Source organism: Sphingomonas endophytica (assembly GCF_001476895.1).
GTDB lineage: Bacteria > Pseudomonadota > Alphaproteobacteria > Sphingomonadales > Sphingomonadaceae > Sphingomonas > Sphingomonas endophytica_A.
Genome location: NZ_LDTB01000064.1, coordinates 1 through 56,018, shown reverse-complemented (window position 1 = coordinate 56,018; position 56,018 = coordinate 1). Strand labels below are relative to the sequence as shown.

Annotated in this window: 58 protein-coding genes, 1 tRNA gene and 1 pseudogene (1 of these 60 running past the window's edge); 44 read left to right on the top strand and 16 right to left on the bottom strand. The window is 69.2% G+C overall.

Annotation, left to right across the window (positions count from 1 at the left end; genetic code table 11):
• Positions 1-569, top strand: the 3' portion of a protein-coding gene (locus tag NS334_RS14295; protein ID WP_058756623.1) for an AraC family transcriptional regulator. It extends 385 nt beyond the left edge of the window; only the last 569 of its 954 coding nucleotides appear in the window; its start codon lies beyond the left edge, outside the window; it ends in the stop codon at positions 567-569.
• Positions 570-578: 9 nt separating this feature from the next.
• Here NS334_RS14295 and nusG read toward each other — a convergent pair whose 3' ends face one another.
• The 6 genes from nusG to NS334_RS14265 form a co-directional block, all read right to left on the bottom strand.
• Positions 579-1,115 (bottom strand): transcription termination/antitermination protein NusG, encoded by a 537-nt coding sequence (nusG, locus tag NS334_RS14290; RefSeq protein ID WP_058756622.1) that lies wholly within the window; start codon positions 1,113-1,115, stop codon positions 579-581.
• Between the two features lie 16 nt (positions 1,116-1,131).
• Entirely contained in the window at positions 1,132-1,329 is a 198-nt protein-coding gene (gene secE, locus NS334_RS14285) for a preprotein translocase subunit SecE (RefSeq protein ID WP_058756621.1), read from the bottom strand.
• 272 nt (positions 1,330-1,601) lie between these two features.
• Positions 1,602-1,838, bottom strand: coding sequence for a hypothetical protein (locus tag NS334_RS14280; protein WP_058756620.1), 237 nt, complete (start codon positions 1,836-1,838; stop codon positions 1,602-1,604).
• Between the two features lie 113 nt (positions 1,839-1,951).
• Positions 1,952-2,027, bottom strand: a tRNA-Trp gene (locus NS334_RS14275).
• A 70-nt stretch (positions 2,028-2,097) separates the two neighbouring features.
• Positions 2,098-4,422 (bottom strand): putative bifunctional diguanylate cyclase/phosphodiesterase, encoded by a 2,325-nt coding sequence (locus NS334_RS14270; protein WP_241491964.1) that lies wholly within the window; start codon positions 4,420-4,422, stop codon positions 2,098-2,100.
• 281 nt (positions 4,423-4,703) lie between these two features.
• Positions 4,704-6,467 (bottom strand): fatty acyl-AMP ligase, encoded by a 1,764-nt coding sequence (locus NS334_RS14265; RefSeq protein WP_058756618.1) that lies wholly within the window; start codon positions 6,465-6,467, stop codon positions 4,704-4,706.
• 118 nt (positions 6,468-6,585) lie between these two features.
• Between NS334_RS14265 and NS334_RS14260 the strand changes: the two genes are divergently transcribed.
• The 4 genes and pseudogenes from NS334_RS14260 to NS334_RS19370 all read left to right on the top strand — a co-directional run.
• Complete coding sequence (locus NS334_RS14260; RefSeq protein ID WP_058756638.1) at positions 6,586-7,116, top strand: regulatory protein RecX; 531 nt, start codon at positions 6,586-6,588, stop codon at positions 7,114-7,116.
• A gap of 102 nt (positions 7,117-7,218) precedes the next feature.
• Entirely contained in the window at positions 7,219-7,785 is a 567-nt protein-coding gene (locus NS334_RS14255; protein ID WP_058756617.1) for a cold shock domain-containing protein, read from the top strand.
• 70 nt (positions 7,786-7,855) lie between these two features.
• Positions 7,856-8,251 carry an NADH:ubiquinone oxidoreductase subunit NDUFA12 gene (locus NS334_RS14250; RefSeq protein ID WP_058756637.1) on the top strand — a complete coding sequence of 132 codons (396 nt, stop codon included), beginning with the start codon at positions 7,856-7,858 and terminating at the stop codon, positions 8,249-8,251.
• A 224-nt stretch (positions 8,252-8,475) separates the two neighbouring features.
• Positions 8,476-8,709 (top strand): annotated as a pseudogene (locus NS334_RS19370) (DUF2155 domain-containing protein); the annotation flags it as partial.
• Between the two features lie 35 nt (positions 8,710-8,744).
• Here NS334_RS19370 and aat read toward each other — a convergent pair.
• The 3 genes from aat to NS334_RS14230 all read right to left on the bottom strand — a co-directional run bounded on the left by aat (position 8,745) and on the right by NS334_RS14230 (position 10,717).
• Positions 8,745-9,413 carry a leucyl/phenylalanyl-tRNA--protein transferase gene (gene aat, locus NS334_RS14240; protein ID WP_058756636.1) on the bottom strand — a complete coding sequence of 223 codons (669 nt, stop codon included), beginning with the start codon at positions 9,411-9,413 and terminating at the stop codon, positions 8,745-8,747.
• A 74-nt stretch (positions 9,414-9,487) separates the two neighbouring features.
• A complete protein-coding gene (locus NS334_RS14235; protein WP_058756615.1) occupies positions 9,488-10,195 on the bottom strand; it encodes a ParA family protein in 708 nt (235 codons plus the stop codon).
• A 135-nt stretch (positions 10,196-10,330) separates the two neighbouring features.
• Positions 10,331-10,717, bottom strand: coding sequence for a hypothetical protein (locus NS334_RS14230; RefSeq protein WP_058756614.1), 387 nt, complete (start codon positions 10,715-10,717; stop codon positions 10,331-10,333).
• Positions 10,718-10,871: 154 nt separating this feature from the next.
• Between NS334_RS14230 and NS334_RS14225 the strand changes: the two genes are divergently transcribed.
• From NS334_RS14225 to NS334_RS14125, 21 genes are all read left to right on the top strand, one after another.
• Positions 10,872-11,852, top strand: a complete 981-nt coding sequence (locus NS334_RS14225; RefSeq protein WP_058756613.1) for a cysteine synthase A — start codon at positions 10,872-10,874, stop codon at positions 11,850-11,852.
• 47 nt (positions 11,853-11,899) lie between these two features.
• On the top strand, positions 11,900-12,217 hold the full coding sequence (locus NS334_RS14220; RefSeq protein ID WP_058756612.1) for a hypothetical protein: 318 nt from the start codon (positions 11,900-11,902) through the stop codon (positions 12,215-12,217).
• 361 nt (positions 12,218-12,578) lie between these two features.
• Positions 12,579-13,082 (top strand): division/cell wall cluster transcriptional repressor MraZ, encoded by a 504-nt coding sequence (locus NS334_RS14215; protein WP_058756635.1) that lies wholly within the window; start codon positions 12,579-12,581, stop codon positions 13,080-13,082.
• Positions 13,079-14,020, top strand: coding sequence for a 16S rRNA (cytosine(1402)-N(4))-methyltransferase RsmH (rsmH, locus tag NS334_RS14210; protein ID WP_058756611.1), 942 nt, complete (start codon positions 13,079-13,081; stop codon positions 14,018-14,020). The genes NS334_RS14215 and rsmH overlap by 4 nt, the downstream gene beginning before the upstream one ends.
• A gap of 2 nt (positions 14,021-14,022) precedes the next feature.
• Positions 14,023-14,634: a hypothetical protein gene (locus NS334_RS14205; RefSeq protein WP_058756610.1), complete on the top strand. Its 612-nt coding sequence runs from the start codon at positions 14,023-14,025 to the stop codon at positions 14,632-14,634.
• Positions 14,631-16,346 carry a peptidoglycan D,D-transpeptidase FtsI family protein gene (locus NS334_RS14200; protein ID WP_058756609.1) on the top strand — a complete coding sequence of 572 codons (1,716 nt, stop codon included), beginning with the start codon at positions 14,631-14,633 and terminating at the stop codon, positions 16,344-16,346. Before NS334_RS14205 ends, NS334_RS14200 begins: the two co-directional genes overlap by 4 nt.
• Before the next feature lie 7 nt (positions 16,347-16,353).
• A complete protein-coding gene (locus NS334_RS14195; protein WP_058756608.1) occupies positions 16,354-17,769 on the top strand; it encodes a UDP-N-acetylmuramoyl-L-alanyl-D-glutamate--2,6-diaminopimelate ligase in 1,416 nt (471 codons plus the stop codon).
• A 124-nt stretch (positions 17,770-17,893) separates the two neighbouring features.
• Entirely contained in the window at positions 17,894-19,264 is a 1,371-nt protein-coding gene (locus tag NS334_RS14190; protein ID WP_058756607.1) for a UDP-N-acetylmuramoyl-tripeptide--D-alanyl-D-alanine ligase, read from the top strand.
• A 1-nt stretch (position 19,265) separates the two neighbouring features.
• The gene (mraY, locus tag NS334_RS14185) at positions 19,266-20,336 is read left to right on the top strand and encodes a phospho-N-acetylmuramoyl-pentapeptide-transferase (RefSeq protein ID WP_058756606.1); all 1,071 of its coding nucleotides are present in this window, start codon (positions 19,266-19,268) and stop codon (positions 20,334-20,336) included.
• Positions 20,333-21,616, top strand: coding sequence for a UDP-N-acetylmuramoyl-L-alanine--D-glutamate ligase (gene murD / locus NS334_RS14180; RefSeq protein ID WP_058756605.1), 1,284 nt, complete (start codon positions 20,333-20,335; stop codon positions 21,614-21,616). The genes mraY and murD overlap by 4 nt, the downstream gene beginning before the upstream one ends.
• A complete protein-coding gene (locus NS334_RS14175) occupies positions 21,613-22,842 on the top strand; it encodes an FtsW/RodA/SpoVE family cell cycle protein (protein WP_058756604.1) in 1,230 nt (409 codons plus the stop codon). The genes murD and NS334_RS14175 overlap by 4 nt, the downstream gene beginning before the upstream one ends.
• Entirely contained in the window at positions 22,839-23,999 is a 1,161-nt protein-coding gene (gene murG / locus NS334_RS14170; RefSeq protein WP_058756603.1) for an undecaprenyldiphospho-muramoylpentapeptide beta-N-acetylglucosaminyltransferase, read from the top strand. The genes NS334_RS14175 and murG overlap by 4 nt, the downstream gene beginning before the upstream one ends.
• Entirely contained in the window at positions 23,996-25,399 is a 1,404-nt protein-coding gene (gene murC, locus NS334_RS14165) for a UDP-N-acetylmuramate--L-alanine ligase (RefSeq protein ID WP_058756602.1), read from the top strand. Before murG ends, murC begins: the two co-directional genes overlap by 4 nt.
• On the top strand, positions 25,396-25,593 hold the full coding sequence (locus tag NS334_RS14160) for a hypothetical protein (RefSeq protein ID WP_058756601.1): 198 nt from the start codon (positions 25,396-25,398) through the stop codon (positions 25,591-25,593). The genes murC and NS334_RS14160 overlap by 4 nt, the downstream gene beginning before the upstream one ends.
• Positions 25,590-26,498, top strand: a complete 909-nt coding sequence (gene murB, locus NS334_RS14155; protein WP_193753110.1) for a UDP-N-acetylmuramate dehydrogenase — start codon at positions 25,590-25,592, stop codon at positions 26,496-26,498. Before NS334_RS14160 ends, murB begins: the two co-directional genes overlap by 4 nt.
• Positions 26,495-27,430 (top strand): D-alanine--D-alanine ligase, encoded by a 936-nt coding sequence (locus NS334_RS14150; RefSeq protein ID WP_058756600.1) that lies wholly within the window; start codon positions 26,495-26,497, stop codon positions 27,428-27,430. The genes murB and NS334_RS14150 overlap by 4 nt, the downstream gene beginning before the upstream one ends.
• The gene (locus NS334_RS14145) at positions 27,427-28,419 is read left to right on the top strand and encodes a cell division protein FtsQ/DivIB (protein ID WP_083500495.1); all 993 of its coding nucleotides are present in this window, start codon (positions 27,427-27,429) and stop codon (positions 28,417-28,419) included. The genes NS334_RS14150 and NS334_RS14145 overlap by 4 nt, the downstream gene beginning before the upstream one ends.
• Before the next feature lie 11 nt (positions 28,420-28,430).
• Positions 28,431-29,690 carry a cell division protein FtsA gene (gene ftsA, locus NS334_RS14140; RefSeq protein WP_058756599.1) on the top strand — a complete coding sequence of 420 codons (1,260 nt, stop codon included), beginning with the start codon at positions 28,431-28,433 and terminating at the stop codon, positions 29,688-29,690.
• A 117-nt stretch (positions 29,691-29,807) separates the two neighbouring features.
• Positions 29,808-31,316, top strand: coding sequence for a cell division protein FtsZ (gene ftsZ, locus NS334_RS14135; RefSeq protein WP_058756598.1), 1,509 nt, complete (start codon positions 29,808-29,810; stop codon positions 31,314-31,316).
• 315 nt (positions 31,317-31,631) lie between these two features.
• Positions 31,632-33,545 carry an SPOR domain-containing protein gene (locus tag NS334_RS14130; RefSeq protein ID WP_058756597.1) on the top strand — a complete coding sequence of 638 codons (1,914 nt, stop codon included), beginning with the start codon at positions 31,632-31,634 and terminating at the stop codon, positions 33,543-33,545.
• Position 33,546: 1 nt separating this feature from the next.
• A complete protein-coding gene (locus NS334_RS14125) occupies positions 33,547-34,710 on the top strand; it encodes a deoxyguanosinetriphosphate triphosphohydrolase (protein WP_058756596.1) in 1,164 nt (387 codons plus the stop codon).
• On the opposite strand, the gene NS334_RS14120 is transcribed toward NS334_RS14125, so the two are convergent.
• On the bottom strand, positions 34,711-34,995 hold the full coding sequence (locus NS334_RS14120; RefSeq protein ID WP_058756595.1) for a hypothetical protein: 285 nt from the start codon (positions 34,993-34,995) through the stop codon (positions 34,711-34,713).
• A 146-nt stretch (positions 34,996-35,141) separates the two neighbouring features.
• Between NS334_RS14120 and argS the strand changes: the two genes are divergently transcribed.
• Positions 35,142-36,869 carry an arginine--tRNA ligase gene (gene argS, locus NS334_RS14115; protein WP_058756594.1) on the top strand — a complete coding sequence of 576 codons (1,728 nt, stop codon included), beginning with the start codon at positions 35,142-35,144 and terminating at the stop codon, positions 36,867-36,869.
• Positions 36,869-37,600 carry an SPOR domain-containing protein gene (locus NS334_RS14110; protein ID WP_058756593.1) on the top strand — a complete coding sequence of 244 codons (732 nt, stop codon included), beginning with the start codon at positions 36,869-36,871 and terminating at the stop codon, positions 37,598-37,600. The genes argS and NS334_RS14110 overlap by 1 nt, the downstream gene beginning before the upstream one ends.
• Here NS334_RS14110 and NS334_RS14105 read toward each other — a convergent pair.
• Positions 37,590-38,471, bottom strand: coding sequence for a MipA/OmpV family protein (locus NS334_RS14105; RefSeq protein WP_058756592.1), 882 nt, complete (start codon positions 38,469-38,471; stop codon positions 37,590-37,592). The genes NS334_RS14110 and NS334_RS14105 overlap by 11 nt on opposite strands.
• Positions 38,472-38,552: 81 nt before the next feature.
• Here NS334_RS14105 and NS334_RS14100 point away from each other — a divergent pair, with 81 nt between their 5' ends.
• A complete protein-coding gene (locus tag NS334_RS14100; protein WP_058756591.1) occupies positions 38,553-39,554 on the top strand; it encodes a glycoside hydrolase family 3 N-terminal domain-containing protein in 1,002 nt (333 codons plus the stop codon).
• Positions 39,555-39,600: 46 nt separating this feature from the next.
• Here NS334_RS14100 and accC read toward each other — a convergent pair whose 3' ends face one another.
• From accC to aroQ, 3 genes are read right to left on the bottom strand one after another with little or no spacing between them, the layout of a single operon-like run.
• Positions 39,601-40,950, bottom strand: coding sequence for an acetyl-CoA carboxylase biotin carboxylase subunit (gene accC / locus NS334_RS14095; protein WP_058756590.1), 1,350 nt, complete (start codon positions 40,948-40,950; stop codon positions 39,601-39,603).
• A 4-nt stretch (positions 40,951-40,954) separates the two neighbouring features.
• A complete protein-coding gene (gene accB, locus NS334_RS14090; protein ID WP_058756589.1) occupies positions 40,955-41,446 on the bottom strand; it encodes an acetyl-CoA carboxylase biotin carboxyl carrier protein in 492 nt (163 codons plus the stop codon).
• A gap of 38 nt (positions 41,447-41,484) precedes the next feature.
• Positions 41,485-41,919 carry a type II 3-dehydroquinate dehydratase gene (gene aroQ / locus NS334_RS14085; protein ID WP_058756588.1) on the bottom strand — a complete coding sequence of 145 codons (435 nt, stop codon included), beginning with the start codon at positions 41,917-41,919 and terminating at the stop codon, positions 41,485-41,487.
• Positions 41,920-41,991: 72 nt separating this feature from the next.
• Between aroQ and thiS the strand changes: the two genes are divergently transcribed.
• Together thiS and NS334_RS14075 are read left to right on the top strand one after the other, a co-directional pair.
• Complete coding sequence (gene thiS, locus NS334_RS14080; protein ID WP_083500500.1) at positions 41,992-42,984, top strand: sulfur carrier protein ThiS; 993 nt, start codon at positions 41,992-41,994, stop codon at positions 42,982-42,984.
• Between the two features lie 83 nt (positions 42,985-43,067).
• Positions 43,068-43,250 carry a CsbD family protein gene (locus NS334_RS14075; RefSeq protein WP_058756632.1) on the top strand — a complete coding sequence of 61 codons (183 nt, stop codon included), beginning with the start codon at positions 43,068-43,070 and terminating at the stop codon, positions 43,248-43,250.
• A 372-nt stretch (positions 43,251-43,622) separates the two neighbouring features.
• Here NS334_RS14075 and NS334_RS14070 read toward each other — a convergent pair whose 3' ends face one another.
• Positions 43,623-44,213 carry an exopolysaccharide biosynthesis protein gene (locus NS334_RS14070; RefSeq protein ID WP_058756587.1) on the bottom strand — a complete coding sequence of 197 codons (591 nt, stop codon included), beginning with the start codon at positions 44,211-44,213 and terminating at the stop codon, positions 43,623-43,625.
• Positions 44,214-44,235: 22 nt separating this feature from the next.
• Positions 44,236-45,882, bottom strand: a complete 1,647-nt coding sequence (locus NS334_RS14065) for a thiamine pyrophosphate-binding protein (RefSeq protein WP_058756586.1) — start codon at positions 45,880-45,882, stop codon at positions 44,236-44,238.
• 216 nt (positions 45,883-46,098) lie between these two features.
• Between NS334_RS14065 and NS334_RS18830 the strand changes: the two genes are divergently transcribed.
• The 13 genes from NS334_RS18830 to NS334_RS14000 all read left to right on the top strand — a co-directional run.
• Positions 46,099-46,800 carry a peptidoglycan-binding protein gene (locus NS334_RS18830; RefSeq protein WP_206542661.1) on the top strand — a complete coding sequence of 234 codons (702 nt, stop codon included), beginning with the start codon at positions 46,099-46,101 and terminating at the stop codon, positions 46,798-46,800.
• 158 nt (positions 46,801-46,958) lie between these two features.
• Positions 46,959-47,672 carry a CoA transferase subunit A gene (locus tag NS334_RS14055; protein WP_058756585.1) on the top strand — a complete coding sequence of 238 codons (714 nt, stop codon included), beginning with the start codon at positions 46,959-46,961 and terminating at the stop codon, positions 47,670-47,672.
• A 143-nt stretch (positions 47,673-47,815) separates the two neighbouring features.
• The gene (locus NS334_RS14050) at positions 47,816-48,625 is read left to right on the top strand and encodes an HAD family acid phosphatase (protein WP_058756630.1); all 810 of its coding nucleotides are present in this window, start codon (positions 47,816-47,818) and stop codon (positions 48,623-48,625) included.
• A 37-nt stretch (positions 48,626-48,662) separates the two neighbouring features.
• Positions 48,663-49,313, top strand: a complete 651-nt coding sequence (locus NS334_RS14045; protein ID WP_058756584.1) for a 3-oxoacid CoA-transferase subunit B — start codon at positions 48,663-48,665, stop codon at positions 49,311-49,313.
• A gap of 3 nt (positions 49,314-49,316) precedes the next feature.
• Positions 49,317-50,006, top strand: a complete 690-nt coding sequence (locus NS334_RS14040; protein ID WP_058756583.1) for a glutathione S-transferase family protein — start codon at positions 49,317-49,319, stop codon at positions 50,004-50,006.
• Positions 50,007-50,186: 180 nt separating this feature from the next.
• Positions 50,187-51,617, top strand: coding sequence for a 3-isopropylmalate dehydratase large subunit (gene leuC, locus NS334_RS14035; RefSeq protein WP_058756582.1), 1,431 nt, complete (start codon positions 50,187-50,189; stop codon positions 51,615-51,617).
• Between the two features lie 123 nt (positions 51,618-51,740).
• Complete coding sequence (leuD, locus tag NS334_RS14030; protein ID WP_058756581.1) at positions 51,741-52,370, top strand: 3-isopropylmalate dehydratase small subunit; 630 nt, start codon at positions 51,741-51,743, stop codon at positions 52,368-52,370.
• Complete coding sequence (locus NS334_RS14025) at positions 52,333-53,334, top strand: NADPH:quinone oxidoreductase family protein (RefSeq protein ID WP_193753109.1); 1,002 nt, start codon at positions 52,333-52,335, stop codon at positions 53,332-53,334. The genes leuD and NS334_RS14025 overlap by 38 nt, the downstream gene beginning before the upstream one ends.
• Before the next feature lie 63 nt (positions 53,335-53,397).
• Positions 53,398-53,721 carry a DUF1476 domain-containing protein gene (locus NS334_RS14020; protein ID WP_058756579.1) on the top strand — a complete coding sequence of 108 codons (324 nt, stop codon included), beginning with the start codon at positions 53,398-53,400 and terminating at the stop codon, positions 53,719-53,721.
• Between the two features lie 5 nt (positions 53,722-53,726).
• Positions 53,727-53,960 carry a BolA/IbaG family iron-sulfur metabolism protein gene (locus tag NS334_RS14015; RefSeq protein WP_058756578.1) on the top strand — a complete coding sequence of 78 codons (234 nt, stop codon included), beginning with the start codon at positions 53,727-53,729 and terminating at the stop codon, positions 53,958-53,960.
• Positions 53,961-53,998: 38 nt separating this feature from the next.
• Complete coding sequence (gene grxD / locus NS334_RS14010) at positions 53,999-54,337, top strand: Grx4 family monothiol glutaredoxin (RefSeq protein ID WP_058756577.1); 339 nt, start codon at positions 53,999-54,001, stop codon at positions 54,335-54,337.
• 224 nt (positions 54,338-54,561) lie between these two features.
• Entirely contained in the window at positions 54,562-54,930 is a 369-nt protein-coding gene (locus tag NS334_RS14005) for a BlaI/MecI/CopY family transcriptional regulator (protein ID WP_058756576.1), read from the top strand.
• Positions 54,927-56,018: M56 family metallopeptidase (locus NS334_RS14000; protein ID WP_241491963.1), on the top strand; the 1,092-nt coding region annotated here is incomplete at its 3' end. The genes NS334_RS14005 and NS334_RS14000, both read left to right, overlap by 4 nt.

Genomic DNA, 56,018 nt, shown 5'->3' with positions numbered 1-56,018 from the left:
TCGGCGGTGAATGGGGAGAGGCGCTGCGCTGGGCGACCGCCGATCCCTATGATCCCGCCCAGACGTTCGACCGCATGGCAACGGTGGTGCGCGACCGGCTGATCATCCATCCGGTCGTTCCCGACCCCGTCAGCGCGGCGTTCGAGCGTATCGCGCGGATCGATCCGACGCGCCCCGTGACCGCGATCGCGGCGGAGTTCGGCATGTCGGGACGGCGGCTCGACCGCGTGGTGCGGAGCCATTTCGGGCATCTGCCCAAGACGGTGATGCGTCGCAGCCGCTTTCTGGACATGGCGGCGGTGATGCGCGGACTGGCGGTGCCGAGCGCCGACGAACTGGCGGAGCTGCGCTTCTACGACGCGTCGCACCTGAACCGCGAGTTCCGCGAGTTCGTCGGCATGACGCCGGCACAGTTCCGGCGCACGCAGACGATGTTGCTGACCCCCAGCCTGGAGGTGCGGCAGCAGCGCAAGCGCGTCGACCTGGCTCCGCATGTTCCGGCGCCGTGGCGGGAAGACCCGGCGCCCGACCATCGGCCGGCCGCGCCGCCCGGGTCGGACGGCGCGTAACGCCCGCGCCTACTTGCTGCGCTCGACCTGTTCGAAGTCCAGCTCGACCGGCGTGGCGCGGCCGAAGATGCTGACCGAAACCTTGACCTTCGACTTGTCGAAGTCGAGTTCCTCGACCGTGCCGTTGAAGCTGGCGAACGGACCTTCCAGCACCTTGACCGCGTCGCCGATCTCGTAATCGACCTTGATCTTGGTCTTCGGCGCGGCGGCGGCCTCTTCCTTGGAATTCAGCATCCGCGCCGCCTCCGCATCCGAGATCGGCTGCGGCTTGCCCGACGAGCCGAGGAAGCCCGTCACCTTCGGCGTGTTCTTCACCAGGTGATAGACGTCATCGTTCATCGCCAGCTTGGCGAGGACGTAGCCGGGCATGAACTTGCGCTCTACCGCGATCTTCTTGCCGCGGCGGGCCTCGGTGACCGTCTCGGTCGGCACCTCGATCTGTTCGACCAGTTGCTCGAGGCCCATGCGGGTCGCCTCGGCCATGATCGAATCGCGGACCTTGCCCTCGAAGCCCGAGTAGGCGTGGATGATGTACCAGCGCGCCATCGTCTGAATTCCGTCCTTACTGCGCCAGGCTCAGCAACGCCTTCACCACGGCGTTGAAGATCGAATCGACCGAGAGGAAGAACAGCGCGAGCACCGTGGTCATGATCACGACCATCACCCCGGTCATCAGGGTCTCGCGCCCGGTCGGCCATACCACCTTGGCGGTTTCGGTCCGCACCTGTCGGATGAATTCGAGCGGGGTCGTCTTCGCCACGTATCAGCGCCCTTGTTGAGCCTAGCAGAAATGTCCCGGCATGGGCCGGCTGCCGCGTCCCCGGATCGTACCGGGAAGCGGTGGCAAGCCGTCCGCGCTGTCGGATGTGTCGATCGACATAGGATCGTGACCGATAAAAGGCAAGCGGCGCGGCGGCGGCGTCGGGCGCGCGGGGTGCCCCACCGCGGGGGCGGCCACGAAAAAGGGGCCGGACGCCATCGCCCGGCCCCTCGATCCGATCATGCGCCGACGACGCGGCGCATGGACAGCGATCAGTTGCTGTCGGAGTCGTTGCTGTCGTTCACGATCGCGATGACGCCGATCGCGGCGATGCCGGCGGCGATGATCGCGGCGAAGATGCCGGCACCGGCCAGCTCGCTCTTCTTGGCGGTCGCGGTCGCGGCGCGCGCGTTGGACACCGACAGGCTGGCGGCCGGGTTGCTGGTGGCGGCGAGCGCCGGGGTGGCGATGAGGCTGAGCGCGGCGGCGCCGGCGAGGATCGAACGCATGTGAGAACTCCCTTGGACTGGATTAACCCGGATCGCCCTATGGCGGCGATCTTAACAACAAGCAAGTTGTCGCTTGGGTCCGTGCGTTAGAAAGGATGTCCGGATGTCGGATATGGCAGGAGTGGAGGGACTCGAACCCACGGCCCTCGGTTTTGGAGACCGATGCTCTACCAACTGAGCTACACTCCTGTGCGGGCGCTGCTGTTGAACATATCCGGGGCGTTCGTCAAGCGATTGCTGGCGCCGCCCCCGGATTGATTCAGGCGGCGCGTGTCTGCTGGTGCCGCTGGGTCAGCGCGCGTGCCTCCTCAACGGGGAGCGGGCGGCCGAAATAATAGCCCTGGATGCTGCGGCAGCCCAGTTCCTGCACCATCCGCAATTCCGCCTCCGTCTCCACGCCCTCGGCGGTGGTGGTCATGTTCAGGCTGTCCGCCATCGCCACCACGGCGCGGATGATCGCGATCGCTTCCGCACGACCCGTCGCGGCGGTCTGCACGAAGCTGCGATCGATCTTGATCGAGGAGAAGCGGGTCGAGCTGAGATAGCCGAGCGAGGAATAGCCGGTGCCGAAATCGTCGAGGCTGAGCCCGACGCCCAGCGCGAGAATGTCGCCGAGCACCCGTACCGCGCCCGTGCCCTCGCGCAGGAAGACGCTTTCGGTCACTTCCAGCTCCAGCCGCTGCGGCGACAGCCCGCTGTCCGACAGCGCCTCCGCCACGACGGTCACGAATTGCGGGTTGTGGAGCTGTTCGGGGGAGACGTTGACCGCGACGTGCACGCCGCCGGGCCATGACGCCGCCTCGGCGCAGGCGGTGCGGACCACCCATGCGCCGATCTCGGCGATCAGCCGTGCCTCCTCGGCGATCGGGATGAATTTGACGGGGGAGATCAGCCCGAAGGCGGGGTGCCGCCACCGGAGCAGCGCCTCGAAGCCGCGCAAGGTGCCGCTGCGTGCGTCAACGACCGGCTGATAATCCAGGTACAGTTCCTGATTCTCCAGCGCCTTGCGCAGCGCCATTTCGAGCACGCGGCGCTCCTCCGCTTCGACGTGGAGCTGCGGTTCGTAGGCGTGGAAGACGCCGCCGCCCTGGTCCTTCGAGCGATAGAGGGCGAGATCGGCGGAGCGGATCAGCGTTTCCGCGCTGCGCCCGTCGCGCGGCGACACCGCGACGCCGACCGACGCCCCGATGTAGAGCGTATGCTGATCGACCTCGTAGGGGCGCGAAAGGATGTCGATGATCGTATGCGCCAGCCGTTCGACATGCGCGGGATCGGTCGCATCGCGGACGACCACCGCGAATTCGTCACCGCCCAGGCGCCCGACGAGTTCGTTGTCGGTGACCAGGCTGGCGAGCCGCTCCGACACCTTGCCGAGCAGCCGGTCGCCGACCGGGTGGCCGAGCGTGTCGTTGACCGCCTTGAAGCGATCGAGATCGATCATCATGAAGCCGCAGCGCGAGCGCCATTGTTCGGCCTGCGCCAGCGCCCGCGTCAGTTCCTCGTTCACGTACAGGCGGTTGGGCAGGCCGGTGAGCGTGTCGAACCGCGCCATGCGTGCGATCTTGTCGGCGGAGGCGCGCTGTTCGGTGATGTCGGAGCCGACGCCGCGGAAGCCGCCGAAATGGCCGTCGGCATCGCGGCGGGGCGAGGCGGCGATCTGCCACCAGCGCCGCTCCCCACGGACCGTGATCGGCAGTTCGAGGTCGCGGACGCTCTCACGATGTTTCAGCATGGTCGCCAGTTCGCGCAGCACCGGCGCGACCTGGCCGCTTTCCCATCCGTCTCCGGCCAGTACCTCCAGCAGCGGACGCCCGGCGATCCCGGCCTGATCCGTGCCGCAGGCGGCGGCGAAGCGTGCGCTGGGGTTGACGATCCGGCGCGAGGCGTCGGTTTCCCACAACCAGTGCGCGGAGGTCTCGTCGAAGTCGCGCAAGAGCAGCCCGACCGTCTCGTCGCCCTCGGCCAGCGCGACGTCGGCGGCATGGAGCATCGCCAGCGCGCGTGCGCGGTCGACGGTCGCGACCCCGAGCAAAGCGGCGAACAGAAGGTCGGCGATCGCGCCGACCGGATTGCCGGCCACCAGCATCGCCAGCGCCCCCGCCGCCGACACCAGCCCGACGAAGGTGACGGCGGCCATCGGCAAGGACACCAGTGCCAGCGTCGCCGCCGCCATCAGGACCGCCACGACGATATGCAGCGCCAACGCGGTGGTCACGTCGATATCGTGCGCGAAGGCGAGCGGCACCACGCTCCAGACCACGCCGAGCGCGAGCGCCTCAAGGGTGGGGTGGCGCACGTCGGCCAGTCCGGCATAGCCGCCGGGACGGTCGGGGGTGCGCAGCCGATACGTCGTCGTCCTGACCGCCACACCCGCCAGCGCCGCCGCCCACGGGGCAAGCCAGATCGCGCGAACGTGGTTGGCCAGCAGCATGACCGCGATCGCGGCGGCGATCAGGTTCGCCGCGAGCAGCAGCAGCGCGCGTTCCCGCGCGGCGAGCAACTGGACCGCGCGGATGCGCGCCCAGAGATCGGGATCGTCACCGTCACGCAACCCGATCAGGGCGCGCAGCGGAACGTGCGGCAATGGGGAGGCAGGCTGTCGGTTCACCCTGCCGGTATAGACACGGGCTGGTTGACGAACCGTTGCCCCGGCAAGCGGGCGCCGCGCGGGTGGCGGATTTTTGCCGGTCGTTTCGGCGCCGTAGTGACCCGCGCGTGATGCGCCAAGCGACTGTTCGGATGCGCTATTTCGCCTGGGGCGGACGCGCGCTGGTCAGCCGGTGCGACGACGCGTGTTGCCGGTTCAGCCCGCGCGACCGGGTGTCGGGTGAATCCGCCGGCACCCGATCGATTATTCCCGGCGGCTCAGGCGGCGAGATCGTAGGGCTTGATCTCGCCGGCCAGATAGAGGTTGCGCGCCTTGGCGCGGCTGAGCTTGCCCGAGCTGGTGCGCGGCAGCGTGCGCGGCGGGATCAGCTCGACGACGCAATTCATGCCCGTCACCGAGCGCACGCGGTCGCGGATCTCGTCGCGCAGGCGGACGCGCTCCGATTCGTCGGAGCTGCGGCACTGGACCAGCACCGCCGGGGTCTCCTCGCCGCCCGGCGTCGTGATCGCGAAGGCGGCGATATCGCCCGCCTTGAAGCCGGGAAGCTGCTCGACCGCCCATTCGATATCCTGCGGCCAGTGGTTGCGGCCGTTGATGATGATCATGTCCTTGGCACGGCCGACGATGAAGATGTAGCCGTCCGACATGTAGCCCATGTCACCGGTGTCGAGCCAACCATCGACGAGGCAGGCGTCGGTCGAGGCCTGATCGCGGAAATAGCCGACCATGACGCTGGGGCCGCGGCACCACACCTTGCCGATTGCGCCGTCAGGCAACGGCGTGCCGTCCTCCTCGCGCACCTGAATTTCCATGTCGCGCACCGGCTTGCCGCAATTGACGATCGCGCGGTAGCGCTGCGGCCGGTCCTCGCCGTGGTGCATTCCCGACAGCTCGGTTTCCTCGACCAGTTCGACGCGGATGCCTTCGCCGACCGGCATCAGCGAGACGGCCAGCGTCGCCTCGGCCAGGCCGTAGCTGGGCAGGAAGGCGGTCGCCTGGAAGCCCGCATCCGCGAAGGCATCGACGAACGCCTGCATCACGTCCGGGCGGATCATGTCCGCGCCGTTGCCGGCCACCCGCCAGCGCGACAGGTCGAAGCGGTCCTGCGCCTTGGTCTGCGACGAGATGCGGCGCGCGCAGATGTCATAGCCGAAGGTCGGCGAATAGCTGAGCGAGGTGCCCTCGTTACGGCTGATGAGGTCGAGCCACGACAGCGGACGGCGGGCGAAATCCTCGGTCTTCAGATAATCGGTCGACACCTGATTGGCGAGCGGCGACAGGAAGCAGCCGACCAGCCCCATGTCGTGGTACCAGGGCAGCCACGAAATGCAGCGATCGGTTTCGGCGATCTGCATCCCGTGCGCGTGCGCAGCGAGATTGCTGAGCAGCGCGCGGTGCGTCACCGCGACGCCGTGCGGGAAGCGCGTCGAGCCGCTGGAATATTGCAGGTAGCAGACGTCGTCGGTGTCGGTCGCCGGCAGCGGCGCCTCCGGGGCGGGGCGTGTCGCGAACTCGGTCCAGTCCACGCCCGCGACCCCGGCGGCCTCGGCGGCGGCGCCGGCCATCTGCGCCAGCTCGGCCGGATAGATCAGCAGGCGCGGGTCGCAGCTGGCGAGTTGCACCCGCAATTGGTCGATATAGGAATCGCGGCCGCCGAACGAGGTCGGCAGCGGCAGCGGCACCGGCCATGCGCCGGCCAGCACGGTGCCGAAGAACAATGCGGCGAATTCGGCGCTCGTCTCCGCGACCAGTGCGACGCGGTCGTGCGGCTGCACCCCGGCGGCGATCAGCCGCAGCGCGGCGGTGCGGGCATCGTCGCGCAGCTCGGCGAAGGGATAGCCGCGCACCAGCGTGCCGCGCGCGTCATGGAAGTTGAGCCCGCGCACGCCCGAGGCGGCGTAATCCAGCGCCTCGCCCAGCGTCGCGAAGTCGGAGAACCGTCGCGGCAGGCGGTCGGCGGTCGGGGTGGCCGTCGGCGCATCCGTCGCGGTGGCGGTCATCGGGGCGGGGTCGATCGTCATCCTGCGTTCCTGTCGCACCTGTCACGCAGGCGCAATGGTTGATCGGCAAAATAGCGGTTTGCCGGATGTGTTAAAATTTCCTCGCCAGAATCCACGGTCAGTGTGGCACAATCAAGGCGTGCCCGATCCTAGCCCCGCCCGGCGCGCTCCGCCGCCGCTCGACGCCGCCGCGCTGGAGCGGCTGGCGCTGCGCTATGTCGAGCGGTTCGCCACCTCGCGCGGGAAGCTGGCGCAGTATCTGGCGCGCAAGATCCGCGAGCGCGGATGGGACGGCCCGCCCGCCGACCCGCAGGCGATGGCGCAGCGGATGGCGGATGCCGGCTATGTCGACGATCGCGGCTTTGCCGAGATGAAGGGCGCGGCGCTGGCGCGGCGCGGCTATGGCGCGCGGCGGGTGGCGGAGACGTTGCGCGCGGCCGGCGTAACGGCGGAGGACGGCGCGGCGGCGGTGGCGGAGGCGCGGGCGGCGGCGCTGGACAGCGCGCTGAAACTGGCGCGGCGCAAACGGATCGGACCGTTCGCGACCGCGCCTGCGGAGCCGCGCGAACGCGAGCGTCATTTGGCCGCGCTGTTGCGCGCCGGGCACGATTCGGCAACCGCGCGGCGGGTGGTGGCATGCGCGCCGGGCGAAATTCCCGACCCGGACTGATCGATAGTTGCTTGATTTAGGGCATGGTGCGGTGCACCGATGTTAACGGTAGCTGAAGGCAGGGGGGCAACAGGCGACGTGCGAGAGGAGCCGTTCGCACCGATGGACAGCGGGACGGGCCCCGGCGATCGCGCCGGGGCCGGCCCCGACGCGTCGATGCCGGTCGAAATGACGGGCGTGCTCAAATGGTTCGATGCCACGCGCGGTTTCGGCTTCGTCGTGTCCGACGACACCGGCATGGGGGATGTGCTGCTCCATTTCAGCGTGTTGCAGGCGTTCGGTCGCCGCACCCTGCCGGAAGGGACCCGCGTGCGCGGGCGCGCGATGTTGAGCGCGCGCGGCTGGCAGGCGGTCGAGATCGAGGCGCTGGATCTCGCCACCGTGGTCGATACCGTCCGCGATCGCGACCGCGCGCGGCTGGACCCCGACCTGGCCGCCGACGATCCGTCGATCGCCGGCGAGTGGGAGGAGGTGACCGTCAAATGGTTCAATCGGATCAAGGGCTATGGCTTCCTGGTCGCGCTGGCGCGTCCCGGCGACATCTTCGTCCACATGGAAACGCTGCGCCGGGCCGGGATCGCCGATGTCGAGCCGGAGCAGCGGCTGCGCGCGCGGATCGTGCCCGGGCGCAAGGGGCCGCTGGCGGTGGGCATCGCCGCCCCGGAATGACGGTCGCCGCGCGATCCGCGTCACATCGCCATTGAACGCACGCGCGCTGGCGGGTAAGCGCACCGTCACGATGGGCATCAATCTCAACCCCTTCACCTGGTGGAACGGCGCAAGCTGGGGCACCGTCCTGTACGGCCTGCGCGGCAAGCGGCAGGTGGGCGAGGATTCGCTGGGCAACACCTATTGGGAAGGGGGCCGCGATACCGCCGGCAACCCGCGCCGCTGGGTGATCTACGACGGCTCCAACGATGTCAGCCGCGTCCCGCCGGAGTGGTTCAGCTGGCTGCATCGCCAGGTGGACGGCGTGCCGACCGAGGTATTGCCCCCGCCGCGCCGCTGGGAAAAGCCCGCCGTGCCCAACATGACCGGCACCGCCTTCGCCTATCGCCCGCAAGGCGCGCTGGAGAAGGGCGGACAGCGCGCCGCCGCGACCGGTGATTACGAGGCGTGGAGCCCCGACGCGTGAACCGACCGCTCGCGATCGGCGGGCTGGTTCTGGTGGCGGCAGCGGGAGTGACCTGGGCGGGTGTCGGCCTGCTCCGTGACCGTCCCGTGCCCGCCGCCGACGCCCCGATCGCGAACGCGCCGCTGCCCGAGGTCGCAGGCGGTGCGCCGGCCCCGCGCCCGTTGGCCAGCGACGAGGTGAGTGTCGACGGCCAGGACGGTCCGGTCGACGCCGGATCGACCCCGATGGCGCAGCGCGTCGCGGTCATCGGGCTGCTCAACAAGCGCAACGGCGTCACGCGCGACATCACGCTGAAGCCCGGACAGGCGGTGCGGATCGACAATGCGATCGTCCGGCTGCGCGCCTGCGAACGGACCGCGCCGTGGGAGCCGGAAACGCTGACCGGCGCCTTCGTGCAACTGGACGTGCGCGGGACCGATACCGGCTGGCGGCGGGTGTTCTCGGGATGGCTCTACAAGGAGCGGCCGTCGCTGAACGTCGTCGTCCACCCCGTTTACGACGTATGGCCCAGAAGCTGTACGATGGCCTTTCCAGGCACCGCGCCGTCCGCGCCGGCGGCGGCGTCGAGCGCGAAGAAGTCGCCGGCATTCGGCGGCGGCGCGGCCGTGCCGGCCCCCGAGGAGCCGGCGGCGGACGAGCCGGTCGAGGAAAGCGCGGCGCCCAGCAACGCCATGTAATCGGCGCGGTCGATCTCGCGCGCGCCCAGCGAGGCGAGGTGGTCGGTCATGAACTGACAGTCGAGCAGCGTGAAGCCACCCGCCGCCAGTCGCGCGACGAGCGTGGCGATCGCGACCTTCGACGCGTTCGTCGCGCGGCTGACCATGCTTTCCCCGAAGAAGGCGCGCCCGATCGCCAGGCCGTAGAGCCCGCCGACCAGCCGCTCCCCGTCCCAGCATTCGACCGAATGCGCGAGGCCGAGCGCGTGCAGGCGCAGGAAGGATCGCTCGATCGTCGCGTTGATCCAGGTGTCCGGGCGATCGTCCGCCGCCTCGGCGCACAAGGCGATGATCTGCGCGAACGCCCGGTCGGCGGTGACGCGGAAGCGATCGGCGGCGATGACGCGGCGCAGCGAGCGTGAGAGATGGAAGGTGTCGAGGGGCAGGATCGCGCGGCGGCGCGGCTCGACCCAATAGATGTCGGTGGCGTCACGGCTGTCCGCCATCGGGAAGACGCCGACCGAATAGGCGCCCAGCAGCAGGGCGGGGTCCAGCGTGCCGGCGGCGGGTTCCTCGCGGCTCAAGAGCGCCGTTGCTCGATCGTCCGCCACAAGGTCGCGAAAGCGGCGGCGGCCGGGCTGCGCGGGGCGGACACGCCGACCGGCACGCGTTGCGCGGTCGCATTCTCCACGGCGCTGGCCATCGGGATCACCGGCCAGTCGGGATGGCGCGCGACCGCCTCGACATGCAGGGCGCGACGGCGATCGACCATCATGTGCACCGGCAGCATCGGCACCTGTCCGCCGAACTCGCGGTCCAGCGTCGCGAACGCCTGTTGCGAAAAGGCGGACGGCACGACCGGCACCACCAGCAGATCGGCGGCGCGCACCACCTGATCGGCGGTCTCCGTCAGTCCCGGTGGGCAATCCAGCACCACCGTCTCATGATCGCCCAACTCACCGATCAGCTTGCGCAGCCGGCGCTTCTTGTCGAGTTCGCGCAAAAGATGGTTGAGATCGCGCAGCGAGGCGTCGGCGGGCAGCAGGTCGAGCCGGTCGAACGCGGTCGGGGTGACGAGCCTGGCGGGCGCGACCCCGCGCGAGAACAGCGCTCCCGCGCGGTCGTGCGCCTTGCCGTTGCCGAGCATCCAGCTTGACGAGGCTTGCGGATCGAGGTCCCAGAGCAGGGTGCGGCGCGCCGACAGTGTCGCCGCGCACCAGGCGAGGTTAACCGCGAGCGTCGTTTTTCCGACGCCTCCCTTCACGCTGTAGACCGCGATCGTCGTCATGCCGCGAAGGTTACGGTCCCGCGATGACCGGGGCAAGACAATGATCCATGTCAGCCACGCATTCGCGACCAATGTCGCGGGGTGGGGCACGGGCGAATGCCGGCCGCGCGCGCGGCGCGGCCGGTGCAATCGCGATTACGAGTGGCAGACGATCTCGGGCTTGCCCGGCCGGGTCAGCTTGATCTCGCCGGTGTTGCCGGTCATCTTCCAGCCGCCTTCGGCGGTCAGCGGGTCGCCGGCGTTCGCGGCCTTCAGCATCGTCGCCGCGCCGCCCTTTTCGGTGCGGACCACCGCCTGCTTGTCGCCATCGAAGAAGGTGACATAGGCGAGGCTCTGGTCCTTGCAGCGCATCGTCTTGTCGGCCTTGATCGCGGGCGGCAGTTCGACGGGCGCGGCATTGGCGAGCGTCGAGGCCATCGGATCCGGATTGTTGTCGATTACCTGCGGCTTGGCAGGCTCGGAATTGCAGGCCGACAGCGCCAGGAGCGCCGCGGCGAGCGAGAGGGGAAGGAGCTTCTGCATAGGGCCCCGCGCTTCGCCGATGGGGGATGGGTCGTCAAGGCCGCTGTTGTTGCGACGCATCAATAATGCGATCATTGGATCGCCAAGGAGAGGAGTGGGCATAGGATAGTTTCGCTCGCTTGCGTCCGCGCGTCCGCATCCGCATCTGGGAACGATGCAGACTACCCCCGATACCCTGGCCCTGATCGGCAACACTCCGCTCGTCCGGCTGAAAGGGCCGAGCGAGGCGACCGGTTGCGATATCTTCGGCAAATGCGAGTTCGCCAATCCGGGCGCGAGCGTGAAGGATCGCGCCGCGCTGTCGATCGTCGAGGATGCCGAGGCGCGCGGGCTGCTCCACGCCGGCGGGACGATCGTCGAGGGGACGGCCGGCAACACCGGCATCGGGCTGGCGCTGGTCGCCAACGCCAAAGGCTACCGCACGATCATCGTGATGCCCGACACCCAGTCCAAGGAGAAGATGGACACGCTGCGCGCGCTGGGCGCGGAGCTGGTGACGGTGCCCGCCGCGCCTTATTCCTCGCCCTGCCATTTCGTCCACACCTCCCGCCGGATCGCGGAGGAGACGCCGGGCGCGATCTGGGCCAACCAGTTCGACAATATCGCGAACCGGCGCGCGCACGTGACCGGCACCGCCGAGGAGATCTGGCGGCAGATGGACCGGCGGATCGACGGCTTCACCTGCGCGGCGGGGACCGGCGGAACGCTGGCGGGTGTCGGCATGGGGCTGAAGGCGCATGACCCGAACGTGTGCATCGCGCTCAGCGACCCGCATGGTGCGGCGCTGTACGCTTATTATGCGTGCGGCGAGCTGCGCGCGGAAGGGTCGTCGGTGGCCGAGGGGATCGGGCAGGGGCGGATCACCGCGAATCTCGAGGGGGCGCCGATCGACACGCAGTTCCGCATCGCGGACCAGGAGGGTTTCGACTGGACCGAGCGGCTGCTGATCGAAGAGGGGCTGTGCCTGGGCCTGTCGTCGGGGATCAACGTCGCGGGTGCGGTGCGGCTGGCGCGGCATCTGGGCCCGGGCAAGCGGATCGCGACGATCCTGTGCGATACCGGTTTCCGGTATCTCTCCACCCTGTACGACCCGCAATGGCTGGCGGCGAAGGGGTTGGTCCGGCACGCGCGTTAACGTTTGATCGACAGCCGTGCGACGATCGGATAGGATCGCGCGGCACGATGAAGGTTTACCGCACAGACAAGGCCGCGGCCGAGCGCCAGCAGGCGGAGCAGACGCGTCAGCGCGTCCGCGTCGGCATGATCGGGCTGGCGGCGGTCGTGCTGCTGATCGGACTGGCCAGCGCGATCTTCTCCTCGGTCAACCAGGAGCAGCCGGTGGCGGTCGCCGGATCCGCGCAGCCCGAGGTCGTCGCCAACATGAGCGCGCCCGGCGCCGCGCCCTCCGCGACTCCGACCAACGAGCCGCTGGCGGAAATGGGCGTGACCCCCGGCGCCGCGAACACGCCTGCCCCGGCCGCGACGAGCGGTACGCAGTGAATGTCGTTGTGCGACCGTGGTTTACGGTCGCGCGTCTCCGTTCGGCACGGCGCCGGGGAGATTCGGGGAAAACCTGCCTCACGCCGGAAAATCACGGGTTTCGACGGACGATTTCGCCCGCTTTCGCCGCGCAGGGCAGCGGGCGTGCGCCGCCGTGTCGATGGATTCCTGCCAATTTTTCGATAGGTGGCGGCTGATCCCCGGCTTTCCCCGAATTTCCCTTCTCATCCCCGTTTAACCCTGTTACGTAATGCCCACGACATTGGGGGCAGGACCACTGTTGTTTGCTGGCAGCAACGTCGGCGTGCGGTGATGGCCGTGCGACGGGCAGGAGGTCGTGCGCTCCGGGTGCGAGGTGGGCGTGAGCGACAGGGTGGATTATCAGGGAAAGGGGCTTGGTCTTGTCGACGACAAGGGCCGGGTCGCGATTCCCAACACCCTGCGCGCGACGTTGGCGAAGAACGCGCCGCGTGACGACGGCAAGGACGGCGGCACGGTCATCATCGCCCCGCACCCCGAGCACCGCTGCCTGATCGCCTATGACCCCGGGTTCGTCGGGGTGTGGAAGGCCAAGCTGGAGGCGCTGGACGCCGCGCAATTCGCGACCAGCGGCCGCGTCGATTACAACATCCTCGACCGCGCGGGCGGGGCGGAGCCGTTGCCGTTCGACGGTTCGGGCCGCTTCATCATGCCGACCTTCGAGCGCCGCTATGCCCGGATCCAGGGCGCGGCGGTGTTCCTGGGCGCGTTCAACTGGATCACGATCTGGGCCCCGCACGTCCTGATCGAGACGCCGGGCATCGATCCGTTCCTGAAGGAATACGTCGAATTCACCTGTGAAGACAAAGGGATCGCGCTGTCGTGAGCGGTCCCGGCGTCCCCCACATTCCCGTCCTGCTGAACGAGGTCGTCGACGCGCTCGCCCCCGCCCCCGGCGAGCGCCATGTCGATGCGACTTTCGGTGCCGGCGGCTACACCCGCGCCATCCTTGCCACCGGCGCGGCGGTGATCGCGTTCGATCGCGACCCGGATGCGATCGCCAATGGCCGCGCGCTGGAGGCGGAGGCCGACCTGACGCTCGTGCCCGCGACCTTCTCGACGATGATCGCCGAGCTGGAGGCGTTGGATGCGGTGCCGGTCGACGGCGTGACGATGGATATCGGCGTGTCATCGATGCAGCTCGACCAGGCCGAGCGCGGCTTTTCGTTCCAGTCGGACGGGCCGCTCGACATGCGGATGAGCCAGGACGGCATGTCCGCCGCCGATTTCCTGAACGACGCCGACGAAGAGGTGATCGCCGACGTCCTGTACCAGTATGGCGAGGAGCCCAAGTCGCGGCGGATCGCGCGCGCGGTGGTCGCCGCCCGCCCGCTGACCACCACCGCGCAGTTCGCGAACGTCGTGCGCAAGGCGCTGGGCCATCGGCCGCACGACAAGAAGGACCCGGCGACGCGCGCGTTCCAGGCGGTGCGCATCCACGTCAACGGCGAGCTGGACGAGCTGGAGCGCGGGCTGGAAGCGGCGGAGCGTGTGCTGAAGCCGGGCGGCCGGCTGGCGATCGTCACCTTCCACTCGCTGGAGGATCGGATCGTGAAGCGGTTTCTGCGCGACCGTTCCGGCGCGACGCCGGGCGGGTCGCGGCACATGCCGGTCAGTGCGCCGACGCGCGCGCCGACCTTCGAATTGACCGCCCGCGCGATCCGCGCGGGCGAAGCGGAGCTGGCCGCGAACCCGCGCGCCCGCTCCGCCACACTTCGCACTGCCCGGCGTACCGGGGCGGCACCTTGGGGTATGGAGGCGTAACGATGGCGGCGATCTATCGGTTGAAGGGGCTGGGGTGGCTGACCGGAGTCGCCTTCGTGGCGATCGGTTTCTATCTGGTGTCGTCGCAGGTCGCGGCCGAGCGCAAGCGGCTGGAGCAGGTCGACCGGCGCATCGCCGGCGCCGAGCGCGACATCCGCGCGCTGGAGACCGAGTTCGACGTGCGCGCCAACCTGGCGCAGCTCGAGCGGTGGAACGGCAACACGCTGGCGCTGACCGTGCCGACCGCGCAGCAGTTCGTCCGCGACGAGGCGGCGCTGGCCGCGTTGTCGCCGCGTGACGGCATGCCGCTGCCGGGCAAGGACGTGCCGGTGCAGACCGCACAGCTGATCGTCCCCGCCGCCCCGGTCGTCGCCGCCCCCGCCGTCGTTCCTGCCACCGCGACCGCCGCCGTCGGCGCCGCACCGGTGGTGAAGGTGGCCGCCGTGCAGGTCGCCGCCGCCGCCCCGGTCACCGTGACGAAGGTCGCCGCCCGCGCGGTCGCGGCCCCGGTGAAGGCCGCCAAGGTCGCGATGCTCGACCGCGGGCTGCTGAGCGAGAACACGCTGGGCGACCTGCTGAGCGGCGCGCGCGCGGAGCGGAGCCGCCTGCGGTGACCACGCTGGTCGCTCGTCCGCTCCGCGCCGGCCGCTCGGGTGACCAGCGCCAGCAGTTACTGGCGACGCAACATCTTCGCCTGATGATGCTGATGCTGCTGTTCGCGGCCGGGGTACTCATCGTGATCGGCCGGCTGGCGATGCTGGGCATCATGGCGGGCGGCGAGCGCACCAACACGCCGACGATGATCGCGCCGCGCGGCGATATCGTCGACCGCAACGGCGCACCGCTGGCGCGCACGATCGACGCCTGGACGATCGGCGTCCATCCGAAGAAGCTGTTGGGCGATCCGATGCGGATCGCGGGCAAGCTGGCCGAACTGATGCCCGACAAGGGCGATCAGGCATGGTTCTATGCGCAGATCACCAAGCCGGTCAGCTTCACCTATCTGAACCGCCGCGCCAGCCCCGGACTGATCGAGGCGGTGAACGCGATCGGCGAACCGGGCATCGTGTTCGAGCGCGAGACGCAGCGCCTGTATCCGCAATCGACGCTGGCGGCGCACGTGCTGGGCTTCATCAGCGGCGGGCGCGGAATGAGCGGGATCGAGCGCGCGCTGGACGACCGGTTGACCAATCCGGCGACGATGAACCAGCCGGTCACGCTGTCGATCGACACGCGCGTGCAGGCGGCGATGGAAAGCGAGCTGGGTCGCGCGATGACCACCTTCTCCGCGCGCGGCGGCGGCGGGATCGTGCTGGACGCGCATACCGGCGAGGTGATCGCGATGGTCTCGCTGCCGACCTTCAATCCCAACCGCGTCGGCATGGCGGGCAGCGAGCAGTTGCGCAACATCACCACGCAAAGCGTGTTCGAGCTGGGTTCCACCTTCAAGCCGATCACGATGGCGGCGGCGATCGACAATGGCGTGGTCACGTCGATGGAGCGCCGCTTCGACGCGACGCATCCGTTGCAGGTCGGGCGTTTCACCATCCACGACGAACGCGGCGATCCGAAGCGCTGGCTGAACATGGCCGAGACGCTGATCTATTCGTCCAACGTCGCGACCGCGCGCGTCGCTGACGAGGTCGGGCCGGAGCGGATGCAGGCGATGTTCCGCAAGCTGGGCTTCGATACGCGTCCCGATATCGAAGTCCGTGAGAAGGGCCGGCCGCTGTGGCCGACGTTCTGGGCGCGGACCACGACGATGACCACCGCCTATGGCCATGGTATCGCGGTGACGCCGCTGCATCTGGCCAATGCCTATGCCGCGCTGGTGAACGGGGGCACGTGGCGCCCGGCGACGCTGCTGAAGGTGCAGCCGGGGCACGAAGTGGCCGGGCGGCGCGTCATCAGCGAGGCGACGAGCGCGCGGATGCGCCAGATGCTGCGGCTGATCGTGCTGCGCGGCACGGGGCGCAAGGGCGATGCGCCCGGCTATCGCGTCGGCGGCAAGACCGGCACCGCCGAGGCGGCGGTGGCGGGCGGATACGACCGATCGCGCAACGTCGCCACCTTCGCGGCCGCTTTCCCGATGGATGCGCCGCGCTATGTCGTCGTCGCGATGCTCGACTCGCCCTTGGGTACGAAGGAGACATTCGGGTGGAAGACCGCTGCCTGGAACGCCGCGCCGGTCGTCGGCCGCACGATCGCCCGCGTCGGCAACATCCTGGGCGTCGTGCCCGACGATCATCGCGACGTGGATGTCTCCGACATCGTGCCGACCTTGTGGGAGGATCCCGATCGCGCGCCCAAGAGCGGCGGGCAGTGAGCGCGCTATGAAGCTGTCGCAGCTGGTCGAGGGTGGCGGCGAGGCGAGCGTCACCGGTTTCGCGATCGACCATCGCAAGGTCGCGCCGGGCACGATCTTCGGCGCGTTCGAGGGCGCGCGCGTCAACGGCGAGGATTTCATCCCCGCCGCCGTCGAGGCGGGCGCGATCGCAGTGGTCGCACGGCCCGGCGCCACGGTCGAGGGTGCGCTGCACATCCGCGACGACAATCCGCGCGAGTGTTTCGCACGGCTGGCGGCGCGCTTCTTCGCGCCGTTCCCGCAGACCGCGGTCGCGGTGACCGGGACGAACGGCAAGACCTCCACGGTCGAGATGACGCGGCAGCTCTGGCGGATGGCGGGGCATCATGCCGCGTCGATCGGGACATTGGGCGTCACCACCGCCGACGAGCAGGTCGTGACCGGGCTGACCACGCCCGACGTCGTCACCTTCCTGTCGAATGTTGCCGGGCTCGCGCGCGAGGGCGTCAGCCATGTCGCGTTCGAGGCGTCGAGCCATGGGCTGAGCCAGTATCGCACCGAGGGACTGCCGGTGACGGCGGCGGCGTTCACGAATCTGAGTCGCGATCACCTCGACTATCACGGCGACATGGCGGCCTATTTCACCGCCAAGCTGCGGCTGTTCGCGCAGGTGCTGAGCGATAGCGGCACGGCGGTGGTGTGGGTCGACGATCCCAATTCCGAACGCGTGCTGGACCTGGCGCGTGAGCGTGGCAACCGGCTGTTCACGGTCGGCGAGCATGGCGACGACCTGCGGCTGGTGGCGCGCGAGCCGACCTTGCTGGGGCAGGGGCTGACGATCCACGCCGGCGGCATCGACCATCGCGTGACGTTGCCGCTGATCGGCGGCTATCAGGCCGCGAACGCGCTGATCGCCGCCGGGCTGGTGATCGCGACCGGCGGCGATGTCGCGACCACGATCGCGGGGCTGGCGCGGTTGCAGCCGGTGCGCGGGCGGCTGGAGCGCGCCGCGATCTCGGCGAGCGGGGCGCCGGTCTATGTCGATTACGCGCACACGCCCGATGCGATCGAGGCGGCATGCGCGGCGCTGCGCCCGCATGTCGAGGGGCGGCTGATCATCGTGGTGGGGGCGGGCGGCGACCGCGACGCCGGCAAGCGGGAGCCGATGGGGGCGGTCGCGGCGGCCTGCGCCGACGTGGTGATCGTGACCGACGACAATCCTCGCAGCGAGGATCCAGCCGCGATCCGTCGCGCGGTGCTGGAGGGCGCGCCGGCCGCGCGCGAGATCGGGGACCGGCGCGCGGCGATCGCGGCGGCGGTGGCCGAGGCGCACGCGGGCGACATCGTCCTGATCGCGGGCAAGGGGCATGAGCAGGGGCAGATCGTCGGCGATCTGGTCCTGCCGTTCGACGACGTCGCCGTGGCGCGCGAGGCGGCGGCGTGACGTTCGCCGCCCTTTCGTCATTCCGGCATCGGCGGGACGCCGGCACCGATGGCGGCTGTAATTTCATCGGCGGGACGGCGCATCCGGATTCCCGCCGGCGTGGGAATGACGTTATGGGCGTGGCATGACGCTCTGGACATCCGCCGAGATCGCCGCCGCGACGCGCGGCTTCGCTTCCGCCGACTTCACCGTCGATGGCGTGGCGTTCGATTCGCGTGAGGTCGGCGACCGCGACCTGTTCGTGGCGCTGACCGGCGAGCATACCGACGGGCATCGCTTCCTTGATCAGGCGTTCGGGCAGGGGGCGGGCGGCGCGATCGTGTCGACGCCGTCGTCGCATCCCAACGTGCAGGTGGGCGATACCTTCGCCGCGTTGGAGGATCTGGCGCGCGCGGCCCGCGCCCGCACCGCCGCGAAGGTGATCGGCGTGACCGGATCGGTCGGCAAGACCTCGACCAAGGAGGCGCTGTACGCCGCGCTGGCGCGCGCTCCCGGCGTGTGCGCCCACCGCTCGGTCAAGAGTTACAACAACCATACGGGCGTACCGCTGAGCCTCGCGCGGATGCCCGCCGACACCCAGTTCGCGGTGCTGGAGATGGGGATGAACCATCCCGGCGAGCTGGCGCACCTGACGACGCTGGTGCGTCCGCACGTCGCGCTGGTGACGGCGATCGCGCCGGCGCACACCGAATTCTTTCCCGACGAAAGCGCGATCGCCGACGCCAAGGGCGAGATCTTCCGGGGACTGGAGCCGGGCGGTACGGCGATCATCCCGTATGACAGCCCGCACCGCGACCGGCTGATCGATGCCGCCAAGCCCTATGCCGGGCGCATCGTGACCTTCGGGCTGGACCGCGCCGCCGATGTCAGCGCCGCGGATTCGATGGCGTTGCGCGCGGGCGGCAGCTTCGTCAGCGCACGGATCGGCCTGCGCGACCTGAGCTTCACGGTCGCGCAACCGGGGCAGCACTGGGTGTCGAACGCGCTGGCCGTGCTGGCGGTGGTGGATGCGGTCGGCGCCGACCTGGCGCTGGCCGGGTTGGCGCTGGCCGAACTGGGTGGTCTGCCCGGGCGCGGGGCGCGGGTGTCGGTGCCGGTCGCGGAGGGCGAGGCGGTGCTGATCGACGAAAGCTACAACGCCAATCCCGCATCGATGCGCGCGACGCTGGCAGTGCTGGCGAAGGAGCCGGGACGGCATGTCGCGGTGCTGGGCGAGATGCGCGAGCTGGGCGAGGGATCGGACGAATTCCATGCCGGTCTGGCCGACGACGTGATCGGTGCGCGCGTCGAAATGGCCGTGCTGGTCGGCAAAGCGATGACGCCGCTGGCCGAGGCGCTTGAGGGGCGCGTCGAATTCGTCCATGTGCCGGACGTCGCCCAGGCGCTCGATCGCGCCCGTGCCGCGATCCGTCCCGGCGATGCGGTACTTGTGAAGGGTTCCAACGGTGTAGGGCTGTCGCGGCTGGTGAGCGGCCTAGCGGGCGGGAAGAGTTAAGTTGCTGTACTGGATCGCCGAACAGCTCAATTTCGCGGGGGGCTTCAATCTCATCCGCTATCAGACGTTCCGGTCGGGGGCGGGGATCGCCACCGCCCTGCTGATCGGTCTGATCATCGGGCCGCGGTTCATCGGATGGCTGCGCGTGCGGCAGGGCAAGGGACAGCCGATCCGCGCCGACGGGCCGCAGACGCATCTGGCCAAGCGCGGCACGCCGACGATGGGCGGGTTGATGATCCTGACCAGCCTGGTGCTGTCGGTGCTGATCTGGATGGACCTGCGCAACCCGTACGTCTGGGCGTGCCTGTTCGTCACGCTCGGCTTCGGCGCGATCGGATTCCTCGACGATTACGACAAGGTGCGCAAGGCCAGCACGGCGGGCGTATCCGGCAAGGTCCGCCTGCTGCTGGAGTTCGCGATCGCGGGTGTCGCTGCGTGGATCATCATGCAGGAGAACGGGTCGGGCCTCTATTTCCCGTTCACCAACCGCTATTTCATCGATCTCGGCTATTTCTATCCGGTGTTCGCGGCGTTCACGATCGTCGCGTTCGGCAATGCGGTAAATCTGACCGATGGACTTGACGGGCTGGCGACGATGCCGGTCATCATCGCCTCGGTCGCGTTCCTGCTGATCGTCTACCTGGCCGGCAACGTGAAGTTCGCCGATTATCTGGGCATTCCGCACGTCCCGCGCGCGGGCGAACTGGCGATCTTCTGCGGCGCGGTGATCGGCGGCGGGCTGGCGTTCCTGTGGTACAATGCGCCGCCGGCGGCGGTGTTCATGGGCGATACCGGCAGCCTGGCGCTGGGCGGCGCGCTGGGCACGATCGCGGTGGTCGCGCATCACGAGATCGTGCTGGGGATCATCGGCGGGCTGTTCGTGGTCGAGGCGCTCTCCGTCATCATCCAGGTGTTCTGGTACAAGCGCACCGGCAAGCGCATCTTCCGCATGGCGCCGATCCACCATCATTTCGAGCAATTGGGCTGGAGCGAGCCGACGGTGGTGATCCGCTTCTGGATCATCAGCCTGGTGCTGGCGCTGGCCGGCCTGTCGACGTTGAAGCTGCGATGATCGTCGCGCGCGCCTGGACGGGAAAGACATTTGCGGTGCTCGGGCTGGCACGCTCGGGCGCCGCGACCGTTCGTGCGCTGCTGGCCGCAGGGGCGCGGGTGACGGCGTGGGACAGCGATCCGGCGAAGCGCCAGGGGCTGGGCGATGCGACGATCGCCGACCTCGACATGCTGGACCTGTCCGGCTTCGACGCGCTCGTCGTCTCGCCAGGCGTACCGCTCAACACGCATCCGCTCGCCGCGAAGGCGCGCGCGGCCGGCGTGCCGATCGTCGGCGACATCGAATTGTTTGCGCAGGCGCGTGCCGACCTGCCCCCGCACAAGGTCGTCGGGATCACCGGTACCAACGGCAAGTCGACCACCACGGCGCTGGTCCACCACATCCTCGACACCGCCGGGGTGCCCGCGCGGATGGGCGGGAACATCGGCTTGCCGATCCTCGCGCAGGAGCCGCTGCCGGACGGCGGGATCTATGTGCTGGAGCTGTCGAGCTATCAGATCGACCTGACGCAGACGCTCGACTGCGATGTCGCGGCGCTGCTGAACGTCACGCCCGACCATCTCGACCGTTACGACGGGTTCGAGGCCTATGCCGCGAGCAAGGCGCGGCTGTTCGCGATGCAGTCGCGCGCGCATGTCGCGGTCGTCGATTACGAGGCCGAGGCCGAACACGGCGTGCTGGACGGCGCGCCGGAAGGGATGGCGGTGCGCTTCATCGACGGCGTGCCGCTGCCGGGCGATCAGGCGCGCTGGCCGTCGCTGCAAGGCCCGCACAATGCGCAGAACGGCCGCGCCGCCATCGCGGTCTGCGAGGCGCTGGGCGTGGCGGAAGACGTGATCGAGCGCGCGCTGGAGACCTTCACCGGCCTGCCGCACCGCATGGAGCGGGTCGCGACGCTGAACGGTGTGGCGTGGATCAATGATAGCAAGGCCACCAATCCCGAAAGCGCCGCGCCGGCGCTCGCGGCATTTCCGCGCATCCACTGGATCGTTGGCGGCAAGGCGAAGGGCGGCGATCTCGACGCCTGCCTGCCGCATCTGGGCAATGTCGTGCGCGCCTATACGATCGGCGACGCCGGGCCGCGCTTTGCCGAGGTGCTGCGCGGGCAGGTGCCGGTCGCCGAGGTCGAGACGCTGGAGCGCGCGGTGAAGCTGGCGGCGCAGGAGGCGGTGCGCGGCGAGGTGGTGCTGCTGTCGCCCGCCGCCGCCTCGTTCGACCAGTTCCGCGACTTCGAGCATCGCGGCGCGGCGTTCCGGGAAGCGGTGGAGGCATTGGCATGAGCGCGACCCGAACCGAGCGCGCGCGGCCGGGCGTATCGCTGCGCAATCGCGGCGGTCGTGGCGATCCGTCCCCGCTGGGAACATGGTTCTGGGACATCGACCGGGTGCTGCTGCTGCTCGCCTTGTTCCTGATCGCGATCGGGATGATCGCGGTGGCGGCCGGGTCGCCGGCCAGCGCGATGCGCTATTCGGGCGAGCATCTGAAGTTCGCCCCGCTTTACTATTTCTGGCGGCAGGCGATGTGGGTCGCGGTGTCGTTGCCGGTGCTGTTCGGCGTGTCGATGCTGCCGCTGACGATGGCGCGGCGCATGTCGCTGATCGGCGCGGCGGTGTGCGTGGCGCTGCTGATCGTGGTGCCGTTCGCGGGCGTGGCGGTGAACGGTGCGCGGCGCTGGGTCGGCTTCGGCTTCGCGCAATTCCAGCCGTCGGAGTTCCTGAAGCCGTTCTTCGTCGTGACGGTGGCGTGGCTGCTCTCGTTCAAGTCGCGCGATGCGGAACTGCCGGTGACGATGATCACCGCCGCACTAACCGGGGTGATCGCGGTGCTGCTGATGTTGCAGCCCGATTTCGGGCAGACGGTGATCTTCTGCTGCATCTGGCTGGCGCTGGTGACGATCGCGGGGACGCCGACGCGGGTGATCCTGGGCTTCCTGTCGCTGATCCCGGTCGGGCTGGTGATGGCGTATCTGTTCTACAGCACCGCACGCAAGCGCATCGACGCCTTCCTGTTCCCCGGTGTCGAGGGCGAGGGGGCGGCCGATCACTTCCAGACCAACGCCGCGCACAACACGCTGACGTCAGGCGGGTGGTTCGGCACCGGACCGGGCGGCGGGACCGTCAAGTTCGGGCTGCCGGAGGCGCATACCGACTATATCTTCTCGGTCATCGGCGAGGAATTCGGGTTGCTGGCCTGCATGATCGTCGCGCTGGTGTTTCTGGCGATCGTCGTGCGGGTGTTCGTCAAGCTGCTCGACGAGCAGGATCCCTTCCGGCTGCTGGCCGCCTCCGGGCTGGCGGTGCAGTTCGGCGCGCAGGCGCTGGTGTCGATGGCGGTCAATACCGGCCTCGCGCCGTCGAAGGGGATGACGCTGCCGTTCATCAGCTATGGCGGGTCGTCGATGATCGCGCTGTCGCTGGGGATGGGGTTGCTGCTGGCGTTCACGCGCCGCAACCCGTTCCTGCTTCGCAGCCCCTATATCGCGCAGCAACGCTGGAGCGCCGAATGACGCAGGTCCGCGACTTCCGCCCCCGCCAGTACGTCCTCGCCGCCGGGGGCACGGGCGGGCACATGGTTCCCGCCGCCGCGCTGGCCGCGGAGTTGATGAAGCGCGGGCACCGCGTCGCGCTGGTCAGCGACGCGCGCGGGGTGCGCTTCCCGGGGCTGTTCGAGGGTGTGCAGACGCATGTCATCCCGGCGGGGCGCTTCGCCGGCGGGCCGCTCGGCTGGGCGAAGGCGGCGCGGCTGATGATCGAGGGGCGGGCGATCGCGCGCGACCTGTACCGCGACCTGCGCCCGGCGGCAGTGATCGGCTTCGGCGGCTATCCGGCGTTTCCCGCGCTGGCGGCGGCGTTCGCGGCGGGCATCCCGACCGCGGTGCACGAGCAGAATGCGGTGCTGGGCCGCGTCAACCGGCTGGTGGCGGCGCGCGTCGACGCGATCGCGACCAGCTATGCCCAGACCGAGCGGATGAAGTCGCGCCACCGCGCCAAGGCGCATCTGATCGGCAATCCGGTGCGCGAGAGCGTGCTGGCGTGGCGCGCCAGGCCCTATCCGGTGCCGGAGGAGGACGGCATTTTCCGCGTGCTGGTGACGGGCGGCAGTCAGGGCGCGTCGGTGCTGAGCCAGGTGGTGCCTGATGGCCTCGCGTTGCTGCCGGTGGCGTTCCGGCGACGGTTGCAGGTGACGCATCAGGCGCGGATCGAGGATATCGATGCCGTCCGCGAGAAATACGCCAGTCTCGACATCGCGGCCGATCTGGCGACCTATCTGCCCGATCTGCCCGAAGCGCTCGGCTGGTCGCATCTGGTGATCGCGCGCGCGGGTGCATCGACGATCGCCGAGTTGACCGCCGCCGGGCGTCCCGCGATCCTCGTGCCGTTGCCCTCGGCGACCGACGATCATCAGACCGCCAATGCGCGTGAGATCACCGCCGCCGGTGGCGCGCGCACCATCCCGCAATCGGCCTTCACGCCGCCGGAACTCGCCAAGCAGATGCAGAAACTCGGACTCGATCCAGAAGCCCTGGGCAACGCCGCCACGCGCGCGCGCTCGTGCGGGGCGCCCCATGCCGTCACCGATCTGGCCGATCTGGTCGAAAGCCTCGACGCCCCCAGGGCGCGGGTGATGGTCGGCGCGACCATCACGAAGAAGGCGTTCGCATGAGGGGGGTCGCGACAGATATCGGCACGATCCATTTCGTCGGGATCGGCGGGATCGGCATGTCGGGCATCGCCGAGGTGATGCACAACCTGGGCTACAAGGTGCAGGGCTCCGACGTGGCCGAGGGCTATGTGATTGAGGGGCTGCGCCAGCGCGGGATCGCGGTGACGATCGGGCATGACGCGGCCAATGTCGACGGCGTGGCGGTGGTCGTCACCTCCACGGCGGTAAAGCGCGGCAACCCGGAGGTCGAGGCGGCGCTGCGGAACCGTATCCCCGTGGTGCGGCGCGCGGAGATGCTGGCCGAGTTGATGCGGCTGAAGTCGACCGTCGCGGTCGCGGGCACGCACGGCAAGACCACCACCACTTCCATGGTCGCCGCGCTGCTCGATGCCGGCGGGGTCGATCCGACCGTCATCAACGGCGGTATCATCAACAGCTACGGCTCGAACGCGCGGCTGGGCGCGAGCGACTGGATGGTGGTCGAGGCCGACGAGAGCGACGGCAGCTTCCTGCGGCTGGACGGGACGATCGCGGTCGTCACCAACATCGATCCCGAGCATCTGGATCACTATGGCAGCTTCGAGCGCGCCAAGGACGCCTATGTCGAGTTCGTCGAGAACGTGCCTTTCTATGGCGCGGCGCTGCTCTGCCTCGACCACCCGGAGGTGCAGGCGCTGATCCCGCGCGTCCGCGACCGGCGGATCGTGACATACGGCTTCGCGGCGTCGGCGGACGTGCGCGGGGTAAACGTCCAGCCTTACCCGGGCGGGAATCGTTTCGAGGCGCTGATCCGGCACCGCGACGGCAGCGTCCGGTCGATCGAGGGCATCGACCTGCCGATGCCGGGGCGGCATAATGTCCAGAACGCGCTGGCGGCGATCGGCGTGGCGCTGGAACTGGGCATCGACGATGCGACGATCGCGCGCGGGTTCGAGCGCTTCTCGGGCGTCAAGCGGCGCTTCACGAAGGTGGGCGAGGTAAATGGCGCCACGATCATCGACGATTACGGCCATCACCCGGTCGAGATTCGCGCGGTGCTGGCGGCGGCGCGCGAGAGTGCGCAGGGGCGGGTGATCGCGGTGGTGCAGCCGCACCGTTACTCGCGGCTCGGCAATCTGATGGAAGACTTTCGCGGCGCGTTCAACGACGCCGATCTGGTCTATGTCACGCCGGTCTATGCGGCGGGCGAAGCGCCGGTGCCGGGTGTCGATGCCGAGGCGCTGGTCGCGGGATTGCAGGATCGCGGGCACCGGCAGGCGAGCGTCGTCGCCGACGCCCCCGCGCTCGCCGCCGCACTGGCGGGCGAGCTGCGCGCGGGCGATCAGGTGATCTGCCTGGGTGCGGGCGACATCACCAAATGGGCCGCCGGACTGGCCGCCGCGATCGGGGAACGCGCATGACCAACTGGTTCGATGCCGCCATCGGCTGGCAGAAGCAGGCGCTGGAGACGCAGCGCGCGGCCCTGGATGCCGGGCGGCACGCGCATGACGCGGGCGCGGCACTGGTCGCGGCACAGGAGGCGACGCGCCGCGCGGCCGAGGCGAACTGGGCGGCGTGGCAGGCCTGGGCGCGATTGTGGCGACCCGCGCCGTGACCGATCTGCCCGCCGTCCGTGGTCGGCTGACCCCGCACGCCCCGCTCGCGCCGCTCGTCTGGTTCAAGGCGGGCGGGGCGGCGGAGTGGCTGTTCGAGCCGGCGGATGCCGACGACCTGAGCGACTTCCTGCGCGCGCTCGATCCGGCGGTGCCGGTGATGGCGCTGGGGCTGGGGTCGAACCTGATCGTCCGTGACGGCGGGGTGCCGGGGGTGACGATCCGGCTGGGCAAGCCGTTCGCGACCGTCGCGCCGCTGGATGCGGTGACGTTACGGTGCGGGGGCGGGGCGAGCGGGATTCTCGTCTCCTCGACCGCGCGCGATGCAGGCGTGGCGGGGCTGGAGTTCCTGCGCTCGATTCCCGGCACGGTCGGCGGGTTCGTGCGGATGAACGGCGGGGCTTACGGGCGCGAAACCGCCGACGTGCTGGTCGAGGCGGAGGTCGTGCTGCGGTCGGGCGAGCGGCGGACGCTGGCGGCGCGCGATCTGGGCTATAGCTATCGCCATTCGACGCTCCCCGACGGCGCAGTGGTGATCGCGGCGATTTTCCGGGGTGATCGCGGTGAATCGGCGGCGATTCAGGCGGAGATGGACCGGATCGCGGCGGCACGCGAAGCGTCGCAGCCGCTGCGCTCCAAAACGGGTGGCTCGACCTTCAAGAATCCCGACGGGCACAAGGCCTGGGCGCTGGTCGATGCCGCCGGATGCCGGGGGCTGCGGCGCGGCGACGCGCAGGTGAGCGAGAAGCACACCAACTTCCTGCTCAATCTGGGCGCGGCGACGAGCGCCGATATCGAGGCGCTGGGTGAGGACGTGCGCGCGCGGGTGAAGGCCGCGAGCGGCGTGGAACTGGAATGGGAGATTCAGCGCGTGGGCGTTGCTTCCGATCACGGAGAGGCAGCATGACGACGCTTCATATCGCGGTGCTGATGGGCGGCTGGTCGGCGGAGCGTGAGGTGTCGCTGTCGTCGGGCAACGGCGTGGCCGACGCGCTGGAGTCGCTGGGCCATCGCGTCACGCGGATCGACATGGGACGCGACGTGGCGGCGAAGCTGGCGGCGGCCGCGCCCGATCTGGTGTTCAACGCGCTGCACGGTACGCCGGGCGAGGACGGCAGCGTGCAGGGGCTGATGGACCTGATGGGGCTGCGCTATACCCATTCGGGGCTGGCGACGTCAGTGATCGCGATCGACAAGGTGCTGACCAAGCAGGTGCTGGTGCCGGCGGGCGTGCCGATGCCGGGCGGGCGGATCGTGAAGTCCGCCGACGTGCACGACGCCGACCCGCTGCCGCGCCCGTATGTCCTCAAGCCGGTCAACGAAGGATCGTCGGTCGGCGTCGCGATCGTCACCGATGCGGGAAACTACGGCAACCCGATCGCGCGTGACGCGCGCGGGCCGTGGCAGGAGTTCGACGAACTGCTCGCCGAACCCTATGTGCGCGGGCGGGAGCTGACGACCGCGGTGCTGGGCGACCGGGCTTTGGGCGTGACAGAGTTGCGGCCGAAGTCGGGCTGGTACGATTACGACGCCAAATATACCGACGGGATGACCGACCACATTTTTCCGGCGGACATCCCCGACGACGTGACACAGGCGTGCATGGCGCTGGCGCTGCAGGCGCATCGCGTGCTGGGGTGCAAGGGCACCAGCCGCTCGGACTTCCGCTGGGACGACGAGCGCGGCGTGGACGGGCTGTTCCTGCTGGAGGTCAACACCCAGCCGGGCATGACCCCGCTCAGCCTCGTCCCCGAACAGGCGCGGCATACGGGCATGAGCTACCCGGAGCTGGTGCAGGCGATCGTCGACGAGGCGATGGCGGAAGCGGGGCGTCCATGAGCCGCACGATCAAGCGCGGCGGCGCCGCACCCCCGTCGCGTCGTCCCGCCCCGAACCGGCGCCGCGTGCCGAAGGCGTCGCTGGGCGACCGCCTGCTCGCCAAGATGCCGATCGGCGAGGAGACGCTGCGCAAGGCGGTGACGTGGACCGTGCTGGGCGGTGTCGGCGTCGCCACCGTGTTCGTCGCCAACCTGCTGGGCGTGCCGCAGGCGATCGGGACCGGTATCGCCGAGGCGGCGGGGCGTGCCGGCCTGCGCGTCGAGCAGGTCGATATCACCGGCCTCAAGCGGATGGATCGCGAGACGGTCTATGCGATCGTGCTGGAGGATCAGTCGAGCCGTGCGATGCTGCGCGTCGATCTGGAGCGGGTGCGGCAGCGACTGCTGGATTACGGCTGGATCGCGGACGCGTATGTGGCGCGGCGGCTGCCCGACCGGCTGGTGATCCATATCACCGAGCGGGAGCCCGCCGCGATCTGGCAGGATCACGGGCAGTTGACGCTGATCGATGCGACCGGGCGACTGCTCGCGCCGGTCGATCCGTCGCGGATGCCCGATCTGCCGCTGGTGATCGGCCCCGGTGCGGATCGGCAGGAGGCGGGCTATCAGGCGCTGCTTGCCGCCGCACCCGCACTGCGCCCGCGCATCCGTGCGGCGACCTGGGTCGGCAACCGGCGCTGGGACCTGACCTTCACCACCGGCGAGACGCTGGCGCTGCCGCAGGACAATGCCGCGCAGGCGCTGATCAAGTTCGCGCAGATGGACGGCGCGGACCCGCTGCTCGGCAAGGGCTGGCTGCGCTTCGACATGCGCGATCCGGCGCGAATGTATGCGCGCCGCGCGGGGCAGGACAAACAGCAGGTCGCCGACGACGGCCGCAACGATCCGCCGGCGAGCGACGCGGCGGTGGCGACGGGCAATATTATCGGCGATAACAACACGATCACCGAAGCGCGCGCCGGGGAAGCGCTGCGTTCCGGGGAAGCATGAGGGGGTAGGCGATGGCGAAGGTGGCACCCGACGGCCTGATTACCGCACTGGACATCGGATCGTCCAAGGTATCGGCGATGATCGCGCAAAAGGGCGACGGCGGCGAACTGGTCGTGCTGGGCACCGGCCAGCGCGAGAGTCGCGGCGTCAAGCGCGGCTATATCGCCGACATGGACGCGACCGAGGTCGCGGTGCGCGAGGCGGTGGAACAGGCCGAGCGGATCGCCGGCTTCAATATCGAGAATGTCTGGGCCGGCTTCTCGGCGGGCGGTCTGGTCAGCGACGAGGCGTTCATCGAGGCCGAACTGGGCGGGATGCGGATCGAACAGGCCGATATCGACGCGCTGTTGCAGGAAGGCCGCCAGTCGATCGACCCGCAGGGGCGGATGGTGCTCCACGCGCAACCCGCGCTCTACACGCTCGACGGGCTGACCGGCGTGAAGAAGCCGCTGGGGCTGCACGCCGACCGGCTGGGCGTGCATATCCATGTGATCGCCGCCGACGGTTCGCCGGTGCGCAACCTCGACCTCTGCGTGCGGTCCGCGCATCTGGAGGTGAAGTCGATCATCGCCTCGCCGATCGCGACCGGGCTTGCCTGCCTGACCGGCGAGGAGCGCGACCTGGGCGTGGCGCTGGTCGAGATCGGCGCGGGGATCACCAATGTCTCGCTGTTCGCGGGGTCGATGCTGGTCGGGCTGAAGTCGATTCCGTTCGGCGCGGCGGACATCACCGACGATATCGCCTCCGCGTTCGGGACGACCCGATTGCAGGCGGAGCGGATCAAATGCTTCCACGGCTCCGCCAATGCCTCCCCACGCGACAATCACGAGATGGTGACGATCCGCGAACGGACCGAGGAGGAGGATTCCGAAGCGCTGCAGATCACCAAGGCGGCATTGATCGCGGTGATCCGCCAGCGGCTGGAGCATCTGGTCGGGGAGATCCAGGCCGCGCTGAAGGAATTGAAGTTCGAGGGACCGGTCGGGCGTCAGGTGGTGCTGACCGGCGGCGGCGCGGAATTGAAGGGCATCGCGGATTATGCACAGCAGGCGCTGGGCCGGTCGGTGCGCGTCGGGCGTCCGCGCGGGCTGACGGGGTTGCCGGAGGCGCATGCCGGCCCCGGTTTCGCGACGCTGGCGGGGCTGGCGTTCTTCGCGGCGAGCGATCCGATCGACCTGCGCGGGCTGGTCCCGGCGCAGCAGATGGTGCACCGCCAGCGCGGTCTGAAGGGTTTCTGGAAGCTGGTTCAGGCCGCAAAGGCGAATTATTGACGCAGCGACAGGGCGTTTCGCGGTGTTTCCTCTTTCACCACGCGCCCGCTTGTTGCACATCGGTGTAAACGGCCCGTTATCGGTGGATGCGACGCGGGCGGACGGAGTAGTTTTGCGATGAGCATCGAATTCATCACGCCCGAGCTGGACGATCTGACGCCGCGGATCACCGTTATCGGCGTCGGCGGGGCCGGCGGCAATGCGATCGCCAACATGATGCGGGCGGACGTGCAGGGCGTGAACTTCCTGGTCGCGAACACCGACGCGCAGGCGCTGAAGCAGTCGGAGGCCGAGCAGAAGATCCAGCTGGGCGCGAAGATCACGCAGGGGCTGGGCGCGGGCAGCCGTCCGGAGATCGGTCGCGCCGCCGCCGAGGAGACGATCGACGAACTGTCGCGGCTGCTTGAGGGCAGCCACATGTGCTTCATCGCGGCCGGCATGGGCGGCGGCACCGGCACCGGCGCGGCCCCGGTCATCGCCAAGGCGGCGCGCGACATGGGCATCCTGACGGTCGGGGTCGTGACCAAGCCGTTCAGCTTCGAGGGCAATCGCCGCTCCAAGTCGGCCGAGTCGGGCATCGAGGAGCTGCAGAAGTTCGTCGACACGCTGATCGTGATCCCGAACCAGAACCTGTTCCTGGTCGCCAATGCGAACACCACGTTCAAGCAGGCGTTCGAAATGGCGGACGAGGTGCTGCAGCAGGGTGTGCGCGGCATCACCGACCTGATGGTCATGCCGGGCCTCATCAACCTCGACTTCGCCGACGTGCGCTCGGTGATGCAGGAGATGGGCAAGGCAATGATGGGCACCGGTGAGGCGGAGGGCGACGACCGCGCGCTGATCGCCGCGCAGAAGGCGATCGCCAACCCGCTGCTCGACGGCGTGTCGATGCAGGGCGCGAAGGGCGTCATCGTCTCGATCACCGGCGGCGACGACATGCGCCTGCTGGAAGTCGACGAGGCCGCGAACCACATCCGCGAACTGGTCGATCCAGACGCGAACATCATCTGGGGTTCGGCGTTCAACCCGGAGCTGGAAGGCAAGATCCGCGTGTCGGTGGTCGCCACCGGCATCGAGAGCACCGGGCAGGCAGCGGCGCCCGCCGCCGCCAGCGCGCCGTCCGAGCCGCCGCGCACCTTCAGCTTCTCGGCACCGCGCCGCACCGATGCGCCGGCCGCCGCTCCTGCGGCTCCGGCACCGCAGCAGACGGCCGCCCCGGCCCCCGCGGCGTATGATCCGACCCCGGCCGTGCCGCCGCAGCAGCCGAGCGGCGCCGCCGCCGGCGCGATGGCGGAAGGCGTGCCGCCGACGACCGCCGGTCCGGTGGTCGATCCGACGACGCCGCGCGTAACGCCGCCGGCCGACGATGAATTGCTGCTGGGTGCCGAGTCGCTGGTCCCGGCACCTGCCGCCCCGGCGGCGGACCCGGCCGCCCGCCGCCGTTTCCTGTCGCCCGGCGGCGAGGAGGAAGCCGCGGCCCCGGCCGCGCCGCGCGTGAAGCTGGGCGGCACGCTGTTCGAGCGGATGCAGAACGCCACGCGCAATGCCGGTGGCCGCGCGGTCGAGGACGACGGGCGCGAGCCCGGCGACCTGCCGCGCTTCCTGCACCGCCAGAACAACCAGTAATCCCGTCCGGGCGGCGGTGCAGGCCAGGCGGCCATGCACCGCCGCAACGGCTCGTTTCATCGCACCCGGCGCGCCGCGTGCATTGCCGGTGGCGCCTGACGCGGCTCTATGGCGGAATGACCTTCCACCTGCCCGCGTTTGCAGACGTTCCATGCGCATGACCGATCGTCACCGTCGCACGGCGGCGCGCATGATGGGCCACCGGCCCGGCGACGGCTATTCCTCATCGATCCGTTCGGCGGCAGGCGGTGCCGCGATCGGGGAGCAGATTTCATGATCCATGTCGCTCGACCGCGATCGGGACGGCGTCGTCCGATGCGGTTCCTGTCCGTGGCACTTGTCGCCGCCGCGCTGCCGGTTCTTCTGCCACCGCCGGCATCGGCGCAGGAGGTGGTCGCCCCGGCCAATCCCGATGCCGACCGGCTCGCCGACGTGGTCCGCCGGCTGGGCACCGCGCCCCGCGACCTGTCGGCGTTGATCGAGGCGGGCGACCTGTCGTTCACGCTGGGCGACGCGACCGCCGCCGCCGCGTTCTACAAGCGTGCCGAGGCGATCGACCCCAACAACGGCCGCGTGAAGGGGGGCATCGCCCGCATCCTGGTCAACGGCGAGCGGCCGGGCGAGGCGCTGCGCTATTTCGAGCAGGCGCAGCGTCATGGCGCGCCGATGGCGCGGTTCGCCGACGATCGTGGGCTGGCCTATGATCTGATCGGCGAACAGGCACGGGCGCAGGCCGATTATCAGCTGGCGCTGACCCAGGGCGGGCGCGACGCGGCCGAACTGGACGAGGTCCGCCGCCGTTATGCTCTGTCGCTGGGCATTTCGGGCAAGCGCGACGAGGCGCTGGCGCAGATCGACGGGCTGTTGCGGCGTCAGGATCGCGGTGCGTGGCGCGCGCAGGCGTTCATCCTCGCGATGAGCGGCGATGTCGCGGGCGCGAACAAGATCGCGACCGGCATGATGCCGCGCGGGATGGCGAGCGGCCTGGCGGCGTTCTTCCAGCGCTTGCCGCAGCTGTCACCGGTCGATCGCGCCTTCGCCGTACATTTCGGGGAGGTGACGCCCACCCCGGCGCGACTGGCGGATGCACGGATGGCGCCGGTGCTGCCGGGCGCCGCGCCGCGCGTGGAGATGGCCTCGGCGGCGACAATCCAGCCGCTCCCGACGCCGGCGCGCACCGAATCGCGGCGCCGCGAGCGGACGCAGGTCGCCCGCAACACGGTTGCGCCGCGCCCGGCGATCGCGTCGCCGTCGCCGGCCACGGCGGTCGTCCAGCCGCTGCCTGCCGAACCGACCCCCGGCCCCGCCCCGACGCAGGTGGCGCAGGCGGCGACGACGTCGCCGGTGGTGAGCGCACCGTTACCGCAGCCGCAGACCCGTCCGGTCACGCCGGCCGTCGCGCCGGTGCAGGTGGCGGCGGTGACGCCGCGCCCGCGCGCCGTCACGCCGCCGCTGCGGGTGAAGCCGCCGCGGGTGAGCGAGGATTCGATCCTTGCGCGGATCGTCGCGGGGATTTCGGTGCCGGCGACCGAACTCGACGTCGCGCCGATGCCGGGGGCGCAACGCCTGCCGGTCGTCGCGCCGCCGGCGCCCTCGGCGGCGTCGCTGGAAGAGGCCGCGCGCGCCGCCGAGCGCAATGCCGCCGCCGACGACCAGAAGCGCCCGCGACTGGCGGCCGCCAAGCGCGTCGCGGAGAAGGTCGCCCCGGCCGGGGAGAAGGTCGTCGAGGCCGATACGAAGCCGCTCACCGGCCGCAGAGCGCGCGGTAAGGCGTCGGCGGACGACAAGGGTGTGGGAACGGCGCCCGACCGCAAGGCGCGGGCGACGGACGCCGCCGCCGAAAAGGCCGAGGCCAAGCCGCTGGACCGGAAGGCACGCGCGAAGGAGCTTGCCGCCGAAAAGGCGAAGAAAGAGGTCGCGGCCAGGGAAGCCGCCGAGAAGAAGGCCGCGCGCGCCGAGCCATCGCGCTTCTGGGTGCAGGTCGCCAGCGGGGCGAATGTCGACGACATGCCCAAGGCGTGGAAGGGTGTGCAGGGCAAGGCGAAGGCGCTGGGTGGGCAGCGCGCCTATACGGTCAGGAATCGCGCCACCAACCGGCTGGTCACCGGCCCGTTCAAGACCGAGGCCGAGGCGCGCGCGATGGTCAACACGCTGAACAGGCAGGGACTGTCGGCCTTCTCCTTCACCAGCGAGGCCGGGCAGAAGATGACTCCGCTGGGGAAGAAGTAACGTGGCGACGCTGGCGCGCTGGGCGTCCGATCCGGCGCGCAGTCGCGGGCGGTTGCACGCCGAGGAATCGGGTGACAGGGGGCCGCGCGACGCCTTTCAGCGCGACCGCGACCGGATCATCCACTCCATCAGCTTCCGTCGCCTGCGCCACAAGACGCAGGTGTTCCTGGCGCCCGATGGCGATCATTTCCGCGTCCGCCTGACGCATAGCCTGGAGGTCGCGCAGATCGGCCGGGCGATCGCGCGCGTGCTCAGCCTGAACGAGGATCTGACCGAGGCGCTCTGCCTGGCGCATGACATCGGTCATCCGCCCTTCGGCCACGCCGGGGAGGAGGCGCTAAGGCAGGCGATGGGTGCGGTGGGCGGCTTCGACCACAACGGCCATACGCTGCGCACGCTGATGCGGATCGAGCGGCCCTATCCGCGCTGGCCGGGGCTGAACCTGACGTGGGAGACGCTGGAAGGGCTGGCCAAGCACAACGGTCCGATCGCGGTGCCGCACTGGGCGCTGGCGGAGGCGGATCGCGACGCGGGGCTGGAATTGACCAGTCATGCGTCGCTGGAGGCACAGGTCGCGGCGCTGGCGGATGACATCGCCTATGACAATCACGACATCGATGACGGCCTGCGCGCGGGCTTGCTGACGCTGGAGCAGATCGAGGCGGTGCCGATGGTCGCCGATGGATGGCGGCGCGTGCTGGCCCGCTTCCCGGACGTCCCGCGCGAGCGACTGGCGGGGGAACTGATCCGCAGTCAGATCGGTGCGATGGTCAACGACCTGATCGCCGAATCGCGGACCCGCATCGCCGCATCGGGCGTGGAGAGCGTCGAGGACGTGCGCGGCGCGGGTCGCGTGCTGATCGGCTTCTCACCCGCGATGGCGGCGGCCGAGCGCGAGCTGAAGCGTTTCATGTATGCCAACCTCTACCATCATCCACGCCAATTGGCGGCGGCGGCGGCGGCGCATCGGGTGGTGGCGGGGCTGTTCGCCGCCTATCGCGACGATCCCGCCCTGTTGCCCGAGGAATGGCGGCTGCGGCTTCCGCGGGATGAGCCGGATGTCAGCCGCCATATCGCGGACTTCATCGCCGGGATGACCGATCGCTACGCCGTTTCGCGCTATCGCGAGGTGGTCGGCGCGATCGATCTTCCCGACGGTTTCTGATCAGTTCGCGGCGGCCGAGGCGAGCGCCAGCGGCTGCGCCGCGCGGAACGAAACCTGACGGCCGTTGGCCTGACCCGAAACGCGGGTGCCGTTGACGAGCAGGCGGAAACGCTCGTTGCTGCCGACTTCATGGCCCTGGATCAGCGCGGTGCCGTCCTGGTTGGCGTTGACCGTGTAGACATAGGTGTGACCGTCGCGGGTGAAGCTGCGCTCGGCCGGAGCGGCGATCGCGGCGGCGGGCAGCAGGGTGGCGACAGCGGCGGCGAGGACGGTCAGCGTGCGCATCGGTGTTTCCTTTGACGGAGTTGATGCGGTGCAGCATCCGTGCTGCGATGCACAAGGGCAAGTGCGACGCTCTCCATCGCAGTTGCATGTACTGCAATCATGCGGGGCTTTTGCGTCGACGCGCCCCATCGGCTAGACGCGCGCGCATGACGCTTTTCACCCGCTTCACCGCGCATGTCGACGCCGCGCTCGACGCGCTGACCGCCGCCGGCACGCTGCCCGCCGATCTCGACCGCCGCAACGTGACGGTCGAGCCGCCGCGCGACGCCTCGCACGGCGATCTGGCCACCAACGCCGCGATGGTGCTGGCCAAGCCGGCGGGCACGAACCCGCGTGCCTTGGCCGAGGCGCTGGCGGGCGCGTTGCGCGCGATCCCCGAAGTGGCGGAGGTATCGGTCGCGGGACCAGGGTTCATCAACCTGCGGCTCCACGACGATGTGTGGCGCAAGGAGATCGCGACGATCGTCGGCGAGGGCAACGACTACGGCCGCTCGACGCGCGGGCAGGGCGTGTCGGTGAACATCGAATATGTCTCCGCCAATCCCACCGGCCCGATGCACATGGGGCATTGCCGTGGCGCGGTGGTCGGCGACGCGCTGGCCAGCCTGCTGGAGTTCGCCGGGCACAAGGTGATCCGCGAATATTACGTCAACGATGCCGGCGGGCAGGTCGACGTCCTCGCGCGCTCGGTACACCTGCGGTATCGCGAGGCGCTGGGGCAGGATGTCGGCGCGGTGCCGGAGGGACTGTATCCGGGCGATTACCTGATCCCGGTCGGGCAGGCGTTGGCGCAGGAATTCGGCGACCTTTATGCCGCCGCGCCGGAGGCGGAGTGGCTGGCGCTGTTCCGCACGCGCGCCGTCGCGGCGATGCTGGTGCTCATCAAGGACGACCTCGCGCTGCTGGGTATCCACCACGACATCTTCTCGTCGGAAGCCGAGTTGCAGGCCGCGAAGAAGCCGGAGGCCGCCGAAGCGGTGCTGCGCGCGCGCGACCTGATCTATGACGGCGTGCTGGAAGCGCCGAAGGGTGAGACGCCCGAGGATTGGGAGCCGGTCGAGCTGCCGCTGTTCCGCTCCACCAAGTTCGGCGACGATCAGGACCGCCCGATTCGCAAGTCCAACGGCAGCTGGACCTATTTCGGTGCCGACATGGCCTATCACTATCAGAAGGCGGAGAATGCGGACCAGTTGATCGACATCTGGGGCGCGGACCATGCCGGGACGGTCAAGCGCATCCAGGCGGCGGTCGCGGCGCTGACCGAGGGCAAGATTCGGTTCGACGTGAAGCTGGTGCAGATGGTGCGGCTGCTGCGCGGCGGCGAGCCGGTGAAGATGTCGAAGCGCGCCGGCAATTTCGTGACGCTGGCGGACGTGGTGCGCGAAGTCGGCAAGGACGTGGTGCGCTTCACGATGCTGACGCGCCGTGCCGATGCGCAGATGGACTTCGACTTCGCGAAGGTGGTCGAGGCGTCGAAGGAGAATCCGGTCTTTTACGTGCAATATGCGCACGCGCGCGTTCATTCGCTCCACCGCCGCGCGGCCGAGGCGGGGATTGCGGCATCCGCTGCGGATCTGTCCCGACTTGATACGGAGGAGCTGGCGCTGGTCCGGTTCGCGAGCCAGTTCCCGCGCATCGTGGAGACGGCCGCCGCAGCGCGCGAACCACACCGGATCGCCTTTTATCTCTATGACCTCGCAGCGGAATTTCACTCGCTTTGGAATGCCGGCAATGACCGGCCCGACCGCCGCTTCCTGGTGCCCGACGATCATGCCGTGACGGCGGCGCGTCTGTCCTTGGCGACGGCCATCGGTCAGATTATCCGCAATGGCCTCGCCATCATGGGGGTCGAGGCAGTCACGGAGATGCATTGATGCGAGAGGGAGAGCCGATCGGCAGCCTGCGCGATGAGGATCGCCTGCCGTGGCTCGACACGGTCGAGGCCGACGATCCGTATGCGGTATCGGTCGGGCGGATCGTGGCGCTGGTGACGATCGGTCTGGTCGTGCTCGGCGCGGTGCTGTTCGGGCTGTATCAATGGCAGTTCGCGGGCAATGGCGGCGACGGTCGCCTGATCGCGGCGACCCCCGGCGACTACAAGATCCGCCCCGAAGAGCCCGGCGGCATGAAGGTGGTGGGCGAGGGGGATGCGGCCGTCGCGACCAGCGCCGGTGCCAGCACCGACGCGGCGATCGATCTGGCGGCGGTGCCGGAGGCGCCGGTCGCCCGCGCGACCGCGAGCGCCACGCCGAGCCCGACCGCTTCCGGCGCCCCGACGGCCAGCGTCGCGGTGCCCAAGGCCAGCGTCCCGCTACGTGCGCAGCGCCCGGTCAGCGCGCCGTCCGCAACCGTTCCCGGCTCGGCATCGCACGGCGCGCTGGTGCAGCTTGGCGCCTTCCCCAGCGAAAGCGTCGCCAATTCGGCGTGGAGCCAGATCGCGCGCCGCTTCGGCTATGTCGCGGCGCTGGGCAAGGTGGTGCAGCCGGCCGTGGTCAACGGCCGCACCGTCTATCGGCTGCGCGTCAATGCCGGAACCGCGGCGGCGGCGACCGATATCTGCGCGCGGTTGAAGATCGCGGGCGAAAGCTGCTTCGTTACCGGATGATCCGCCAGATGCCGCGATCGGGCACCTTTACCGAGAAGGTATAGTGCAGTCCGATCGCGACCTGGATCTGGTTGCGCGAATTCCAGTCATGCATGATCGGCGAGCGATAGGCGTCGGCGACCAGGCGTTCGTAGGTGAACTGCCCCTCGACGCCCCAGTGTCTGGACACTTCCATCGACCAGCTGCCGGTCGCCGCCACGGATCGCAGCCCCGCCCTGGGACGATAGATGCCGAGCCCGGTCGCCGCCGCAGCGCGTTCGTCGACGCCGAACCATGCGCGCTGGTACCGTGCGTCGCCCAGCAGGACGCGGGGGCCCAGCGAGACGATCCAGCGGTCGCCGTCCCGACGCACGTAATCCGCACCCAACTGACTGATCCAGCCGCGATGGCCACCCAGCCCCTTGCGCAGGTCGCCGCGCCACCGCCACCGATCGCCGGTCCATGTCTCGACCGATCCGCCCAGCTCGAACGTGCGTCCGACGCCGGGCAGGCCCGGGATCAGATCGCCCTGGCGGCGCCGCCCTTCCCGGCGCACCGCGACGGCCAGTTCGGTGGTGCCGCGTCGCAGGAACGTCAGGTTGGTGCCGTCGTCGGGCGCACCGAAGGCGAACGGCGTGTCGCCGCGCGTCCGCGACAGGCTGAACCACGGGCTGAGCCGGCGCTGGTCGTCGCCGGGATACCATGGCTGCCATTGTGGCCCGGTCGCGACCTGCACCCGCATCGTCACCGGGGGCGGGGTGGTATCGGGCGGCAGCTGCGAATCGATCGGTGCCGGTTCGACCGGCGGGGCGTCCTGCGCGGCGGCGGGCGGGGACAGCGCCATCGCGCCCAGGCAAGCCAGCAATCCCGTACCGCGCATCGTGACCTCCATGTAACGGATCCTTGCTAGCCCGCTCCGCCCGGCTGCCAAAGTCATTTCCCGATCGCATCGTTCCGCCGTAGAAGCGCGCGCATGACGCCCGTGATCTTCGGCCTGTCCGGCCCCATTCTTACCGAAGCGGAACGCGCCTTCTTCCGCGCCGCCCGTCCTGCCGGCTACATCCTGTTCGCGCATAACGTGCAGACGCTGCCGCAGCTTCGCGCGCTGACCGATTCGCTGCGCGAACTGGAAGGACGCGCGGATGTCGCGATCCTGATCGATCAGGAGGGCGGGCGCGTGGCCCGGCTCGGCCCCCCGCAATGGCCGGCCTTTCCGGGTGGCCCGGCGTTCGACCGGCTTTATGAACGTGCGCCGATGTCGGGGATCGAGGCGGCGCGTGCCAACGGCCATGCGCTGGGGCTGATGTTGTCGGAAGCGGGGATTACCGTTGACTGTCATCCGATCCTGGACGTCGCGCGTCCGGAGACGACCGAGGCGATCGCGTGCCGCGCATTCGGGCACGAGCCGATGCGGGTCGCGGCGATGGGACGCGCGACACTGGAGGGACTGGCGGCGGGCGGTGTCGTCGGTGTCGTCAAGCATATGCCGGGGCATGGTCGCGCGTCACTCGACACGCATTTCCATCTGCCGACCGTCACCGCTTCCGCCCGGGAACTGGAGGACGATCTCGCGCCGTTCCGCGCACTGGCGCAGGCGCCGATGGGGATGACCAGCCATATCGTCTATCAGGCATGGGATCCGGAGCGTCCCGCGACCGTGTCCCCGCTGGTGATCGAGGAGGTGATCCGGGGGCGGATCGGCTTCGACGGACTGTTGATGAGCGACGATATCGCGATGAAGGCGCTGAGCGGATCGACCGCCGACAAGGCGGCGGCGGTGATCGCCGCGGGATGCGACGTGGTACTCGATTGCTGGTCGCGCGGCGCGGAGATGGAGACGGTCGCGGCGCGGGTCGGCGAGATGGCGGCGCGATCGCGTGCGCGGCTGGAGCGCGCGATGGCGGGGCGGGGCGCGGCGGCCGGCGACATGGCCGCGTGGCTGGACAAGCGCGACCGGTTGCTGGCGCTGGCGTAGACCCGCGCTCTCCCCTTCCGGCGGAGAGCGCGGGCCCGCGACTGGCTCAGTCCTGCCGGGCCAGCCACTCCTCCAGCCACTTAATCGTATAGTCGCCCGAGCGGAACTCGGGATCGTCGAGCAGCGCCTGGTGGAGCGGGATGGTGGTTTTCATCCCCTCGATCACGAACTCCTCCAGCGCGCGGCGCAGCCGGCGCAGCGCGCCCTCGCGGGTGGTGCCGTACACGATCAGCTTGGCGATCATGCTGTCGTAATACGGCGGCACCTTATAGCCCGCGTAGAGGCCCGAATCGACGCGGACGTGCATCCCGCCCGGCGCGTGATATTGCTTCACCAGCCCCGGCGAGGGCGCGAAGGTGCGCGGATCCTCGGCGTTGATGCGGCATTCGATCGCATGGCCGCGGAACACCACGTCTTCCTGACGCAGCGTCAGCGGATGCCCCTCCGCGACGCGGATCTGCTCGCGGACCAGATCGAGGCCGGTGATCGCTTCGGTCACGGGATGCTCGACCTGCAGCCGCGTGTTCATCTCGATGAAGTAGAATTCGCCGTCTTCCCACAGGAACTCGATCGTCCCCGCGCCGCGATAGCCCATGTCGGCCATCGCCTTGGCCACGATCCCGCCCATGCGGTCGCGTTCCTCGGGCGTGATGACCGGCGAGGGAGCTTCCTCCACCACCTTCTGGTGGCGGCGCTGGAGCGAGCAGTCGCGCTCGCCGAGATGGATCGCCTGGCCGTTGCCGTCGCCGAACACCTGGAATTCGATGTGCCGCGGATTGCCGAGGTACTTTTCCATGTAGACGGTGGCGTCGCCGAACGCCGCCTTCGCCTCCGACCCGGCCTGCTGCATCAGCGTTTCGAGTTGATCGGCGGACTGGCACACCTTCATGCCGCGCCCGCCGCCGCCGCTGGCCGCCTTGATGATGACCGGATAGCCGATCCGCTCCGCCAGCGCCTGCGCCTCGGCCACGTCGCTGATCGCCCCGTCCGAGCCGGGGACGAGCGGCAGCCCCAGCGCACCCGCGGTCCGCTTCGCCTCCACCTTGTCGCCCATCACCCGGATATGCTCCGGCTTCGGCCCGACAAAGATCAGGTTATGCAGCTCGACGATCTCGGCGAACTTGGCATTCTCGCTGAGAAAGCCATAGCCGGGGTGGATCGCGTCCGCGCCGCTGATCTCGGCCGCCGAGATGATGTTCGGGATGTTCAGATAGCTGTCGGCCGCCGCCGGCGGGCCGATGCAGATCGCCTCGTCCGCGAGCCGGACGTGCATCGCATCGGCATCGGCGGTCGAATGGACCGCGACCGTCCTGATGCCCATTTCATGGCAGGCGCGGTGGATGCGCAGCGCGATCTCGCCACGGTTGGCGATCAGCAGCTTCTTGATCTGCGGCATCCGCTTACTCGACCACCACCAAGGGCTGGTCGAATTCGACCGGCTGGCCGTTGTCGACCAGGATCGCCTTCACCACGCCCGCCGACGGGGCGGTGATCGGGTTCATGACCTTCATCGCCTCGACGATCAGCAGCGTGTCGCCGGCGGCGACGCTCTGCCCGACGCTGGAGAAGGGCTTCGCGCCCGGCTCTGCCGCGAGATAGACGGTGCCGACCATCGGCGAGCGGACCGCATTGGCGTCCGACGCCGCCGACGGACCCGCGACATCGACCTGCGGGGGCATCGCCGCCGCCGGAGCCGCCGCGACCGGCGCGGGCGCGTAATGCATCGCGGGCGCGGCGTTCACCGCTGCGGCCTTGCGCGCGACGCGGATCTTGCGATCGCCGTCCTCGACCTCGATTTCGGTCAATTGCGTCGTATCGAGCAGCTCGGCGAGCTGGCGCACCAGATCGACATCGACCTGCATCGCGCCGCTGTTGTGAGAGATGTCAGCCATGCAACCCCAATTTCCCTGACGTTTGGCGGCGGCTCCTGTCAGAAGCGGGCCGCCGCTTCAAGCGCGAGCTGGTAGGACAGCGCGCCGAAACCGGCAATGGTCCCCTTCGCGGCGCGCCCGACGAAGGAGGTGTGGCGGAATTCCTCCCGCGTGTGCGGGTTCGACAGATGCACCTCGATCACCGGCGTCCTGATCGACTTGATCGCGTCATGCACCGCCACCGAGGTGTGGGTGAAGGCGCCGGCGTTCAGGATGACGGCGCGGGCGTCATGCGCCTGCGCCTCGTGCAGCCAGTCGACCAGATGCCCTTCGTGATTGGACTGGCGCATGTCGATCGACAGCCCCAACTCGCGCGCCCGATCCTCCAGCGCGCCGGCGATGTCGTCGAGCGTGTCGTGGCCGTAGATCTCCGGCTCGCGCGTGCCGAGCAGGTTGAGGTTCGGGCCGTTGAGGACATAGACGGTGTCGGTCATCTGCGCTTCATCGCACTCCGCGCGGCGTGGTGCAACGTTGCCCCGCCGTCCTCGCGCCCCTAGATGGCGGGCATGGCACATACCGATGGCACCATCACCATTTCCGTAAACGGCGAGCACAAGCGCGTGACCGCCGGGATCACCATCGCCGATCTGGCGCAATCCTTGGGGCTGGTCCCCGAGAAGGTCGCGGTGGAGCGCAACCTGGAGGTGGTGCCGCGCTCGACGCTGGCGCAGGTGGTGGTCGAGGATGGCGACGAGCTGGAGATCGTGCATTTCGTCGGAGGTGGCGATCATGACGATACGTGGACGGTCGCGGGGCGGACGTTCCGGTCGCGCCTGATCGTCGGGACCGGCAAGTACAAGGACTTCGAGCAGAATGCCGCCGCCGTCGCCGCATCGGGCGCGGAGATCGTCACGGTGGCGGTGCGGCGCGTGAATGTCAGCGATCCGAACGCGCCGATGCTGACCGATTATATCGACCCGAAGAAGGTCACCTACCTGCCGAATACGGCGGGCTGCTTCACCGCCGACGACGCGATCCGCACGCTGCGGCTGGCGCGCGAGGCGGGCGGCTGGGATCTGGTCAAGCTGGAGGTGCTGGGCGAGGCGCGCACCTTGTACCCGAACATGCGCGAGACGCTGACCGCGACCGAGGTGCTGGTCCGCGAGGGGTTCAAGCCCATGGTCTATTGCGTCGACGATCCGATCGCCGCGAAGCAACTGGAAGAGGCGGGCGCGGTGGCGATCATGCCCTTGGGCGCACCGATCGGCTCGGGGCTGGGCATCCAGAACCAGGTGACGATCCGGCTGATCGTCGAGGGCGCGACGGTGCCGGTGCTGGTCGATGCGGGCGTCGGGCAGGCGAGCGATGCGGCGGTGGCGATGGAACTGGGCTGCGACGGGGTGCTGATGAACACCGCGATCGCCGAGGCCAAGGACCCCGTGCTGATGGCGGCCGCGATGAAGGCGGCGGTCGAGGGCGGGCGGATGAGCTATCGCGCCGGGCGGATGGGCAAGCGGCGCTATGCCGATCCGTCGAGCCCGCTCTCCGGGTTGATTTAAGGCAATAGTTTTCGCGCCTGCGGAACCGCGTCGTTGCAACACCGTTCTATCGTCACAGGGTTTCAAAAACTTGGAGAATGACGATGGGCGAGCTCACCGACAAGATCAAGGGCAATGTCAACGAAGCGATCGGCAAGGTGAAGGAAGCGATCGGCTCGCACAACAATGATGGCGAACTGATGGCCGAGGGCAAGGCCCAGCAGGCCGAAGGCAAGGGCGAGCAGTTCAAGGGCAAGGTCAAGGGCGCGCTGGGCGACGATATCTGATCGTCCCGCTCTGATCTGAGAAACAGGGTCGTTCCGGGATGCCGGGGCGGCCCTTTTTCCATGGTGACATCCATGCATCGTTCATCGTGACCCTGGCGAAGATCGGGCCCCAGTCGCGAAACATCGATAATGAGGCTCGCGCTGCTTTACTGAACCCTTCCCAACCGGACTACGCCGGTCGCCGGTCGCCGGTCGCCGGTCGCCGGTCGCCGGTCGCCGGTCGCCGGTCCCCGGTCCCCGGTCGCCGGAAGCGGGAGAAATGCACGGAGCGGACATCCGGCTTTCGCCGTCATTGCGCGGGTCGCGAAGCGATGTGGGGAAGGATCCGGACGCACGGATCGCGTCGCTACGTCCGCAATGGCGTGGCGCGGGTCATCGTCCGCTCCACAATCCGACCCCGACCGTCACCGCCGCGACCGCCAGCAACATCGCTACGATCATCAACGCGCCGTCGCGGACGGTGATCGCCAGGCCGAAGGCGGCGATCGCCAGCATCGGGATGGTGGTGGCGAGCGGAAGTAGCTCCAACGGCGGAACCGCACAGGCCAGCAGGATCACGCCGACCGCCGCGACGCGGACGAACGGCCCGCTGGTCAGCACCGGCAACCGCCCATGGAACCAGCGATCCATGAAGCGTGCAACGCCGCGCGTCTTGTCGACCGCCTTCTTGGCGTTTCCCGACGATACGGAGCGACGGCGCACGAAGCCGGGGAACCAGAGATGCTTGCGCCCCAAGGCCATCTGCACCGCGATCAGGGCGATCACCAGCGCCATCGCGGTCGGCAGGCCGGGAACGCTGCCGATCGGCGAAATGTCGATCAATGGCATGACGATCAGGAACGGCCCGAAGCCGCGCGCGCCGAGCGCCTCGACGAGGTCGCCGACGACGACGCGATCGTTTTCGTCCGCCAGCTTCTCGATCGTATCGAGGATGTCGCCGACACTATGGGGTTCGTCCGCCATCACGGACCAACCCCGCGCAAGCTCAGCGGTTGCGTAGCGTGGTCAGCGTGATCGCGGGGGTGATCTGCTCGATATCGGTGCGGCAATGGAGCAGCCGGACGCCGGCGACCGCCGCCAGCCGCCGAAGCGCGGGCGCGAAGTCGTCGGTTCGCTCGATGGTTTCGGCGGTCGCGCCATAGGCCCGCGCGAGCGCCGCGAAGTCCGGATTGCGCAGCGCCGTCGCGGCCTGGCGGCCGGGGAACTCGCGCTCCTGGTGCATCCGGATCGTGCCATAGGTGCCGTTGTCGACGATCACGACCAGCAGGTCGGCGCCATGCTGCACGGCGGTCGCCAGTTCCTGCCCGTTCATCAGGAAGTCGCCGTCGCCCGCCACCGCGACGACGCCGCGGCCCGGCCGGCGCAGCGCGGCGGCGATCGCGGCGGGGGTGCCATAGCCCATCGCGCCGGCGGTCGGTGCCAGCTGCGTCCCCGGTCCGGCATAGCGCCAGTAGCGATGCCACCAGCCCGAGAAATTGCCCGCGCCGTTGCAGATGATCGTATCGGCCGGAAGGATCTCGCGCATCGCCGCGACGCACGGACCCAGGTCCAGCGCCACGCCGTCGCGCGGGTGCGGGACAGTCCATGCTTCATAGTCGCGGCGCGCTTCGGCGGCGTGGGGGCGCGCAGGTCCGTCGAGCGGCACCAGCGCCTCGGCGAACGCCGCCATCCCGGCGCAGATCGCCAGATCGGTGGCGTAGGCGCGATGCAGCTCCTCCGGATCGGGATGGACGTGCACCAGCCGCTGCCCGGGATGATCGGGGGTGACGAGCGTGTAGCCGTCGGTGGTCGCCTCGCCGAGCCGTGCGCCGACCACCAGCAACAGATCGGCGTCGCGCACCCGCGCGACCAGCGCGGGATTGGGGCCGTAGCCAAGGTTTCCGGCATAGGCCGGACAATCGTTGGCGATCGCATCCTGTCGGCGGAAGGCGGCGGCGATCGGCACGCCCGCGCGCGTCGCCCAGTCTGCGAAAGCATGGGCAGCGGTCGTATCCCAGCCGGCGCCACCGACGATCGCCAGCGGTCGCTCGGCCGTGGCGAGCAGGTCGCGCAGCCGTTCCAGCGTGTCGGCGTCGACCGCCTGTTCGACCCGCTCGACGCGCGGCCGGTCACTGGCCTCGACCTCGTCGAGCAGCATGTCCTCGGGAAGCGCGAGGACGACCGGGCCCGGGCGGCCGTTGATGGCGGTGGCATAAGCGCGCGCCACATATTCGGGAATGCGGCGCGCGTCGTCGATCCGCGCCGCCCATTTGCACATCGGCCCGAACATCGCGGCGAAATCGAGTTCCTGGAACGCTTCGCGATCACGCGTGCCGCGATCGACGTCGCCGATGAACAGGATCATCGGCTGCGAATCCTGCATCGCGACATGCACGCCGATCGAGGCGTTGGTCGCGCCTGGCCCGCGCGTGACGAAGGCGACGCCGGGGCGATGGGTCAGGGTGCCGTCCGCGCACGCCATGAACGCCGCGCCGCCTTCCTGTCGACAGGTGACGATGTCGATCGCGGGCGTGTCGTGCAGCGCGTCGAGCACGGCGAGGAAGCTCTCCCCGGGCACGGTGAAAATCCGGTCGCAGCCTTGTGCGACGAGTTGATCGACCAGTATCCGGCCGCCGGTGCGCAATGTGCTCATCCCGTGGTGATATGCGGAGCCCCCGGCGGGGTCGATCGAAAACGTGTCGCGCCGTCGCGACGCTCCGCCGACGACGGACCGATCGTGCGTTGGCTGACCGAACATGCTATCCCGCGCGGATAACATAGGGGGTCCAAGAACATTGGGGGTCGTCCGCTCCTTCCGGTGCCTGCCGGAAGGCTTTCGTCAGTGCGTTGCCGATGAAGGAATTGGATGATGTTTGAGGGACAGGATCTCGTCGATCTCGCCATGACGCGCGAGGGGCAGAAATATGTTCTGGGCGCTCGGGTTCATCTTGCCAACCCGAACTGGTCCGGGCCGTGGGATTGTGCCGAGTTCGTGTCGTGGTGCGTCTATCACGCGTACAAGACGCTGATCGCGGTACGGCCGCCGAACGCGCAGCAGGGAGAATCCTATTCCGGCTGGTGGTATGAGGATGCGGTGGCCGGCGACATGCTGATGCCGCTGCGCGAGGCGATCGCCACGCCCGGCGCCATTCTGATTCGCAAGCCCGGCGCGTTCGGCATCAAGATCGGCCATGTCGCGATCTCGCGCGGGGACGGCACGACGATCGAGGCGAAGGGCGCGCGTGATGGCGTGCTGGTCGTCAAGGATGCGGCGAAGCGGTCATGGTCGACCGGAGCGATCGTGCCCGGTGTGGCCTATGCCGGCAATGACGCGAGCGCGATCGTGCTGAAAGCGCCCAAGAAACTGTTGCAGCTTGCCTCCCCCTACATGCGCGGCGACCCGGTCATCGCGGTGCAGACCGCCTTGAAGTCGGCGGGGGTCGATCCGGGACCGATCGACGGCATCTATGGACAGGCGACCGCCGATGCGGTGGCGGCCTTTCAGGCGATGAACGGATTGGTGGTCGACGGCGCGGTCGGCGCCGAAACCCGCAAGGTGCTGGGGCTGTAGCGGGCGGCGGCGGCGCGCCGTCCTTCGCGGACGCGCCGCGCCGCCGCTTCCCCGTTGCCTTGGCGTCCGGCGGCGCTAAGGAGCGTCGGTGCGCGACCGCGGTATCGCAAGGCACCACGAGCGCGCGACGTTTGAGGCCGGACGGGAGAGCGCGAGCCGTGGTCAACAAGATCTATTCCGATGCCGCCAGCGCGCTGGAAGGGCTGCTGTTCGACGGCATGACGATCTGCGCGGGCGGCTTTGGCCTGTGCGGCATTCCCGAGCGGTTGATCGACGCGATCCGCGATGCGGGCACGAAGGACCTGACCATCGCCAGCAACAATGCCGGGATCGACGGCGAGGGCCTCGGCAAGCTGCTGCGCACGCGACAGGTCAGGAAGATGATCTCATCGTATGTCGGTGAGAACAAGGAGTTCGAGCGGCAATTCCTGTCCGGCGAGCTGGAGGTGGAATTCTGTCCGCAAGGCACGCTGGCCGAACGCTGCCGCGCGGGCGGGGCGGGCATCCCCGGCTTCTATACGAAGACCGGGGTCGGGACGCAGGTGGCCGAGGGCAAGGAAGTGAAGGTGTTCGACGGCGAGGAGTATATCCTCGAACGCGGCATCCGCGCCGACCTAAGCATCATCAAGGGCTGGAAGGCCGATGAAAGCGGCAACCTCATCTTCCGCAAGACCGCGCGCAACTTCAACCAGCCGATGGCGACGGCGGGCCGCATCTGCGTGGCCGAAGTCGAGGAAGTGGTGCCGGTCGGCAGCCTCGACCCCGATCACATTCACTTGCCCGGCATCTATGTGAAGCGGATGATCGTCGGCGCGCCGTACGAGAAGAAGATCGAGTTCCGCACCACTCGCGCGCGTCCCGAGGCGGCGTGAGGCGGCGCGGAGTTTTCTTCATCGGCACCGCCGCACTGCTGGCGGGATGCGCGTCGCGGGCCGTGCCGCCCGCCGATCCGCAGCCGCCATCCGTGCGCATCCTTACGCAGTCGGCGCGGCCGGGCGATATAGTCCCCGGCGCGATGGCGTGGTTGTACGGATCGGCGGAGGCGGCGGCGCTGTCGGAGCAGGCGTATAACGGTATGGTCCGTTACGTTCGCGACGTGCTGGACCACGCACGCGACCGGCGCGGGAGGTTGCCGTCGCAGCGGAAGGCGGGCACGCTGCCGCGCTGGCCCGCCTCGGCGGTGCTGGCGCCGGGCGCGACGGCGGCGATGGCTGATACGCTGCCGTGCGGGAACCTGCCCCCGGCGGTGGTGCTCGACATGGATGAAACCGCAGTCCTCAACCTCGGCTACGAATATGATGATGCGCAGACCGCGCGCGGCTTCGACCAGAAGCGTTGGGAGCGCTGGGAGAAAGCGGGCGCGACCAAGGTGGCGGCGGTGCCGGGCGCGGTGGCCGCGTTCCGCGCGCTGCGGGCGATGGGGGTGACGATGGTCATCAACACCAACCGTTCCGCCGCGAATGCCGACCAGACCGCGCAGGCGCTGAAGAACGCCGGGCTGGGCGATTTCCGCCACGGCGAGACCCTGTTCCTGAAGGGGGATGTCGACGGCAAGTCGGGCAAGGACGGTCGCCGCGTCGCGATCGCGCAGAAATATTGCGTGCTGGCGCTGGCCGGCGACCAGTTGGGCGACTTCGCCGATCTGTTCAATCCGCCCGGGCCCGCGCCCGCGATCGGGCGCCGGATGCTGACCGCGGTCGGGCCGATCGAGGCGCGCTGGGGCAACGGCTGGTTCGTGCTGCCGAACCCGGTGTACGGCACGGGGCTGGGCACCGGATGGGACGAGACCTTCCCGGCCGACAAGCGCTGGACCGACGCGCCGTGAACACCTTCCTCTATTCTTCGAACGGGAGCCGGAACTGATGTCGCAGGACGTAAAGGGCTGGGATCGCAACGGCATGGCGGCGCGCGCGGCGCGCGAGCTGAAGGACGGTTATTACGTCAACCTCGGCATCGGCATCCCGACGCTGGTGGCGAACAACATCCCCGAGGGGATGACGGTGACGCTCCAGTCCGAGAACGGGATGCTGGGGATCGGGCCGTTTCCGTATGACGACGCGGTCGATCCCGACCTGATCAACGCGGGCAAGCAGACGATCAGCGAACTGCCGTCCTCGGCCTATTTCGGCAGCGAGCAGAGCTTCGCGATGATCCGCGGCGGACATATCGACCTGACCGTGCTGGGCGCGATGGAGGTGTCCGAGGGCGGCGACATCGCGAACTGGATGATCCCCGGCAAGATGATCAAGGGCATGGGCGGCGCGATGGATCTGGTCGCGGGCGTCAAGAAGATCATCGTGGTGATGGAGCATGTCGCCAAGGACGGCTCGCCCAAATTCATCCCGTCGTGCAGCCTGCCGCTGACCGGGCGCAACGTCGTCGACATGATCGTCACCGACCTGGCGGTGTTCCAGCGTCCCGATCACGACAGCCCGTTCAGGCTGATCGAACTGGCGCCGGGCGTGACCGCCGACGAGGTGAAGGCGAAGACGACCGCGCACTACGTAGAATAGCCCGTGGCCTACACGCTCATCACCGCGAACCGCAATTATTCGAGCTGGTCGTTGCGTCCGTGGCTGTTGATGACCGTGCTCGATATTCCGTTCGTGGACCGGATCGCGCCGTTCGCGTCGATGGACAATTACGACGCCTTTCGCGCCTTCTCTCCGACGGGGCAGGTGCCGGTGCTGATCGATGGCGAGCGGACCATCTGGGACTCGCTCGGAATCGCTTTGTATCTGGCGGAGCGGCACGACGGCGTGTGGCCAAGCGATCCGGCGGCGCGGGCGTGGGCGATGTGCGGGGCGACCGAGATGCACGGCGGGTTCGGCGCGCTTCGCAACGAGCGGACGATGACGGTCGGGCAGCGTGTCACGCCGCACGGCACGTCGCCACGGCTCGCGCGCGATGTCGCGCGGCTGGTGGAATTGTGGGGTGAGGGGCTGTCGCGGTTCGGCGGGCCGTGGCTGGCCGGCGATGCGTTCGGCGCGGTCGATGCCTTCTTCGCGCCGGTGGCGTTCCGGGTGCGGAGCTATGGCATCGACGTGGGCGAGGCGGGTGCGCGCTGGGTGGCGTGGATGCTCGACCAGCCCGCGATGCGGGCGTGGGAGGCGGCGGCGCTGGCCGAGACGTTCCGCGAGGCGGCGCATGAGGCGGAGGTCGCGGCGGTCGGGGTGGTGATCGAGGATCGGCGCGCGTCGTTGTAAGGCTTTGCCGCCTCACGTCATTGCGAGCGTAGCGAAGCAATCCAGGGCGTCGTGGTCCAACCCTGGATTGCTTCGCTACGCTCGCAATGACGGTCTGGCGCGACGTCACGGTGTCGATCACGACATTTCGTGTCGCCCGAACTTGGAGTGACGATGCTTTTCGGTTAACAGCCGCGCATCATGTCCTCCGCTCCCCGCACATTGTACGAGAAGGTCTGGGACGCGCACGTCGTCGAGCGTCGCGACGATGGCTCCTGCCTGATCTATATCGACCGCCATCTGGTCCACGAAGTCACCAGCCCGCAGGCGTTCGAGGGGCTGCGCGCCGCCGGGCGGCGCGTGCGACGCCCTGACCTGACGCTGGCGGTGCCGGATCACAATCTGCCGACGACCGCGCGCGTCGATGCGAACGGGCGGGAACTGCCGATCGCCGATCGCGAGAGCGCCGAGCAATTGGGCGCGCTGCGGCACAATGTCGCCGAGTTCGGCGTGCCCTATATCGACGCGCTGTCGGCGAAGCAGGGCATCGTTCACGTCGTGGGGCCCGAGCAGGGCTTCACGCTGCCCGGCACGACGATGGTGTGCGGCGACAGCCATACCTCCGCGCATGGCGCGCTGGGGGCGCTGGCGTTCGGGATCGGTACCAGCGAGGTCGAGCATGTGCTGGCCACGCAGACGCTGATCCTGTCGCCGTCGAAGACGATGGAAGTGCGCGTCGACGGCACGCTGGGCTACGGTGTCAGCGCGAAGGACGTCGTGCTGGCGATCATCGGGCGGATCGGCGCGGCGGGCGGCACCGGCCATGTCATCGAATTTACCGGCGAGGTGATCCGCAACCTGTCGGTCGAGGGCCGGCTGACGATCGCCAACATGTCGATCGAGGGCGGCGCGCGCGCCGGCATGATCGCGCCGGATGAGACGACCTTCGCCTATCTGAAAGGGCGACCGTTGGCGCCCACGGGCGCGGATTGGGACAAGGCGGTCGCTTGGTGGCGGACGCTGCCGAGCGATGTGGGTGCGCGCTATGACAAGAGCGTCGTGCTGAACGCCGCGGATATCGCGCCGTCGCTGACCTGGGGCACCAGCCCCGAGGACGTGGTGCCGATCACCGGCGTCGTGCCCGCGCCCGACAGCTTCGCCGATCCGTCGAAGCGCGAGGCGGCGCAAAAGTCGCTGGATTACATGGGGCTGACGCCGGGGACGCGGATGCAGGACGTGCCCGTCCAGCACGTCTTCATCGGCAGCTGCACCAACAGCCGCATCGAGGATCTGCGCGCCGCCGCCGGGGTGGCGAACGGACGGCACGTCGCCGATGGCGTGCGCGCGATGGTCGTGCCGGGATCGGGGCTGGTCAAGCGGCAGGCCGAGGCCGAGGGGCTGGACCGCATCTTTGCCGAGGCCGGGTTCGAGTGGCGCGAGCCGGGTTGTTCGATGTGCCTGGCAATGAACCCCGACAAGGTGCCGCCGGGCGAACGCTGTGCCTCGACCAGCAACCGGAATTTCGTGGGACGTCAGGGACCTGGCGCCCGCACCCATTTGTTGTCGCCGGCAATGGCGGCGGCGGCGGCGGTCACGGGCCGTCTCGCCGACGTGCGCGAACTGATGGGTTGAGGAAAAGGGACGCGAGATGAAAAAGGTGCTGATGTTCCTGGTCGCCGGATCGATCCTGAGCGGGGTCGCCGCCTATGCCGCGATCGCGCGCCCCGCGATCCCGGCCAGCCGGCCGACGCGCTGATGGAGCCGGTCACGCGCGTCTCCGGCACCGCCTATCCGTGGGGCGCCAAGAACATCGACACCGACGTCATCATCCCGGCGCACTGGCTGAAGACGATCAAGCGTTCCGGGCTGGGCAAGGGCGCGTTCGAGACGGTGCGCGCGCAGCCGGGCAACATCTTCGACGACCCCGCCTATGCCGGCGCGCCGATCCTGATCGCGGGCGACAATTTCGGCTGCGGGTCCAGCCGCGAACATGCCGCCTGGGCGCTGGGCGACATGGGGATCAAGGCGGTGATCGCGCCGAGTTTCTCCGACATCTTCTCGGGCAACGCGTTCAAGAACGGCATCGTGCCGGTGGTGCTGCCGCAGGAAGCGGTCGACCGGCTGGTCGAGGTCGCGAAGACCGACCCGATCACGGTCGACCTGGAGACGATGACCGTCACCACGCCCTATCAGGATCGCTTTCCGTTCGAGCTGGACGCCTTTCGTCGGCGCTGCCTGATGGAAGGGCTGGACGAAGTCGGCCTGACGCTGGCAAAGGATACCGCGATTTCGAAATTCGAGGAGCGGCTCGACGACGAGCGGCCCTGGATCAGGAGAGATGCGGCACATGCGGGCTTTGCTGTCGAGGGCGCCGGGCGGACCTGAAACTCTGGAATTGGGCGAACTGCCCGATCCGGTCGCGGGGCCGGGCGAGGTCGTGGTCGCGATCAAGGCGTGCGCGATCAATTATCCGGACGTGCTGGTCATCGAGGACCGTTACCAGTTCAAGCCGCCGCGCCCGTTCGCGCCGGGCGGTGACATCGCCGGTATCGTGGAGAGCGTCGGCGCTGGCGTGACCCGCTGGCAGCCCGGCGATCGCGTGATGGGAATCGCGATGATGGGCGGACTGGCCGAGAAGCGCGCCGTCCCCGCCGACTCGCTCCACGCGCTGCCCGAAGGGCACAGCTTCGAGGAAGGCGCCGCGCTGCTCCTCACCTATGCCACCAGCATCCATGCGCTGGTCGATCGCGGACGGATCGCGCGCGGCGACCGGTTGCTGGTGCTGGGTGCGTCGGGCGGGGTCGGGCTGGCGGCGGTCGAACTGGGCAAGGCGTTCGGCGCGCATGTCGTCGGCGCGGTGTCGAGCGAGGCGAAGGCGCAGGCGGTGCGCGACGCGGGCGCGGACGACGTGATCGTCTATCCGCACGGGCCGTTCGACAAGGACCAGTCGAAGGCGCTGGCCAATGCCTTCAAGCAGGCGGGCGGCGCCGAGGGATTCCAGGTAATCTATGACGCGGTCGGCGGCGATTATGCCGAACCGGCGCTGCGTGCGATCGGCTGGGAAGGGCGCTATCTGGTCGTCGGCTTCCCGGCGGGCATTCCGAAACTGCCGCTCAATCTGACGCTGCTGAAGAGCTGCGATGTGTGCGGGGTGTTCTGGGGGGCGTTCGCGGCGCGCGATCCGCGAGCGAACGCGGCGCATATCGCGACGCTGTTCGATTTGTGGGAGCAGCGCCGGATCGCGCCGCGCGTGACGGCGGTGTTTCCGCTGGCGCGCGGGGGCGAGGCGATCGCGAAGCTCGGCGCGCGTGATGCGATCGGCAAGCTGGTGGTGCGGGTCGCGGACTGAGCGACCGTTGCGCGTGGGGCATCGGCACACTATCCATGGAGGGTAGAACAACCGGGAGCCGACATGACCACCTTCGACGATCGCGAACGCGCATTCGAGGCGAAGTTCGCCCGGGACGAGGAGGTCGCCTTCCGCATCATCGCGCGTCGCAACCGGCTGGTCGGGCAATGGGCGGCCGGGCTGATGCAGCTGACCCCCGCCGAAACCGACGCCTATGCCAAGGCGGTGGTGCAGGCCGATTTCGAGGAAGCCGGCGACGAGGATGTCGTCCGCAAGATCTATGGCGACCTGACCGCGGCGAACGTCGATGTCGATGAAGCGGCGGTGCGCCGCGCGCTGGAGGAGCAGACCGTCGAGGCGCGCCGCCAGCTGATGCAGTCGGAGTAAGCGCGATGCCGATGGAGGGGAATGAGATCGCCGCGCTGATCAAGGCGGGGATTCCCGATGCCGAGGTCGAGATGACCGATCTGGCCGGGGACGGCGATCACTGGTCGGCGCGCGTCACGGCGGCGTCGTTCGCGGGGATGCCGCGCGTGAAGCAGCATCAGGCGGTCTATGCCGCGCTGGGCGGGCGGATGGGCGGCGTGCTGCACGCCTTGCAGTTGACGACCGCCGTTCCGAAGTAAGCCCGGACCGCACGACCGAATTTTCGAGGAAGACGACGATGACCGACGATACGAACGCCCGCATCGATGCGCTGGTGAAGAGCAACCCGGTGGTGCTGTTCATGAAGGGATCGCCGCTGTTCCCGCAATGCGGCTTTTCCAGCCGCGCGGTCGCGATCCTCGAACGGTTGGGCGTGCAGTTCGAAAGCGTCGACGTGTTGCAGGATCAGGCGATCCGGCAGGGGATCAAGGGCTATTCCGACTGGCCGACCATCCCGCAGCTGTATGTCGGCGGCGAGTTCGTCGGCGGTTCGGACATCATGATGGAGATGTACGAGGCGGGCGAGCTGGGCGAGCTGTTCCAGAAGGCGGGCGCGGCGGCGGCACCGCAGGCGTAAGCGCCCTCACTTCCTGATATCGTCACCCCGGCGCAGGCCGGGGTCCAGCGTGCCGCTTTCCCAGCCTGTTCGGCTCTTGCGGCAACATGGACCCCGGCCTGCGCCGGGGTGACGCCTTTTTGTCGATCCGTCAGTTCTCCCTCGCCCCCTAGTGACCGCTATTGACTACAGACGTAATCGAGAGGATTACACCTGTAATCGAAGCGTTGAACGAGGAGCGAGTCGTGGTCGAGCGAATCAGCGATGCCGAACATGCGGTCATGGAGGTGCTGTGGGAGGAAAGCCCGCTCACCGCGCAGGACGTGTCCGAACGGGTGGACCCCGCGCGCGGGTGGAGCGCGGCGACGGTCAAGACGCTGCTCGGGCGGCTGCTCAGCAAGGAAGCGGTGCGGCATGAGGTGGACGGGCGGCGCTATCTCTACAGCCCGGCGGTCCAGCGCGAGGATTATGTCGCGCGCGAATCGACGCGGCTGATCGACCGGCTGTTCGGTGGCCGGCTGACCCCGCTGGTCGCGCATCTGGCCGAGCGCGACGCGCTGAGCGATCAGGACATCAGCGAGATCGAGGCGCTGCTCAAGGCGCTGAAACAATGACCGGCTGGGCGATCGAGGCGCTGCTGGCATCGACGTTGTTGATGGTGGCGGTGCTGGTGCTGCGCGGGCCGGTGCGGCGCGCCTTCGGGGCGCCGGTGGCCTATGCCCTCTGGGCGATGCCGGCGTTGCGGCTGGTGCTGCCGTCGCTGCCCGAGGGGTGGCGGGGCGAGGCGTTGCCGGTTCTGCCCGCACCGGAGCCGATCATCATTTCGCTCGGCCATCCGGTCGCGATGCTGCCGGTCGAGCCGGTGGACGGCGGGATCGGCTGGCCGGTCGTGGCGCTCTGGATCTGGCTGGGTGGCGCGGCGCTGCTGCTGGCGTGGCAGGCGGCGGGATATCTGCGCTTCCGGTATCAGGTGCTGCGCCAGGGGATCGCGGTCGACCGGGTCGGGTCGATCACCGTCGTGCAGAGCGCGGCGACCAACGGCCCGCTGGCGTTCGGCGTATTCGACCGCGTGGTGGCCTTTCCCCGCGACTTCGCGGCACGTTTCGATGCCGAGGAACGGGCGCTCGCGCTGGAGCATGAGCTGGGCCACCATGCGCGCGGCGACCTGATCGCGAACTGGGTCGCGCTGGCGGTGCTGGCGATCCACTGGTTCAATCCGGTCGCCTGGGCCGCGTTCCGTGCCTTTCGCGCCGATCAGGAAATGGCCAACGACGCGCGCGTGCTGGAGCGGATCGGCGGCCATGCCCGCCACGCCTATGGCTGCGCGATCGTCAAGGCCGCGCACGGCCGGGCGGTGTCGCCGGCGTGCCATCTGAACACCGTGAAGGATCTGAAAGGGAGGCTGAAGATGCTGGGCAGGAAGAAGGCGTCGCGGGTGCAGGTGATGCTGGGCGGCGCGGCGATCGCGGCGCTGGCGGTCGGGGGCCTCGCCTTCACCGCATCGGGCACGCAGGCCGCCGAGCGGGTGCGCACGAGCGTCGAGGATGCGACGGGGATCGAGATGGACCAAGACGACATCGCACCGGCGCCGCAGGTGACGCGGAGCAACGTGACGCAGGTGACGGTGACGAAGAACGGTCGCACCCGCACCTACACCGGTGCGGCGGCGGAGGCCTATCTGGCCGCGCATCCCGCGCCGGTG

Bases quoted from the DNA above. Each gene is read 5' to 3' on its own strand.
- nusG (WP_058756622.1), bottom strand. From the start codon at position 1,115: ATGGCGCGCTGGTACATCATCCACGCCTACTCGGGCTTCGAGGGCAAG.
- NS334_RS14280 (WP_058756620.1), bottom strand. From the start codon at position 1,838: ATGCGTTCGATCCTCGCCGGCGCCGCCGCGCTCAGCCTCATCGCCACC.
- NS334_RS14265 (WP_058756618.1), bottom strand. From the start codon at position 6,467: ATGACGATCGACCCCGCCCCGATGACCGCCACCGCGACGGATGCGCCG.
- NS334_RS14255 (WP_058756617.1), top strand. From the start codon at position 7,219: ATGGACAGCGGGACGGGCCCCGGCGATCGCGCCGGGGCCGGCCCCGAC.
- NS334_RS14250 (WP_058756637.1), top strand. From the start codon at position 7,856: ATGGGCATCAATCTCAACCCCTTCACCTGGTGGAACGGCGCAAGCTGG.
- aat (WP_058756636.1), bottom strand. From the start codon at position 9,413: ATGGCGGACAGCCGTGACGCCACCGACATCTATTGGGTCGAGCCGCGC.
- NS334_RS14235 (WP_058756615.1), bottom strand. From the start codon at position 10,195: ATGACGACGATCGCGGTCTACAGCGTGAAGGGAGGCGTCGGAAAAACG.
- NS334_RS14230 (WP_058756614.1), bottom strand. From the start codon at position 10,717: ATGCAGAAGCTCCTTCCCCTCTCGCTCGCCGCGGCGCTCCTGGCGCTG.
- NS334_RS14225 (WP_058756613.1), top strand. From the start codon at position 10,872: ATGCAGACTACCCCCGATACCCTGGCCCTGATCGGCAACACTCCGCTC.
- NS334_RS14220 (WP_058756612.1), top strand. From the start codon at position 11,900: ATGAAGGTTTACCGCACAGACAAGGCCGCGGCCGAGCGCCAGCAGGCG.
- NS334_RS14205 (WP_058756610.1), top strand. From the start codon at position 14,023: ATGGCGGCGATCTATCGGTTGAAGGGGCTGGGGTGGCTGACCGGAGTC.
- NS334_RS14195 (WP_058756608.1), top strand. From the start codon at position 16,354: ATGAAGCTGTCGCAGCTGGTCGAGGGTGGCGGCGAGGCGAGCGTCACC.
- NS334_RS14190 (WP_058756607.1), top strand. From the start codon at position 17,894: ATGACGCTCTGGACATCCGCCGAGATCGCCGCCGCGACGCGCGGCTTC.
- murD (WP_058756605.1), top strand. From the start codon at position 20,333: ATGATCGTCGCGCGCGCCTGGACGGGAAAGACATTTGCGGTGCTCGGG.
- NS334_RS14175 (WP_058756604.1), top strand. From the start codon at position 21,613: ATGAGCGCGACCCGAACCGAGCGCGCGCGGCCGGGCGTATCGCTGCGC.
- murG (WP_058756603.1), top strand. From the start codon at position 22,839: ATGACGCAGGTCCGCGACTTCCGCCCCCGCCAGTACGTCCTCGCCGCC.
- murC (WP_058756602.1), top strand. From the start codon at position 23,996: ATGAGGGGGGTCGCGACAGATATCGGCACGATCCATTTCGTCGGGATC.
- NS334_RS14160 (WP_058756601.1), top strand. From the start codon at position 25,396: ATGACCAACTGGTTCGATGCCGCCATCGGCTGGCAGAAGCAGGCGCTG.
- NS334_RS14150 (WP_058756600.1), top strand. From the start codon at position 26,495: ATGACGACGCTTCATATCGCGGTGCTGATGGGCGGCTGGTCGGCGGAG.
- NS334_RS14145 (WP_083500495.1), top strand. From the start codon at position 27,427: ATGAGCCGCACGATCAAGCGCGGCGGCGCCGCACCCCCGTCGCGTCGT.
- ftsA (WP_058756599.1), top strand. From the start codon at position 28,431: ATGGCGAAGGTGGCACCCGACGGCCTGATTACCGCACTGGACATCGGA.
- ftsZ (WP_058756598.1), top strand. From the start codon at position 29,808: ATGAGCATCGAATTCATCACGCCCGAGCTGGACGATCTGACGCCGCGG.
- NS334_RS14130 (WP_058756597.1), top strand. From the start codon at position 31,632: ATGCGGTTCCTGTCCGTGGCACTTGTCGCCGCCGCGCTGCCGGTTCTT.
- NS334_RS14120 (WP_058756595.1), bottom strand. From the start codon at position 34,995: ATGCGCACGCTGACCGTCCTCGCCGCCGCTGTCGCCACCCTGCTGCCC.
- argS (WP_058756594.1), top strand. From the start codon at position 35,142: ATGACGCTTTTCACCCGCTTCACCGCGCATGTCGACGCCGCGCTCGAC.
- NS334_RS14110 (WP_058756593.1), top strand. From the start codon at position 36,869: ATGCGAGAGGGAGAGCCGATCGGCAGCCTGCGCGATGAGGATCGCCTG.
- NS334_RS14105 (WP_058756592.1), bottom strand. From the start codon at position 38,471: ATGGAGGTCACGATGCGCGGTACGGGATTGCTGGCTTGCCTGGGCGCG.
- NS334_RS14100 (WP_058756591.1), top strand. From the start codon at position 38,553: ATGACGCCCGTGATCTTCGGCCTGTCCGGCCCCATTCTTACCGAAGCG.
- accC (WP_058756590.1), bottom strand. From the start codon at position 40,950: ATGCCGCAGATCAAGAAGCTGCTGATCGCCAACCGTGGCGAGATCGCG.
- accB (WP_058756589.1), bottom strand. From the start codon at position 41,446: ATGGCTGACATCTCTCACAACAGCGGCGCGATGCAGGTCGATGTCGAT.
- aroQ (WP_058756588.1), bottom strand. From the start codon at position 41,919: ATGACCGACACCGTCTATGTCCTCAACGGCCCGAACCTCAACCTGCTC.
- thiS (WP_083500500.1), top strand. From the start codon at position 41,992: ATGGCACATACCGATGGCACCATCACCATTTCCGTAAACGGCGAGCAC.
- NS334_RS14075 (WP_058756632.1), top strand. From the start codon at position 43,068: ATGGGCGAGCTCACCGACAAGATCAAGGGCAATGTCAACGAAGCGATC.
- NS334_RS14070 (WP_058756587.1), bottom strand. From the start codon at position 44,213: ATGGCGGACGAACCCCATAGTGTCGGCGACATCCTCGATACGATCGAG.
- NS334_RS14065 (WP_058756586.1), bottom strand. From the start codon at position 45,882: ATGAGCACATTGCGCACCGGCGGCCGGATACTGGTCGATCAACTCGTC.
- NS334_RS18830 (WP_206542661.1), top strand. From the start codon at position 46,099: ATGTTTGAGGGACAGGATCTCGTCGATCTCGCCATGACGCGCGAGGGG.
- NS334_RS14050 (WP_058756630.1), top strand. From the start codon at position 47,816: ATGGCGTGGTTGTACGGATCGGCGGAGGCGGCGGCGCTGTCGGAGCAG.
- NS334_RS14045 (WP_058756584.1), top strand. From the start codon at position 48,663: ATGTCGCAGGACGTAAAGGGCTGGGATCGCAACGGCATGGCGGCGCGC.
- leuC (WP_058756582.1), top strand. From the start codon at position 50,187: ATGTCCTCCGCTCCCCGCACATTGTACGAGAAGGTCTGGGACGCGCAC.
- leuD (WP_058756581.1), top strand. From the start codon at position 51,741: ATGGAGCCGGTCACGCGCGTCTCCGGCACCGCCTATCCGTGGGGCGCC.
- NS334_RS14025 (WP_193753109.1), top strand. From the start codon at position 52,333: ATGCGGGCTTTGCTGTCGAGGGCGCCGGGCGGACCTGAAACTCTGGAA.
- NS334_RS14020 (WP_058756579.1), top strand. From the start codon at position 53,398: ATGACCACCTTCGACGATCGCGAACGCGCATTCGAGGCGAAGTTCGCC.
- NS334_RS14015 (WP_058756578.1), top strand. From the start codon at position 53,727: ATGCCGATGGAGGGGAATGAGATCGCCGCGCTGATCAAGGCGGGGATT.
- grxD (WP_058756577.1), top strand. From the start codon at position 53,999: ATGACCGACGATACGAACGCCCGCATCGATGCGCTGGTGAAGAGCAAC.